The sequence below is a fragment of the Dysosmobacter sp. Marseille-Q4140 genome, assembly GCA_018228705.1.
Lineage (GTDB): Bacteria > Bacillota > Clostridia > Oscillospirales > Oscillospiraceae > Oscillibacter.
In genome coordinates this window covers 566,439-623,488 of record CP073694.1, presented here as the reverse complement: position 1 = coordinate 623,488, position 57,050 = coordinate 566,439, and the positions used below count along the sequence as shown (strand labels likewise).

At 57.5% G+C, this 57,050-nt stretch carries 54 protein-coding genes, 1 tRNA gene, 1 pseudogene and 1 riboswitch (2 of these 57 cut by a window edge); of the genes and pseudogenes, 25 read left to right on the top strand and 31 right to left on the bottom strand.

Translation table 11 applies throughout. The features are described 5' to 3' along the window. The 3 genes in view from KFE19_03035 to KFE19_03025 are tightly spaced (at most 12 nt apart) and all read left to right on the top strand, a layout consistent with a single transcriptional unit that may run on beyond the window. On the top strand, window positions 1–885 hold the 3' portion of the coding sequence (locus KFE19_03035; protein QUO38505.1) for a response regulator. The gene continues 180 nt to the left of window position 1, outside the view; only the last 885 of its 1,065 coding nucleotides appear in the window; its start codon lies off the left edge, out of view; its stop codon occupies window positions 883–885. A 12-nt stretch (window positions 886–897) separates the two neighbouring features. Further along, a complete protein-coding gene (locus tag KFE19_03030) occupies window positions 898–1,254 on the top strand; it encodes an Hpt domain-containing protein (protein QUO38504.1) in 357 nt (118 codons plus the stop codon). Next, on the top strand, window positions 1,254–3,794 hold the full coding sequence (locus KFE19_03025; protein QUO38503.1) for a response regulator: 2,541 nt from the start codon (window positions 1,254–1,256) through the stop codon (window positions 3,792–3,794). Before KFE19_03030 ends, KFE19_03025 begins: the two co-directional genes overlap by 1 nt. 60 nt (window positions 3,795–3,854) lie before the next feature. Here KFE19_03025 and KFE19_03020 read toward each other — a convergent pair whose 3' ends face one another. From KFE19_03020 to rplU, 5 genes are all read right to left on the bottom strand, one after another. After that, entirely contained in the window at window positions 3,855–5,237 is a 1,383-nt protein-coding gene (locus KFE19_03020; protein ID QUO38502.1) for a TrpB-like pyridoxal phosphate-dependent enzyme, read from the bottom strand. A 488-nt stretch (window positions 5,238–5,725) separates the two neighbouring features. Continuing rightward, window positions 5,726–7,012 (bottom strand): GTPase ObgE, encoded by a 1,287-nt coding sequence (gene obgE, locus KFE19_03015; protein QUO38501.1) that lies wholly within the window; start codon window positions 7,010–7,012, stop codon window positions 5,726–5,728. A 159-nt stretch (window positions 7,013–7,171) separates the two neighbouring features. Further along, the gene (rpmA, locus tag KFE19_03010; protein ID QUO38500.1) at window positions 7,172–7,453 is read right to left on the bottom strand and encodes a 50S ribosomal protein L27; all 282 of its coding nucleotides are present in this window, start codon (window positions 7,451–7,453) and stop codon (window positions 7,172–7,174) included. 43 nt (window positions 7,454–7,496) lie between these two features. Beyond that, window positions 7,497–7,829, bottom strand: a complete 333-nt coding sequence (locus tag KFE19_03005; protein QUO38499.1) for a ribosomal-processing cysteine protease Prp — start codon at window positions 7,827–7,829, stop codon at window positions 7,497–7,499. Window positions 7,830–7,837: 8 nt separating this feature from the next. Further along, the gene (gene rplU, locus KFE19_03000; GenBank protein QUO38498.1) at window positions 7,838–8,149 is read right to left on the bottom strand and encodes a 50S ribosomal protein L21; all 312 of its coding nucleotides are present in this window, start codon (window positions 8,147–8,149) and stop codon (window positions 7,838–7,840) included. A gap of 1,014 nt (window positions 8,150–9,163) precedes the next feature. Here rplU and KFE19_02995 point away from each other — a divergent pair. Together KFE19_02995 and KFE19_02990 are read left to right on the top strand one after the other, a co-directional pair. Then, entirely contained in the window at window positions 9,164–9,526 is a 363-nt protein-coding gene (locus tag KFE19_02995) for a DUF3796 domain-containing protein (protein QUO38497.1), read from the top strand. Further along, a complete protein-coding gene (locus KFE19_02990; GenBank protein QUO38496.1) occupies window positions 9,516–9,716 on the top strand; it encodes a helix-turn-helix transcriptional regulator in 201 nt (66 codons plus the stop codon). Before KFE19_02995 ends, KFE19_02990 begins: the two co-directional genes overlap by 11 nt. Window positions 9,717–9,761: 45 nt before the next feature. Here KFE19_02990 and KFE19_02985 read toward each other — a convergent pair whose 3' ends face one another. The 5 genes from KFE19_02985 to KFE19_02965 all read right to left on the bottom strand — a co-directional run bounded on the left by KFE19_02985 (window position 9,762) and on the right by KFE19_02965 (window position 13,249). Next, complete coding sequence (locus KFE19_02985) at window positions 9,762–10,220, bottom strand: S-ribosylhomocysteine lyase (GenBank protein ID QUO38495.1); 459 nt, start codon at window positions 10,218–10,220, stop codon at window positions 9,762–9,764. Window position 10,221: 1 nt separating this feature from the next. Beyond that, window positions 10,222–10,908, bottom strand: a complete 687-nt coding sequence (locus KFE19_02980) for a 5'-methylthioadenosine/S-adenosylhomocysteine nucleosidase (GenBank protein ID QUO38494.1) — start codon at window positions 10,906–10,908, stop codon at window positions 10,222–10,224. Window positions 10,909–10,920: 12 nt separating this feature from the next. Further along, window positions 10,921–11,328: a zinc ribbon domain-containing protein gene (locus KFE19_02975; protein ID QUO38493.1), complete on the bottom strand. Its 408-nt coding sequence runs from the start codon at window positions 11,326–11,328 to the stop codon at window positions 10,921–10,923. Window positions 11,329–11,408: 80 nt separating this feature from the next. Continuing rightward, entirely contained in the window at window positions 11,409–11,966 is a 558-nt protein-coding gene (locus KFE19_02970; protein ID QUO38492.1) for a class I SAM-dependent methyltransferase, read from the bottom strand. A gap of 77 nt (window positions 11,967–12,043) precedes the next feature. After that, a complete protein-coding gene (locus tag KFE19_02965; protein ID QUO38491.1) occupies window positions 12,044–13,249 on the bottom strand; it encodes an acetate kinase in 1,206 nt (401 codons plus the stop codon). 197 nt (window positions 13,250–13,446) lie between these two features. Here KFE19_02965 and KFE19_02960 point away from each other — a divergent pair, with 197 nt between their 5' ends. The 7 genes from KFE19_02960 (at window position 13,447) to KFE19_02930 (ending at window position 18,958) form a co-directional block, all read left to right on the top strand. Beyond that, on the top strand, window positions 13,447–14,673 hold the full coding sequence (locus KFE19_02960) for a nucleotidyltransferase family protein (GenBank protein ID QUO39505.1): 1,227 nt from the start codon (window positions 13,447–13,449) through the stop codon (window positions 14,671–14,673). A gap of 18 nt (window positions 14,674–14,691) precedes the next feature. After that, window positions 14,692–15,606, top strand: a complete 915-nt coding sequence (locus KFE19_02955; protein ID QUO38490.1) for a DUF3298 and DUF4163 domain-containing protein — start codon at window positions 14,692–14,694, stop codon at window positions 15,604–15,606. A gap of 134 nt (window positions 15,607–15,740) precedes the next feature. After that, on the top strand, window positions 15,741–16,082 hold the full coding sequence (locus KFE19_02950; protein QUO38489.1) for a helix-turn-helix transcriptional regulator: 342 nt from the start codon (window positions 15,741–15,743) through the stop codon (window positions 16,080–16,082). Between the two features lie 4 nt (window positions 16,083–16,086). Continuing rightward, window positions 16,087–16,827, top strand: a complete 741-nt coding sequence (locus KFE19_02945; GenBank protein ID QUO38488.1) for a hypothetical protein — start codon at window positions 16,087–16,089, stop codon at window positions 16,825–16,827. Beyond that, window positions 16,824–17,510, top strand: a complete 687-nt coding sequence (locus KFE19_02940) for a hypothetical protein (GenBank protein QUO38487.1) — start codon at window positions 16,824–16,826, stop codon at window positions 17,508–17,510. The genes KFE19_02945 and KFE19_02940 overlap by 4 nt, the downstream gene beginning before the upstream one ends. Window positions 17,511–17,549: 39 nt before the next feature. After that, entirely contained in the window at window positions 17,550–18,275 is a 726-nt protein-coding gene (locus KFE19_02935; GenBank protein ID QUO38486.1) for a hypothetical protein, read from the top strand. Next, the gene (locus KFE19_02930; GenBank protein QUO38485.1) at window positions 18,272–18,958 is read left to right on the top strand and encodes a hypothetical protein; all 687 of its coding nucleotides are present in this window, start codon (window positions 18,272–18,274) and stop codon (window positions 18,956–18,958) included. Before KFE19_02935 ends, KFE19_02930 begins: the two co-directional genes overlap by 4 nt. Before the next feature lie 475 nt (window positions 18,959–19,433). Here the strand turns inward: KFE19_02930 and KFE19_02925 are convergent, their stop codons facing one another. After that, on the bottom strand, window positions 19,434–20,759 hold the full coding sequence (locus tag KFE19_02925) for a protein phosphatase 2C domain-containing protein (GenBank protein QUO38484.1): 1,326 nt from the start codon (window positions 20,757–20,759) through the stop codon (window positions 19,434–19,436). A 442-nt stretch (window positions 20,760–21,201) separates the two neighbouring features. On the opposite strand from KFE19_02925, the gene KFE19_02920 reads away from it, so the two are divergent. Both KFE19_02920 and KFE19_02915 read left to right on the top strand, forming a co-directional pair. Continuing rightward, a complete protein-coding gene (locus KFE19_02920) occupies window positions 21,202–21,354 on the top strand; it encodes a hypothetical protein (GenBank protein QUO38483.1) in 153 nt (50 codons plus the stop codon). Between the two features lie 7 nt (window positions 21,355–21,361). Then, window positions 21,362–21,991 carry a hypothetical protein gene (locus KFE19_02915; GenBank protein ID QUO38482.1) on the top strand — a complete coding sequence of 210 codons (630 nt, stop codon included), beginning with the start codon at window positions 21,362–21,364 and terminating at the stop codon, window positions 21,989–21,991. On the opposite strand, the gene KFE19_02910 is transcribed toward KFE19_02915, so the two are convergent. The 5 genes from KFE19_02910 to KFE19_02890 all read right to left on the bottom strand — a co-directional run bounded on the left by KFE19_02910 (window position 21,980) and on the right by KFE19_02890 (window position 30,389). Further along, a complete protein-coding gene (locus KFE19_02910) occupies window positions 21,980–22,921 on the bottom strand; it encodes an NAD(P)H-dependent oxidoreductase (protein ID QUO39504.1) in 942 nt (313 codons plus the stop codon). The genes KFE19_02915 and KFE19_02910 overlap by 12 nt on opposite strands. 125 nt (window positions 22,922–23,046) lie before the next feature. Then, window positions 23,047–24,276 carry a lactate dehydrogenase gene (locus KFE19_02905; protein ID QUO38481.1) on the bottom strand — a complete coding sequence of 410 codons (1,230 nt, stop codon included), beginning with the start codon at window positions 24,274–24,276 and terminating at the stop codon, window positions 23,047–23,049. Window positions 24,277–24,280: 4 nt separating this feature from the next. After that, window positions 24,281–24,568, bottom strand: a complete 288-nt coding sequence (locus KFE19_02900; protein QUO38480.1) for a hypothetical protein — start codon at window positions 24,566–24,568, stop codon at window positions 24,281–24,283. Then, a complete protein-coding gene (locus KFE19_02895; GenBank protein QUO38479.1) occupies window positions 24,561–29,396 on the bottom strand; it encodes a cytidyltransferase-related domain protein in 4,836 nt (1,611 codons plus the stop codon). The genes KFE19_02900 and KFE19_02895 overlap by 8 nt, the downstream gene beginning before the upstream one ends. A 126-nt stretch (window positions 29,397–29,522) precedes the next feature. Continuing rightward, window positions 29,523–30,389, bottom strand: coding sequence for a hypothetical protein (locus tag KFE19_02890; GenBank protein ID QUO38478.1), 867 nt, complete (start codon window positions 30,387–30,389; stop codon window positions 29,523–29,525). A 176-nt stretch (window positions 30,390–30,565) separates the two neighbouring features. Beyond that, window positions 30,566–30,662: riboswitch (SAM riboswitch) on the top strand. 88 nt (window positions 30,663–30,750) lie between these two features. On the opposite strand from KFE19_02890, the gene metK reads away from it, so the two are divergent. The 6 genes from metK (at window position 30,751) to KFE19_02860 (ending at window position 37,718) form a co-directional block, all read left to right on the top strand. Then, entirely contained in the window at window positions 30,751–31,938 is a 1,188-nt protein-coding gene (metK, locus tag KFE19_02885; protein ID QUO38477.1) for a methionine adenosyltransferase, read from the top strand. Window positions 31,939–32,091: 153 nt separating this feature from the next. Beyond that, window positions 32,092–33,108 (top strand): glycosyltransferase, encoded by a 1,017-nt coding sequence (locus KFE19_02880; protein QUO38476.1) that lies wholly within the window; start codon window positions 32,092–32,094, stop codon window positions 33,106–33,108. Between the two features lie 22 nt (window positions 33,109–33,130). Further along, window positions 33,131–34,651, top strand: a complete 1,521-nt coding sequence (locus KFE19_02875; GenBank protein QUO38475.1) for an O-antigen ligase family protein — start codon at window positions 33,131–33,133, stop codon at window positions 34,649–34,651. A 777-nt stretch (window positions 34,652–35,428) separates the two neighbouring features. Further along, window positions 35,429–35,504 (top strand) — tRNA-Pro (locus KFE19_02870). Window positions 35,505–35,835: 331 nt separating this feature from the next. Then, window positions 35,836–36,579, top strand: a complete 744-nt coding sequence (locus tag KFE19_02865; protein QUO38474.1) for a hypothetical protein — start codon at window positions 35,836–35,838, stop codon at window positions 36,577–36,579. After that, window positions 36,576–37,718, top strand: a complete 1,143-nt coding sequence (locus tag KFE19_02860) for an ATP-dependent Clp protease ATP-binding subunit (protein ID QUO38473.1) — start codon at window positions 36,576–36,578, stop codon at window positions 37,716–37,718. Before KFE19_02865 ends, KFE19_02860 begins: the two co-directional genes overlap by 4 nt. Window positions 37,719–37,757: 39 nt before the next feature. Here KFE19_02860 and KFE19_02855 read toward each other — a convergent pair whose 3' ends face one another. The 10 genes and pseudogenes from KFE19_02855 to KFE19_02810 form a co-directional block, all read right to left on the bottom strand. Then, window positions 37,758–38,987: a site-specific integrase gene (locus tag KFE19_02855; GenBank protein ID QUO38472.1), complete on the bottom strand. Its 1,230-nt coding sequence runs from the start codon at window positions 38,985–38,987 to the stop codon at window positions 37,758–37,760. Between the two features lie 56 nt (window positions 38,988–39,043). Beyond that, window positions 39,044–39,262 (bottom strand): helix-turn-helix domain-containing protein, encoded by a 219-nt coding sequence (locus KFE19_02850; protein ID QUO38471.1) that lies wholly within the window; start codon window positions 39,260–39,262, stop codon window positions 39,044–39,046. A gap of 69 nt (window positions 39,263–39,331) precedes the next feature. Continuing rightward, window positions 39,332–41,272, bottom strand: coding sequence for an SEL1-like repeat protein (locus tag KFE19_02845; GenBank protein ID QUO38470.1), 1,941 nt, complete (start codon window positions 41,270–41,272; stop codon window positions 39,332–39,334). After that, window positions 41,260–41,694: a hypothetical protein gene (locus KFE19_02840; protein QUO38469.1), complete on the bottom strand. Its 435-nt coding sequence runs from the start codon at window positions 41,692–41,694 to the stop codon at window positions 41,260–41,262. The genes KFE19_02845 and KFE19_02840 overlap by 13 nt, the downstream gene beginning before the upstream one ends. Window positions 41,695–42,020: 326 nt before the next feature. After that, window positions 42,021–42,461, bottom strand: a pseudogene (locus KFE19_02835) (helix-turn-helix domain-containing protein). Between the two features lie 245 nt (window positions 42,462–42,706). Next, window positions 42,707–43,408 (bottom strand): hypothetical protein, encoded by a 702-nt coding sequence (locus tag KFE19_02830; GenBank protein QUO38468.1) that lies wholly within the window; start codon window positions 43,406–43,408, stop codon window positions 42,707–42,709. 266 nt (window positions 43,409–43,674) lie between these two features. Beyond that, a complete protein-coding gene (locus KFE19_02825) occupies window positions 43,675–43,995 on the bottom strand; it encodes a hypothetical protein (protein ID QUO38467.1) in 321 nt (106 codons plus the stop codon). A 156-nt stretch (window positions 43,996–44,151) separates the two neighbouring features. Continuing rightward, a complete protein-coding gene (locus KFE19_02820; GenBank protein QUO38466.1) occupies window positions 44,152–44,532 on the bottom strand; it encodes a lipoprotein in 381 nt (126 codons plus the stop codon). Then, a complete protein-coding gene (locus tag KFE19_02815; GenBank protein ID QUO38465.1) occupies window positions 44,529–45,062 on the bottom strand; it encodes a lipase in 534 nt (177 codons plus the stop codon). Before KFE19_02815 ends, KFE19_02820 begins: the two co-directional genes overlap by 4 nt. A 60-nt stretch (window positions 45,063–45,122) precedes the next feature. After that, window positions 45,123–45,518 (bottom strand): (deoxy)nucleoside triphosphate pyrophosphohydrolase, encoded by a 396-nt coding sequence (locus tag KFE19_02810; protein ID QUO38464.1) that lies wholly within the window; start codon window positions 45,516–45,518, stop codon window positions 45,123–45,125. A gap of 274 nt (window positions 45,519–45,792) precedes the next feature. Here KFE19_02810 and dndB point away from each other — a divergent pair, with 274 nt between their 5' ends. Genes dndB through KFE19_02785 form a run of 5 tightly spaced genes read left to right on the top strand, consistent with a single transcriptional unit; the run spans window position 45,793 to window position 51,823 of the window. After that, on the top strand, window positions 45,793–46,827 hold the full coding sequence (dndB, locus tag KFE19_02805) for a DNA sulfur modification protein DndB (GenBank protein QUO39503.1): 1,035 nt from the start codon (window positions 45,793–45,795) through the stop codon (window positions 46,825–46,827). Between the two features lies 1 nt (window position 46,828). Further along, a complete protein-coding gene (gene dndC / locus KFE19_02800; protein QUO38463.1) occupies window positions 46,829–48,301 on the top strand; it encodes a DNA phosphorothioation system sulfurtransferase DndC in 1,473 nt (490 codons plus the stop codon). A gap of 12 nt (window positions 48,302–48,313) precedes the next feature. Beyond that, entirely contained in the window at window positions 48,314–50,296 is a 1,983-nt protein-coding gene (gene dndD, locus KFE19_02795) for a DNA sulfur modification protein DndD (protein ID QUO38462.1), read from the top strand. 4 nt (window positions 50,297–50,300) lie between these two features. Next, a complete protein-coding gene (gene dndE / locus KFE19_02790; protein ID QUO38461.1) occupies window positions 50,301–50,690 on the top strand; it encodes a DNA sulfur modification protein DndE in 390 nt (129 codons plus the stop codon). After that, window positions 50,690–51,823 (top strand): cysteine desulfurase, encoded by a 1,134-nt coding sequence (locus tag KFE19_02785; GenBank protein ID QUO38460.1) that lies wholly within the window; start codon window positions 50,690–50,692, stop codon window positions 51,821–51,823. The genes dndE and KFE19_02785 overlap by 1 nt, the downstream gene beginning before the upstream one ends. A 47-nt stretch (window positions 51,824–51,870) precedes the next feature. Here the strand turns inward: KFE19_02785 and KFE19_02780 are convergent, their stop codons facing one another. The 5 genes in view from KFE19_02780 to KFE19_02760 are tightly spaced (at most 13 nt apart) and all read right to left on the bottom strand, a layout consistent with a single transcriptional unit that may run on beyond the window. Beyond that, on the bottom strand, window positions 51,871–52,215 hold the full coding sequence (locus tag KFE19_02780) for a hypothetical protein (protein ID QUO38459.1): 345 nt from the start codon (window positions 52,213–52,215) through the stop codon (window positions 51,871–51,873). A gap of 12 nt (window positions 52,216–52,227) precedes the next feature. Then, on the bottom strand, window positions 52,228–52,893 hold the full coding sequence (locus KFE19_02775; GenBank protein QUO38458.1) for a hypothetical protein: 666 nt from the start codon (window positions 52,891–52,893) through the stop codon (window positions 52,228–52,230). After that, the gene (locus KFE19_02770; GenBank protein QUO38457.1) at window positions 52,880–56,047 is read right to left on the bottom strand and encodes a hypothetical protein; all 3,168 of its coding nucleotides are present in this window, start codon (window positions 56,045–56,047) and stop codon (window positions 52,880–52,882) included. Before KFE19_02770 ends, KFE19_02775 begins: the two co-directional genes overlap by 14 nt. Then, window positions 56,044–56,844, bottom strand: coding sequence for a hypothetical protein (locus KFE19_02765; protein ID QUO38456.1), 801 nt, complete (start codon window positions 56,842–56,844; stop codon window positions 56,044–56,046). The genes KFE19_02770 and KFE19_02765 overlap by 4 nt, the downstream gene beginning before the upstream one ends. 13 nt (window positions 56,845–56,857) lie before the next feature. Beyond that, on the bottom strand, window positions 56,858–57,050 hold the end of the coding sequence (locus tag KFE19_02760) for an ATP-dependent DNA helicase RecQ (protein QUO38455.1). Its footprint extends 2,324 nt past the window's final position; the window shows 193 of its 2,517 coding nt (coding positions 2,325–2,517); the start codon falls outside the window, past its right edge — the gene reads right to left on this strand; the stop codon is at window positions 56,858–56,860.

The following is a 57,050-nucleotide window of genomic DNA, read 5'->3' as shown; positions in this document are numbered from 1 at the left end:
ATGGACGGGCTGGAGGTGCTGCGCGCTCTGCAGGCGGCGGAGCTGCTGGAAAAAATTCCGGTGTTTCTCATCACCGCCGAGGCCAGCGATGCCACCATGAAGGAGGCCTACCGCCTGGGCGTCATGGATGTGATCAGCAAACCGGTGGTGCCCTATGTGGTGCTGCGGCGGGTCAACTCCGTGGTGGAGCTGTTCCGGGCCCGGAAACGCCTGGGCAACGTGGTGGAGCGGCAGCAGTCGGAGCTGCTGGTCCAGGCGCAGAAGATCATCGATCTGAACCAGGGTATGATCGAGTCCCTGGCCGCCGCCATCGAGTTCCGCAACGGCGAGTCCGGCCAGCACGTCCGCCGTATCCACGACATCACCAAGAGCCTGCTGTCGGACACGGACCTGGGAGCGGGCCTGAGCAAGGAGCAGATTCAGCAGATTGCCCAGGCATCCATCATGCACGATGTGGGGAAGATTGCAATTCCCGATGCGATCTTGAACAAGCCCGGCCGCCTGACGCCGGAGGAGTTCGAGATTATGAAGACCCACACCACCCAGGGCGGATTCCTGCTGGAGAAGATTCCCCAGCTGCGGGAAAACGGTGTCTACCACTACGCCTACGACATCGCCCGCCACCACCACGAGCGATGGGATGGCCGGGGCTATCCCGACGGACTCAAGGGTGACGAGATCTCCCTCGGGGCCCAGATCGTCTCCCTGGCGGACGTGTACGACGCCCTGAGCTGTAAGCGGGTGTACAAGGACGCCTTTCCCCGGGAAAGGGTGCTGCAGATGATCCGGGACGGGGAGTGCGGCGTGTTCAATCCTGAGCTGCTGGATCGCTTCTTCTCTGTGGAAGAGGAACTGCAGCGGATGTACCAAAGAGATAAGTTGTAAAGGAGGAGACCGATGGACGCTTTGAAGAAGGAGCGGCTGGCGGCTGCCGGTATCGATGTGGACGGCGCACTGGAGCGGTTTATGGGTAACGATGCGCTGCTGGAGCGATTTTTGAAGAAATTCCTGGCGGACGGCAACTATGCGGCTCTTTCCGCCGCCGTGGCGGCCGGGGATCCGGCCGCGGCCCTGACCGCCTCCCACACGCTTAAGGGCGTGAGCGGCAACCTCTCCATGCCGGAGCTGTTCGGGCTGCTGACGAGCCAGGTGGAGGCCCTGAGGGCCGGTGACTGGGACAAGGCGGCGGGGCTGATGCCGGAGATTGACCGGGCCTATGAGTCGGTGGTCCGCGCCATTGGAGAAAACAGCTGATGAGGCGGAAAAAGGCCCGCTGGAAGCGGGTCCTGCACGATATGCGGCTGAATCTGGCGGGGCTGCTGATTCTGGTGGTGATGGCTTCCGCTGGAGGACTGCTGCTGCGGACAGCGCTGCTGCGCAATTCCCAGAGCATGGGGATTGCGCTGGCCAGCAATTACGCCGCGGAGGCGAGCAACAATCTCTCGATTTTTGAGACGCTGCTGTCCTTCGGCACCGCCTCTCTGGATAAGCAGGTACGGGACGGCAGCAGTCCCGAGGAGCTGCTGGAGTGGATGGACCTTTACTTTCAGCAGCTGGGTGCCGTTCTGGGACAAGGCGTCGTGGACCCCTATCTGGTGCTGAACGGCGAGATCCTGGCGGCCAATCCCTGGGAGGGGAACGATACCTACGATGTTTACAGTACGGAGTGGTATCAAAAGGCCGTAGCGGCGGACGGCGAGGCCATTTTCACCAATGTCTATACGGATGCGATTTTCCAAAAGCCTGTCATCACGGCCGCGCAGAAGAGCAGCGCGGCTGAAGCGGTGTTGGCCTTCGATGTGTTTCCGGAGAATTTTGCCTTCCGTTTCACCGACCAGGAGATTTCCGCCGGAGACTCCTTTTTCCTGTGCGACGGAGAGGGTACCGTCATCTTTTGCCACGCGGATCTGGATGTGGATGACGATGGGATGCACCGGTATTTGGGAGAACTGATTCAGCAGATCGAAAACGGTGATCTGGCGGCATATGACGATTTCATCACCGATTCCAACGGCGAGCACCGGGCGGTCTACTATACTGTGATGGACAACGGCTGGTACTCCATCGTCACCAGTCCCTATTCCAATATCCTCAGCAGCATGAATTGGTTCTATCTGGCCTTTGCCGCCATCATTGCACTGTTTTTGCTGATGGTGGCTGCCATGACCTGGCGGGATGTCCGCATCAATGCCCGGATGGAACGTACCAACGAGACGGTGCGGGTGCTCGGCAACTTTTACTATGCCCTCTATCGGGTGGACTACGGCCAGGGTACCTACGAGACCATTAAGGGCTCCGACTATGTCCGCGCCCGTCTGCCGGAAACCGGCAGCTACGAGGATCTGCAGCGTGTCATCGGAGAGGTCATCCAGCCGGAGGCCTATGACGAGTATATGCGCAGCTTTTCCCGGGAGAGTATCCAGTCTCTGGTGTCCCGCCGTGTACGGGACTTCGGCGGAGAGTTTCTCCGCCGCTTTGGAGAGGAGTATCGATGGGTCAGCGTGCGGGTGCTGTTTGACGAGTCCCTGGCACCGGAGGAGGTGGTCCTCAGCTTCCGTGAGGTGGAGGAGGAGAAGCAGGGCCAGCTGCGGGAGCGAAAACTCCTGCAGGACGCGCTGGAGCTGGCTCGCCAGAACGAGGCGGCCAAGCAGAGCTTTTTCAGCAGTATGTCCCATGACATGCGCACGCCGCTTAACGCCATCATCGGCCTTTCCCAGCTGGCTGCCCAGCACGCGGGTGACCCGGCCCAGACAGCGGAGTATCTGGAGAAGATCCATTACTCCAGCAAACAGCTGCTGGAGCTGATCAACGATATTCTGGATATGTCCCGGATGGAACAGGGAAAGGTGATCCTGAACAACCAGTGGATCGACCTGAAAGCCTGCGTGGAAAACTGTATGGACGCCTTCCATTTCCAGGCGGAGCGGGAGGATAAGACCCTCTCTGTTTCCGTACAGGTGCGGGACTCCTGGGTCCTGGCGGATCCTTTCCGCATCGGCCAGGTAATCAACAATCTGGTGTCCAACGCCATGAAATTCACCTCTTCCGGAGACACGGTCTCCGTTTCCCTGACCCAGCTGGAAAGCCCCGGCGCGCCCCAGTACAAGCTGGTGGTGTCGGACTCTGGTATGGGAATGGAGGCCGATTTCCTGCCCCACATTTTTGAGCCCTACTCCCGGGAGATGCGCTTCGGCGCCCGGAAGGTGACGGGAACGGGCCTGGGGATGCCCATTACCAAAAACCTCATTACCCAGATGAACGGTGAGATCCGGGTGGAGAGCGAGCCGGGCAAGGGAACCACCTTCACCATCATTCTGCCCTTTACCGCCGCCCGGGAGGAAGCCCCCGGCTACGATGCGCCGGAGGAGGCCCCCGCGCCTGCTGAGCAGCCGGAGCCGGTATCTCTGGAGGGGCTGCGGGTGCTGCTGGCGGAGGACAACGAGGTGAATATGGAGATCACCACAGAGCTGCTGGACATGAACGGCGTCCAGGTCACCCAGGCCTGGAACGGCCGGGAGGCCATGGAGCTCTTCCGGGATTCTGAACCCTTTTTCTTCGACGCGATTTTGATGGATATGCAGATGCCGGAGATGGACGGCTGCGAATCCGCCCGCCGGATCCGGGCCATGCACCGGCCGGATGCGGACATCCCCATCATCGCGGTGACGGCCAACGCCTTTGCCGAGGATGTGGCGGCCACCACTGCCGCCGGCATCAACGCCCATGTCTCCAAGCCCATTGACTTTTCCCTGCTGTGCCAGACCCTGGGCAAATGGATCCGGAAGGACCGCTGAACATCACGAAAACGCCCCCGCGCTATCGGCACGGGGGCGTTTTTCTTTATCGGGTTCCGCTCAATCCTGACCAGGGACCTTGGGCAGCTGGGCGAAGCTGGCAGCCAGCTCCTCGTCGGAGGGGATGTAGTCCTGCATCTGGCCGTTATGGAATTTCTCGTAGGCCACCATGTCGAAGTAGCCGGTGCCGGTGAGGCCGAAGAGAATGGTTTTTTCCTCGCCGGTCTCCTTGCACTTCATGGCCTCGTCGATGGCCACCCGGATAGCGTGGCTGGACTCGGGGGCAGGCAGGATGCCCTCCACCCGGGCGAACTGCTCGGCGGCCTCAAAGACCTTGGTCTGTTCCACGGCCACGGCCTCCATGTACCCGTCGTGGTATAACTGGGACAGCACCGGGCTCATACCGTGATACCGCAGGCCGCCGGCATGGTTGGCGGAGGGAATGAAGTTGCTGCCCAGGGTGTACATCTTGGCCAGGGGGCAGACCATGCCGGTGTCGCAGAAGTCGTAGGCAAACTTGCCCCGGGTGAAGCTGGGGCAGGAGGCGGGCTCCACGGCGATGAAGCGGTAGTCCTTCTCGCCCCGGAGCTTCTCTCCCATGAAGGGGGAGATCAGGCCGCCCAGGTTGCTGCCGCCGCCGGCGCAGCCGATGATGATGTCGGGGGTCACGTTGTACTTGTCCAGGGCCGCCTTGGCCTCCAGGCCGATGATGGACTGGTGCAGCAGCACCTGATTGAGGACGCTGCCCAGCACATAGCGGTAACCCTCCTGGCTGGCGGCGGCCTCCACGGCCTCGGAAATGGCGCAGCCCAGAGAGCCGGTGGTGCCGGGATGGGCCTTCAGGATGGCCCGGCCCACGTTGGTGGTCTCGGAGGGGGAGGGGGTGACGGCGGCGCCGTAGGTCCGCATGACCTCCCGGCGGAAGGGCTTTTGCTCGTAGCTGACCTTCACCATGTACACCTGGCAGTCCAGGCCCAGATAGGAACAGGCCATGGAGAGGGCCGTGCCCCACTGGCCGGCGCCGGTCTCAGTGGTGACGCCCTTGAGGCCCTGGTTCTTGGCGTAGTAGGCCTGGGCAATGGCGGAGTTGAGCTTGTGGGAGCCGGAGGTGTTGTTGCCCTCGAACTTGTAGTAGATCTTGGCGGGAGTCTGGAGCTTTTCCTCCAGGCAGTAGGCGCGGATCAGGGGCGCGGGCCGGTACATCTTGTAGAAGTCCCGGATCTCCTGGGGAATGGGGATCTCCCGGTCATCGTTGTTGAGCTCCTGGCGGATCAGCTCGTCGCAGAACACGGGGCGCAGGTCCTCGTAGCCCATGGGGGCGCCGGTGGCGGGATTCAGCAGGGGAGCGGGCTTATTCTTCATATCGGCCCGCACATTGTACCAATTCCGGGGCAGCTCGTCTTCAGACAGGTAGATCTTGTAGGGGATTTTTTCGAATGTCATGGGGATTCTCCTTTCGATTCCGGGGCCCCTGGGGGAAAGAAAAAAGACCTTCGTCCCGCAAGGACCCATCCAATGGTTCCTTGGGACAAAAGTCTGAAAACTTCTGCGGTGCCACCCAATTTGGCGAAGATCTCGCCCGCTCGGCGACGTGCCGTCACACGTCTTTCCCTGGTAACGGGGGAAAAGCCCGTCGTCCTTACTGGCCTTCCGGCGTTCAGTCCGCCCTCGGCGGTCCATTCGGCGGGGCCTCCTCTGCTGCCATCCCACCGCCGGCAGCTCTCTTGGAAAGGCGGTATCCCGTGTACTCGTCCGCGTCATCGGTTTGTTGCTGTGAACTTGGGGTGAGTGTAACGCGGAACAGACCGATTTGTCAAGGACCAAAATTTTTTTCGTGGCGCTTTCACAAAAATACAAAGAAAAATTTATCACATTTTGCCAGGAAAATGGTGAAAAACCGGTCCGGCGCCATCGGCGCCGGACCGGTTGCGTTACCGCTGATATTCGAATTCGAAGTCGTACATGGACACGGTGTCCCCGTCCTGGATGCCCATGTCCTCCAGCTGCTGGAACAGGCCCGACTGGCGCAGGGTCTTGTCGAACCACATGCGGCTTTCGTAGTCGGCGAAGTTGACGTTGGCCATGAGCCGCTGGAGCCAGGGACCCTCCACCAGCCAGGTGCCGTCGTCCGCCCGCTGGATGTCCAGCGGGGCGGAGGCGTCGATGACCGGGGGCTTGGGCACGTACTCCGGCTCGTATACCGTGACGGGCGGCAGGACGGAGAGCATCTCCGCTACCTTCTTCACCAGCTCCGCCGTGCCCTGATGGGCCGCCGCGGAGATCTCCAGCAGGGTGTAGCCCTGGGCCTCCACATGGGAGCGCAGGCGGGTCAGGTTGTCGCTGTCGGGATCCAGGATGTCGGACTTGTTGGCGCAGACGATCTGGGGCCGCTTTGCAAGGTCCGGACTGTACTGGGCCAGCTCTGCGTTGATGGCGTCGAAGTCCGCCACCGGGTCCCGGCCTTCGCTGCCGGACACGTCCACCAGATGGACCAGCAGGCGGCAGCGGTCGATGTGCCGCAGGAAGTCGTGGCCCAGGCCCGCGCCCTCGCTGGCGCCCTCGATGATGCCGGGGATGTCGGCCATGACGAAGGAGACGCCCTCCTCCACCCACACCACGCCCAGGTTGGGGTACAGGGTGGTGAAGTGGTAGTTGGCGATCTTGGGCTGCGCCTTGGACACCACGGACAGCAGGGTGGATTTACCCACGTTGGGGAAACCGATCAGGCCCACGTCCGCCAGGAGTTTCAGCTCCAGCAGCACGTCGTGGCTCTCGCCGGGCAGTCCCGCCTTGGCGAAGCGGGGCACCTGCCGGGTGGGGGTGGCGAAGTGCATATTGCCCCAGCCGCCCCGGCCGCCCCTGCACAGGACGTAGGGCTCGCTGTCGGACATATCCTTGATGATCTCGCCGGACTCGGCGTCCCGGACCAGGGTGCCCCGGGGAACCCTGATGGTAAGGCTGGCGCCGTCCTTGCCGGACTTGCGGCCGCCCATGCCGTCGGCGCCGTTCTCGGCCACGTACTTGCGCTTGTAGCGGAAGTCCATCAGGGTGGACATGTTGTCGTCCACCTGCAAAATGATGGAGCCGCCCTTGCCGCCGTCGCCGCCGTCGGGGCCGCCGGCGGCCACGTATTTCTCCCGGTGGAAGGCCACCGCGCCGTTGCCGCCGTTGCCTGCCCGGACGGTGATCCGGGCCTTGTCGATGAAGGAAGTCGCCATATCGCTACCTCAAATCTCTGTAAATTCTGAGAACAGTATTCCAAATCTCACCTATTTTACCCGAAAACCCATACTCCGTCAAGGGCGGGACCTCTTCCGGGCCGGAAAGGAGAGAAAAAACGAGGGTCCGGACCATTCGTCCGGACCCTCACTCACAGCTTATTCAGCCTCGTAGACGCAAGCCTGCTTGCGGTCCTTGCCCAGCCGCTCAAAGCGGAGGACGCCACTGGCAGTGGCGAACAGCGTGTCGTCGCTGCCGATGCCCACGTTCACACCGGGGTGAATGTGGGTGCCGCGCTGGCGGACCAGAATGTTGCCGGCCTTGACGAACTGACCGTCAGCCCGCTTGGGGCCCAGGCGCTTGGCCTGAGAATCACGGCCGTTCTTGGTGGAGCCGCCGCCCTTCTTGTGGGCGAAGAACTGAAGACCAATACGAATCATGATACGAACCATCCTTTCTTTCAGAGTTTAGATGGAGAGGACATCAGTCGTCCTCCAGAGCTTCGATGTTGTCGGGGTATTCGTCATGGAGCTGGGCGAAGTAGACCATCAGGCCCGCCAGAAGGGTCTGGCAGGTGCTCTCGGCGGTGGGGGAGAGGCCTCCCGGCAGCCGCAGGGAGATGGATGCGTCCTGTTCCCGGATCTTCACGGAGGCCGCCAGACCCATCACGTCGTTGACGGTGGTCTCCACCAGGCGCACGGCGCTGGTGACGGCGGCGCAGACGATGTCGCTCCCGGCCTCAGCGTAGCCGCTGTGGCCCTGGACATCGAACCCGGTGATCCGGTCGCCCTCCATGCGGAATGTGACAGTGGTCATGTTCCCGATCAGACGGAGATCTTGGCGATCTCGACCTTGGTGTAGGGCTGACGATGGCCCTGACGCTTGCGGTAGCCCTTCTTGGCGTTGTACTTGAAGATGCGGATCTTCTTGCCCTTGCCGTTCTTGACGATCTTGGCCTCCACGCTGGCGCCCTCCACAACGGGAGTGCCGAAGGTGGCCTTCTCGCCGTCGATGACGGCCAGGACCTGGTCGAACTTCACGGTGTCGCCGGCTTCCTGGTCCAGCTTCTCGATGTAGACCACGTCGCCCTCGGCCACCTTGTACTGCTTGCCGCCGGTCACGATGATAGCGTTCATTCTCTGATTTCAACTCCTTCATTACGGGCTCGCTGTCGGGGGCGGTCCGGGTGGGACACTTCAAGCCCATTCAAAGCGGCTTATCAAGTATATCAGCGAGGGGACGATCTGTCAATATTTTTCCGGCGGAAAATTTCAAAAAAACGCGAAAAAGTTGGGGTGGGACGCCCGGCCGAAGGGACGGCGGAGCCGCAGACACCCCTTTCCGGGGGTCGGGAGGTTCCCGGAGGACTCCGCCCCCATTTTCTTTTCGAGGCATCGAAAAGAAAACGGCCGCGGCCGGTCAAAGGAAAAGATGCTGAGACAAAAGGGCGGCCCATGCGGGCCGCCCTTTCGTAAGTACGGGGGTCGGGCGAATCGGTCCGGTGGGTGTCGATGGCCCCGTCGACCTTGCGTTTTATCCCGGCGGTTGCAGGACTGCGTCCCCGCATTCGATGACGCGGCGGTGGGACGTGGGTAGAAACCTGAATCGGCGTATTTCTGCTCCCGCGCGTTCCGCTTCGCTACGCGCTGCCCTGGCGGTTGCAGTTGGCTGCCCCGTTGGGGCCGTAGGGGCGGATTCCATATCCGCCCGCTGTGCAGGTTTTCGGCAAACACCCAGGCAGCACGTAACGCGCGGAAAGAGAAGTAAGTCAGATTTGATAACCACCCCAGTTACCCACCGCACCGTCTATGCGGCTCCAGGGTCTTTCGTCTGCCGGGGTCCGGCGCAAGGTCGACGGGGCCGCAGATTCCTGCCGTTCCGATTCGCCCGACCCCCGCACTCGCGAACAGGAGGACCCGGAAACGGGTCCTCCTGTTCGTCTAAAAGCGGTTTTCTCTTCCACCGGCCGCGGCGCATTCTCTTTTGTCAAGACAAAAGAGAATGGGGGGCGGAGTCCCCCGGGGAAACCCGGCCCCCGGCGGGACGGCCCGCTTTCCCCATCGGGAAAGACCCTCTTGACAGCACTCAATAATATGGTATAATTTTCACATAAAGATAGAAATACACCTCAAACCAAAAAGGAGGCATCTATGAAAAAGCAGTACCTGTATGGCTCCCTGGGCCTACTGTCCCTGCTGGGGTTCATCGGCGTGTTTACGGAGGAGCGGAGCTTTCTGGCCTTCTTCGCCTTCGCTGTGGATTTCCAATACTTCTTTCTGCCCTCCGACGAGATGGCGGAGGCACAGCTGACCCGCGCCGCTGCTCTGGGCTTCGTGGCCGGCATGCTGGCCATGGCGGCGGTCACTCTGGGGACCTTGTCTGTGGGCGGCGTGCCCGGACGGGCTATGGCCGCTGGCTGCGCCGCCGGTTGGGCGGTGTCCGTGGTGGTGTTCGCCGGGATGGCGGCCCTGTACGGGTTCCGGGAAAGCTGGGGGCTGGACCGTGATCCGTAACCGCATGAAGGAGCACCGGGCCCGGCTGGGCTTGAAGCAGGAGGATCTGGCGAAGCTGGTGGGCGTCCGGCGGGAGACCATCGGCAACCTGGAAAAGGGCCGCTACAATCCCTCTTTGGTGCTGGCCTGGAACATTGCAAGGGTGTTTGGTGTGCCTATTGAAGAAGTATTCACCGTGGATTCGGATTGAACGCGCAGCGGCGGGAGGCTAATGCCTCCCGCCGTTCCTGCCTGTTCAATAGGCCAGTCTGTCCACGGTCCAGTCCCGAATCCGATCCGCGTAAAACCGGCACACGGTCCTTCCGGTATCCACATCCAGGTTGACATAATTTCCACACTCCATGGCGCTCTTGCCGGGCATTTCGCCCTGGTACGCAGCGGCCTGGTCAAAGACGGCCTTCACCAGCTCCACGGCCCCCGCCAGATCCAGCAGACGGCTGTCGAAGAGGAAGTAGAAGCCCGTCTGGCAGCCCATGGGGCCGAAGTAGATGACGGCCTCCTTCTGGGGAGAGTTGCGCAGGAGCGTGGCGATCAGATGCTCCGCGGAGTGCATCTCGCTGTTGCTCAGCAGGTCCCCGGTGTTGGGGCGTTTGAACCGCAGGTCCAGGGTGACGATGTCCCCGTCCCGGCGGGAGAGGTAGAGGCCGGGGAGCAGTTTGTTGTGATCCACGGTGAAGCTGGCGATCCGTTCCATCTCAAAGTTCCTCCTTCTGCAGGGCCTGGGCCAGGGGCAGGACCACCCGCCCCAGGTTTTCCAACGCCTGACCGAAATCAAAGTATTCCTCCGACTGGGTGTCGCTGAAGAGGTGATCCGAGACGGACTTCACCGACACGCAGCCTATGCCGTTGCGCAGGCACACCTGGGCAATGGCGCCGCCCTCCATCTCCGCCAGCAGGGGGGAGAAGGTGTCCCGGATCCAGGCGGCCCGGTCCCCCTTCACGGCGAACCAGTCGCCGGTGGCGGCCCGGCCGGTGACGGCGTCAAATCCGGCGTCCTTCAGCAGCGCCGCGCACCGCTCCGGCCTCCAGGTGGGGAAGGACACCTGGTTGACCGTGGAGACCAGCCCGATGGGGTCGCCCACGGCGGTGGTGTCCACATCGTGCTGGACGAAGTCCGACACCACCACCAGCGAGCCGGTGGGCAGGTCCGTGAAGCACCCGGCCACGCCGGCGTTGACGATCAGGTCCACGCCATAGCGCAGGCACAGCAGCTCTGCCGCCATGGCGGCGTTGACCTTGCTGACGCCCCCGGCGCAGGCCACGATCCCGGGCGCGGGCCGAAAGATGGGGATGCCGGAGCCGGTCTCCGCCGGCGCCCAGTCCCGGGCACCGGGCAGAGCGTGGAGCTCCGCGGGCATGGCGAATTGCAGTCCGATTTTCATGAGTGGTCCTCCTCAGGGTTCCTCCGGCAGGCGCTTGCCGCACTTGCCGCAGAAGGTGAAACCGCTGCCTAAGCGGGCGCCGCAGTAGGGGCAGAAGCGGAAGTCGCCGTCCTCGCCGCCGTCCTCCGGAAGGTCCTCCGGTCCGCGGTCCGGGCGGAAGTGCCGGTCCAGGGGATCCGGCTCCTCGGCGCTGTCCACGATGTCGAAGGCGGAGTAGCGGTTTTCACCAGTGGCGTTTTTGAAGTTGTAGATGGCCTGAACGATGCCCAGGATCACGAACACCACGCCAAAGAGGCAGAAGAATACCGGTGCTCCCATGGAGGCGGCTGCGATGGTCCAGATGACGCCGAATACGGCGGCGAACAGGGAGCCAACGGCTCCCATGGCCGAGGGGCCCCGGCCGGGCTTGACACTTTTCATAAGGCAGTGCTCCTGTCGTTTCAGTTTCGCTCAGTATACCACAGCTGTCCGGAGAGGACAACGGCGATTTGCGGGGGAGGTCACGCATCTTTCCAGAGGAAGATGGGCATAGGCGGATCGCCCCGCCGGTTGGCCCAGTCGCAGCAGAGGACGGAGAAGGCCCGGTCGTCCAGGGTTTTGAGGTGGGCCAGGACCGCGTCCCGCTCACCGTAGCCGTTGGCGCCGCCGTAGTAGAGGGCGATGGCCATGGCACCGCCGGGACGCAGCAGCCGCAGCCCCGCGTCGATGGCCGCCAGGGTGGTGTCCGCCTGGGTAAAGACGGCGGGATCGCCGCCGGGGAGACGGCCCAGGTTGAACACCACGCAGTCCACGGTGCCGGGGGCGGCGTAGCGCTCCATATGGGCGTGGCTATCCAGGATCACCCGGGCAGAAAGACCCTCCTGTTCCAGCAGGGCGCGGCTCTGTTCCACCGCGGCGGGCTGGATGTCGAAGGCCAGTACGGTGCCTTCCGGCCCCGCCAGACGGCACAGCAGGGCGGTGTCCCGGCCTTTGCCGGCGGTGGCGTCGATGCACAGGGCGCCGGGGCGGACCGTATGGCGGAGAAAGTCATGGACCATGGAGAGGGTGTTGCGCTGCATGGCGGCGCCTCCTTACGCGTTGAGATGAAAACAGGTCCTCCCTGAATGCTCAGGGAGGACCTGCCGTGTTTGAAGGATCAGCCCTTGACGATGGCGGCGGTGTCCATGGCGATCATGAGCTCCTCGTTGGTGGGGATCAGCAGGACCTTCACCTTGGAGTCGGCGGCAGAGATCACGACCTCCTTGCCCCGGACGTTGTTGGCCTCGGCGTCCATCTTCACGCCCATGAACTCCAGATCAGAGGCGATGGCCAGGCGCTGGGAGGCGGAGTTCTCGCCCACACCGGCGGTGAAGATGATGGCGTCCACACCGCCCATGGCGGCGGCATACGCGCCGATCAGCTTCTTGACGCCGTAGTTGAACATATCCACGGCCAGGCCAGCGCGCTCGTTGCCCTCCTTGTGGGCGTTCTCCAGATCGCGGAAGTCGGAGGAGACGCCGGAGACGCCCTGCACGCCGGACTTCTTGTTGAGGATGTTCAGCATGTCATCGATGTTCAGCTGATACTTGTTCATCAGGTACTGGAGAATGCCGGCGTCCAGATCACCGGAGCGGGTGCCCATGGGCAGACCTGCCAGGGGAGTGAAGCCCATGGAGGTGTCCACGCTCTTGCCGCCGTCGATGGCGGTGACGGAGGAGCCGTTGCCCAGGTGGCAGGAGATCAGCTTGAGCTCCTCGGGCTTCTTGCCCAGCATGGCGGCGGCGCGGCCGGCCACGTACTTGTGGGAGGTGCCGTGGAAGCCGTAGCGGCGGACCTTGTCGTTCTCGTAGTACTCATAGGGCAGAGCGTACATGTAGGCCTTGGCGGGCATGGTCTGGTGGAAGGCGGTGTCGAACACGGCCACCTGGGGCACGTCCTTGCCCATGACGGCGGTGCAGGCGTTGATGCCGGTGATGTTGGCGGGGTTGTGGAGAGGAGCCAGGGGGATGCAGTCCTCCAGGGCCTTCATGACCTCGTCGGTGATGAGCACGGACTTGTTGAAGGCCTCGCCGCCGTGCACCACACGGTGGCCCACCGCGTCGATCTCCGCCATGGAGCCGATGACGCCGTTGTCCTTGTCCACCAGCGCGTCCAGCACGGCCTGGATGGCCTCGGAGTGAGTGGGCATGGCCACATCGATGGCGTCCAGGACCTTCTTGCCCTCTACCTGGGGCTTGTAGGTGAACTTGCCGTCGATGCCGATGCGCTCGCACAGGCCCTTGGCCAGCAGGGTGCCGGTCTCGGGATTCAGCAGCTGATACTTCAGGGAGGAACTGCCTGCGTTGATGACCAGAATGTTCATAATTTCACGACTCCTCTGCACCTTTTGGGGAAATCCTTGCGGTTTTTCCCGTTCTGATATAGAATAATGACGGAAAGGATTCTCCGCCTCGGCGGACGGAATCCCTCACAATACCTATTATAACAAAGTTTTCCCCGGAGGCAACCTGCATTTTTACCGAAATGTCACTTTTTTGTCATTGGATTGGGGTGAAATTTGTGCGCACTGCGGGTATGATCGTAGAATACAATCCCCTGCACAGCGGACATCTGTATCTGCTGGCCCAGACCCGGCGGCGGCTTGGGCCGGATACCGCCATCGTCTGCGCCATGAGCGGGAACTTCGTCCAGCGGGGAGACTTTGCTCTGCTGCGCAAGCACCAGCGGGCCCGGGCCGCCGTGGAGAGCGGCGCGGATCTGGTGCTGGAACTGCCCCTGCCCTGGGCCGTTTCCTCGGCGGAGACCTTTGCCGACGGCGGCGTCCAGGTGCTCTCCGCCTCCGGCGTGGTGACGGATCTGGCCTTCGGCAGTGAGTGCGGCGCGGCGGGGCCGCTGATGGAGCTGGCCGCCTGCCTGCTGTCTCCGGAGTACCCCGACGCGCTGCGGTGCCGCCTGGACTCTGGGCGGCCCTACGCCGCCTGCCGCCAGGAGGCCGCGGCGGCCCTGCTGGGGCCGGAGAAAGCGGTGTTGCTGGAGACCGCCAATAATATCCTGGGCGTGGAGTATTGCAAGGCGCTGCTGCGCCGCCGCAGTTCCATCCGTCCCCTGACGGTCAGGCGGACCGGCAGTGTTCACGACGGGGCGCTGGAGCCCGGCGCTCACCCCTCCGCCTCCGCCATCCGGGCGCTGCTGCGGGACGGAGAGACGGAGCGGGCCCTGTCCCTGCTGCCTCCCGCCATGGCGAAGGTTTATCGGGAGGAGGCCGCTGCCGGCCGCGCGCCGGTGTTCGCCGAGACCTGCCAGCGGGCCCTGCTGGCCCGGCTGCGGACCATGACCGAATCTGACTTCGCTGCCCTGGACCAGGGGCGGGAGGGACTGTGCCGCCGCCTCTGGGAGGCGTCCCGCTCCGCGGTCTCGGTGGCGGAGATCCTGTCTGCCGCCAAGACCAAGCGCTACGCCTATGCCCGGCTGCGCCGGATGGTGCTGTGGGCTTACCTGGGCCTGACCCCTGCCGACGTGCCTGCGGCGGTGCCCTATCTGCGGCCCCTGGCCGCCAACGATACCGGCCGCCGTCTGCTCTCCGCCATGCGCAGACAGGCCTCTGTTCCCATTTTGACCAAGCCCGCCGATGTGCGGGCCCTGGGACCGGAGGCCCGGCGCCTGCTGGCGCTGGAAGCCCGGGCCACGGACCTGTATACCCTGGCCTATCCCGCTCTGTCTGCCGCTCAAGGCGGCGGGGAGTGGAGAGAAGGACCTGTGATCTTGGGAGGGCCCCCACCCTGCTGAGGAAAGGAGACCCCATTTATGGAAGCGATCATCGCACTGTTTTTGGTGCTCACTACCCTGACGGCCTGCGCCGGAAGGGCGCCTTCTGATGGCCAGTCCGCGGTGGACCTGGAGCACTCTCTGGAGGAGCATGTTGTGCTGTCGGAAGCGGCGCCGGAGAGCCTCACCTATCAGATCGAAATTGATACCTATGAGAATGCGGTTCAGGCTGATGACGGGACAGAGCTGGTGACCTGCCGCTTCCAGTACCCGGTGATGACTGTTTTCCGGCGGGACGGTACTGCTTTGGAACAGGGCCGGACCGAGGAGGAAAGGCAGGCTGTGACCGCGGCGGAGGTGTTCAACGCCAAGTTTGGCCCGGCTACCGTGGAGACGGAGTTTCAGGACATGACGGATCTTGCCCGGGAGGATTATGCATTCCGCCAGGAGACCGGCCTGGAGTGGCCGTCGGCGTATAATATGGAACTGGACTGCACGGTATATCAGACGGACTGTATGGTCAGCGTGTCTGCGGCATATTACAGCTATACCGGAGGCGCCCATCCCAATACCGTGCTGCTGTCCTGGAATTTCGACCTGACCACCGGTCAGTTTTTCACGGCGGAAGCGCTGGCAACGGACGGGCAGGCATTTTCCGCCGCCGTTCATGAGGAGATCCTCCGCCAGAGCCGCCTGGTGGCGGCGGAAAATGACCTGACGGCAGAGTCGTTTTTCTGGCCCAATTATGAGGAGATCACTGCCGGCTGGAGCAGCTACGCCGTCTCTTTTGACGAGGATGGTATGACGGTTGGGTTTTCTCCCTATGAGTTGGCCGCCTATGTGATGGGGTCCCAGGTGTATCACCTGACCTACGAGCAGCTGATCCCCTATCTCAGCGCTCACGGACTGGATCTGCTGGGCCTGGAGGGAAGTGCGGGCGCAGCCGTCCCCTGAGAAAAATACATATGTACATATGAATAAAAAGCGCGGGCCGGCAGGCCCGCGTTTTTGCCGCTTGACATACCTAGTATCACTATGTATAATTTTACATAGAGACACTAGGTATCAGCTTTGGAAGGAGGCAGCCTATGGAACGGAAAAAGCCCATTGAGCACACACAGCTGCTGGTGCTGTCCCTGCTGGCGGGAGAGGATATGTACGGCTACCAGATGATCCTGGAGCTGGCCCGCCGGTCGGACCACACCTTTGAGATGAAGGAGGGGACCCTCTATCCGGTGCTCCACGGTCTGGAGCGGCAGGGGTATGTGGAGGCGTACCAGCAGGAGGCCCCCACCGGCCGGGTGCGGAAATATTACCATCTGACCCGCCGGGGGGAGGCAGCCCTGAAGGAGGAGGCGGCGGCCTGGAAGGCGTATTCCGGCGCGGTCAACGCGGTGCTGCGGTCCAGCGCCGGGCTGAGCCTGGCATGACGCCATGGACAGGCAGGACTATACGGCCGCGGTGCTCTCCGCTCTGCGCCGTGTGACGAGCCGTGAGCGCGCCGCCATCCGCGCGGAGCTGGACGGTCACATCGAGGACCACATGGAGGGCCTTCTGGAGTTGGGCTATGACGAGGCCCTGGCGGAGGAGCGGACCCTGGCCGCCATGGGGGACCCGAAGGAGGTGGGCCGGGAGCTGAACAAACAGTATCCCTTCCGGTGGCTGGTGGTCCTCTGGGGTGCGCGGCTGCTGTCGGCCTGGGCGGTGCTGCTGATGCTGCTTCTGGTTCCCGGGGTGATAATAGATGTGCAGGAAACGCCCCTGCTCGCGCTTCAGGAACGGCTCCACCCGGATCTGAGCCACCATTTCGCTCCCTCCGGCAGGATCGCCGCGGAAGAACAACTGGATATCGAGATCCCTCTGGGCAACGACATTGTGCGGGTGGTGCGGATCTGCGTATACGATGAGATCCCTTGGGGGGAGCGAAGGGCTTACATCAACGTGGACTCCTATGACCAGCGCCCTCTGGGGCTGGTGAGCGGCAAAGATCTGCTGCTGGAAAGCCAGGGCGGCGGAGAGGCAGTCGTCCGGGTCTCCGGTTCCAACCGGTGGTGGTACACGGGCGACGGAGCAGTGGACATAGCGCCGGGAGATACTTATGTGACACTGCGCTGCGAAGCCTATGGAGAATCCCATGTCATTCGGATCCCTCTGCCGGAAGGAGGTGCGCCATGACCAGACTGCCCACTCGCAGACGTCTGGCGCTGCGTAGTTTGGCGTTGGCGGCTGTATGGCTGCTGGCTGCAAACCAAGTGTTCGGTATCGGGCTGCTCCTGCCTGTTCAGGCGGTCCGGCAGGCGGAGGAGACGACAGGAGCCGGCCGCACCGATGTTATGACCTGGACCCGGGAGCCGGATGTTGGAAAGACGATGCGGGTATATCTGAGTGCCAATGACAGCGCCGTTTTGCTGACGCCTGTTTATCTCAGCGTCTGCGGCTGGATGGACGGCGGCGGATTGGCTCTGGATTGTTCCGAACAGGCGGCCTTTTACGCGGGCTGGCGGAAGCTGACCTGGCAGGACACGGACAGCGTCTACTACGCCTTTGGCCGGGTGGACCGGCCGGATATCACAAGATTGCGGGTGAGCCTGATGGATGCGTCCCAAAACGGTGAGGCGGGCGCGGCGCCTGGGGAGCGGTTCGGCCGGGAGACGGAAAAGACCGCGTGGCTGGAGCAAGACGGCGCGTGGTACTTTCTGCTCCGTATTCCGGACAGCGTTTTGCCGCCGGCCATTCCGGGGCGGGACTCTTCTTTCTTTGTGACCATTACTGCCTATGACTGTGGGGGTACGCCCGTCGCCGCAGTGGAGCGCGTGGAGGATACGGCGTCCAGCGTATATGGCATTCGGTTTCCCTGACGGACGGGACTGGCAGAATTGCCTGCGGAAGGAGGCACCATGGACCGGAAAACTTACATAGATACCGTGCTCTCCACCCTGCGCCGTGTGACCGGGGATGAGAAACTGGCCATCCGTGCGGAGCTGGACGGCCATATCGAGGACCACATGGAAGGCCTGCTGGAGCTGGGCTACGACCCGGCCCTGGCGGAGGAGCGGACCCTGGCCGCCATGGGGGACCCCAAGGAGGTAGGCCGGGAACTGAACAAACAGTACACCGGATGGCCCTTTGTACTGCTGAGCCGGGCGGCGGTGGTGCTGACTGCGGTACTGTGCATCCAGGCCCTGCTGGGCCTGGGTATCCTGGGGAATCTTTGGGACAGTGTATGGGCCAGAACAGCGCCTCTGGAGCCGGGGGAGGTCTCCTCGGCTGTCAAGGAACAGCTGGATATCCGGGTGCCCGTTGGCAGCGATGTGGTGCGGGTCTATGGGGTGTCCCGGCTGACCCGGGAGGGCGCACCGGCGGCGGGGCTCTTCCTGTGTGCCTACGACCGCCTGCCCGGCGGCGTGGTATCTGACCAATTGCTGCCCAGCGTGTGGATCGAGGACCAGCGGGGTGAGATGCTGGAGTGGCTGCCGGGCGGCAGCGGCCATGGCAGCAACGGCGCCGACTATCAGCTGCGTTATGTGCCGGTGGAGCCGTCCGATACGTTCATCACCCTGTGCTATGACCGCTTCGGGGAGGCCGTTGCCGTAGAGATTCCCCTGCCGGAGGTGACGCCATGAAGAAACAGGAAATCCCCAAGCGGGAGAAGGTGTATTTCCGGAAACGGTGGGTTGCCCGGCGGTTTGCCGTTTTTCTGCTCGCCTTGTTGGCGGTAAATCACTTCATGCAGATGGGCTTTCTCCTGCCCATCCAGGGCATCCGGCAGGTGGAGGAGCGCCAGGGCGCGCCCCACGGCGCCGTGCTGGACCGGCTGTGGACACCAGAAATCCACCGGACCCACCTGGTGTACCTGACCACAAGTGAAAAGGCCGTCACCATCGCCGATACGTACCTGACCATATACGGCTGGACGGGCGGCTTTGGCTGGTCCCTGGACTGCACCACGGGAGCGCCCCTCTACGCCGGGGAGATGACCATGTGCCGGGATGAACAGGCAGGAACGGTGTGCTGCTATTACGGCCGGGTGGAGGACCCCGCCATCGAGACGGTGACGGTCAGCGTCCGGGGAGAGATTTACGATGAGACCACACAGACCGCCTGCTGGGAAGAGGCGGCCCGTCTGACGGCAGAGCCGGAGAACTTTCTGGAGTGGAAGGGCCATCGCCACTTCCTGCTCTCCCATATCATAACAGATTGGCCATACGACTCCGGCCGCCATGCCTGGGCCATCGGCTATGACGCCGCCGGGAACGTGGTGACGGAGTTTGAGATCCTGGAGGGCACGCACTCCTATTTCGGCTGAAACGGATATAACAAAGAGACAAAAACATCTTTTTTGTATCATTTCTAATGTTTTACAGCCGTTTTTGCCCCAATCTACTTGTTCTTTGGCACTCTTTGAGTACGGTGCTTCCGTATTCTCCGAGCGGAACCGTGGCTGAAAACGTCGACAAAGGGGTGGGGAACAGAGTAGAGGAGGGGCCTCTATGGTGCCCCTCCTCCATTTTTTAGGGTGATCTCAATCCACGGTTAACAAAGGCATAAGGATCCGCTGTTTTTAGAAGCACAGTGCATAGAAAAAGCGGGAGTCGGAAATGTCTTCCGACTCCCGCCTTTTCAGCAAGAGATCATTATAAGTATTGTGCGCAGTTGGTACCTGCGTGGCACTGCCATCTTAATATCGATGACAGTGCCACTCTGTGCTGCCTATTGATACAATGTTTTGATCGTTGTTCGAACATTGCATGAGCCGTCTCTGCAATCTGAACGAGATCCACTCATACTTTTTTCAAAATCACTGCGGTAAAATTATCCTGTTGAGGCAAATCCTTTTTTGTCACCGTCGCCTGCAGGGCGCGGGCCGCTCTGGATGCATCACCTTGCAGACACTTGGCCATTTCCTCCTGTGACAGCGCCCGATAGACACCGTCACTCACAAGCACCACCTTATCCCCGGTACAGAGGGATACTGGCTCCGGGTTCCACTCCACCTTTCGCGGAAAGCCTCTCCCGATAAAACTGGTCAGATTTTCCCGGCGGGGATCCTGGTCCGCCTCCTGCAGGGTCATGTCTCCCTGCAAGGCAAGCAGGGTCAAATCGTGGGAAAAGTCATGGTCCCGGTTGAGCTGGATCAGCCCGCCGCTGCGCCACAGATAGATCCGGCTGTCTCCCACACTGAGCCAGGAGAGTCCGTTTCCCTGGATCAGCCCCATTACCAGGGTAGAGCCGCTCTGAGCCGTCTGTCCCTTCTGCAGATTCTCCACCTGCTCCAGCGCTTGCCGGAATAGAAGCTGGAGCCGCCTGGCGGGAGTCGCCTCATCACTCGGAGTGAAACCTTTTTCAAGCGCATCGACAAGGCTCCGGCTCACCTGACCGCTGTCCACCAGACCGCCCATACCATCCGCTACCGCTGCCAGCACGCCGCCCTCCGGCGCCTCCAGGCCGGCAATACAGAACGCATCCTGCTGTTCGTCCCGGGCTCCCAACTCGTGGACGCTGGCAGTGCGGAGTCCACCGCCGACGGACGTCCGCCGGGCGCTCCCACCAGGATGTCTGTGCCGCATCCACAGCAAAAGCACCGTTATTCCCAAGGTCACAAGCACGCCGAAGGAAACGGGCAGCAGAGCACCGGCACCGGGTGATGCAGCGGGAGGCGCAACCACCTGGGTTTCTGAAAATAGAATCTGACCTTCCTGACCCGCCGCAGTTTCTTTCTCGGCGAATCCAACCTTCTCAGGCAAAGGCTCCTCTCCGGGCAGAGGCTCCCGATCCTCCTGATGGCCTCCGTTCTGAGGAGAGGAGATGTCGGTTTCGGCAGGCTTCTGAGGGGCGGCCGGGGGCTGCTCCTGCACCGCATCTCCATCCTCGGTCTCGCCGCTCTCCGCCTGGCTTGCCTCCTCCTGGGAGGATGCCGGGCCGACTTCCGGCTGTGCTGTTTCAGCCTCTCCGGATTCCATCCCTCCGGCACCGGCGGAGACGGCTTCTTCCCCGTCAGGTGTTGTTAAAGATACGTCAGCGCCGGGATCTTGCGTATCTTCTGCCGCTTCATACTGGGCGAGTACAGCAGCCTTCTTCGCACTGCTGTACAGGATCTGATCTGTCATAATCTGGACCTCCTTTGCCTTGTGCCGCGGGAATACATCTGTGGCCCTGCTCGCAAACGGCAACAACCTGTCCATCATCCTGCCAATCCAGGCGGCAATGGATTATTGTTGCCAGCAGCAGATGCTTTGCTTGGAGGAACGGAAGAATTGGAAGCAGGCGCAAAAGTTCCTATAACGGAACACAGAGAACATCCCATGTGCCCCGCTGTGAGAGGTTGTGTGACTTCTTTCGGGGTGGGGCAGAGTCCCTGCTACACCAAAGACTTTTGCGGCGAATTGGGGCTGCTGTTAAGGACTCTGCGGAGGAGGAAAGAAAAAGCAGGATAAAGGCAAGGCGTCGCCATCGACGCCTTTTGCCGGTCACATCTGCCCGCAGAGCGGGCAGTTTCAGGACTTTCCGTGGGCGTTGAAAATGGGGTCAAAATTGGAGAGAAAATAATCTGTGCGCATCAATCAGATCTTCAAACAGGAGATGCTGCACACCTACGAACAGAAGTCCTGGTCGCGGGATGAGCTGGTACGGGAGGCCCACCGCGCAATCCGGCGGCTCACCCAGGAGATGGCACGAAGCATCCTGTACAGCTCCCGAGATTGAGCAGAAGATGGAGCAGCTGGCCGGACAGATGGGAATGGCCAAGGGTAAAAAGCCCTACGGCTACCTTCCCAACTCCGGGAAGAAAACGGTGGATGAGGTAGTGGACAAGCTGGAGGAGCTGCCGGTGGTCCGCGCATGCTGCCACCAGTGGTGCAGGCTCCAGGGTGAGGTGGAAAATTATTCCCATGACAAGCCCAGAGAACGGAAAAAGCTGTCCCAGGAGAAAAAGTTCCGGCAAATCAAAAACACTGTCATTCAGGAGGCGGAGCGCGTCCGGATGGGTGAGATCTCCTTTGAGGATAATGCTTCGACTGGGCACAATGAGCCGGAACAGGCGCGCGGCGACCTTCGCCTGCCCCCTGTCATGCTGACGGTTACCCAGTTACTCTATTACATGAGCCGGATCTTTGAGGATCACGCCCTCCCACGGTCCGGAACCGGACTGCACATCGACCGGAAGAGCCGACAGAAGTTCATGGAGAAGCGCGTCGCCCTGGGGCACAAATCGGATGACTATGAGGAGAAGCAAAACGCGGACGGCATGACCAAGGGCGAAATGAGATGGCCCCTTCCAAACTTGCGCCGCATGAAACAAAGAGAGCGGGCCCCGCGGGGCCCGCTCCTCTTACACGGTTAGTTGACGTAATATATTTATGGCAAACTGCTCCGCCCGCGCTCCGATCCCCGGCAGGGCCATGGCCTCGCCCTTGTCGTTGGCGGTCTCCAGCATACAGAAATCAGCGGGCAGCCAGAAGCCCTTGTTCATGTTCAGGGCGGAGACCACCTGCCGGGCCACGATGTCCCCGCCGGAGTAGCCGGAGACCACGATGGCGAACACCGCCTTGTCAGCGAAGGAGGTAGTGCGGTACAACGCCGTCAGCCGGTTGATGCAGGCGGAGAGGTTGGCGGAGAGGGCGTCGTTGTAGTTGGGGCACAGCAGCACCACCGCGTCCGCCTCCCGGACGGCAGGGTATACCTCCTGGACCATAACGCCGCCATAGAAGCAGTCCCCCTGCTCGCCGAAGTGGAGGCAGGTGGTGTAGGGGCACCCGGCGCAGTCCTCCATGGTGCCGTTGCGGAGCCCTACCTCCGTGATGTCACAGCGGTCCTCCAGGTGGGCTCGGACGGCGCCCCACAGGGCCAGGGTGTTGGAGGTGGCACGGCTGGAGGCGTGGAGGACCAGCAGCTGCGGCCGCCGCCGCAGGGGCGGGGCGAAGGTGCTCACCCGGTCCATCAGGTCGGCCACCGCCAGCTGATACGCCTCCTCCAGACCGCACCCGGCGTTTCGGGCCTGGACGGTGAAGTTGCGCAGACTCCCGGTGGCCTCCACCAGCGGCCGCCCGGGAAAGACGCATCCGGCCCGGGAGGCGGAGAGCACCAGATCCCGGCCCGCCGCCTTGGTGTACAGGTCCCCGGTGCCGTCAATCACCACGCCCGCCGTGCTGCCCGCCAGGCACCCCGGATGGGTCCGCAGAAAGGCCAGCAGCTGATACAGCTCCAGGTTGACACCGCTGGGGGGAATGGCCGCCGCGATCAGCAGGCGGCGGTCCCGCAGGTCGTCTGTCATCCAGGAGACCTGCTGGAAGGGATGCGCCTTCCGCACTGCCGCCAGCAGGGCGGAGAGCCGCGGGCTCTCCGGCCCGGGGCAGATCAGCGTCAGTTCCCGCGCCAAGGGCGGCGCCTCCTTTCTCGTCAGATGATGGTTTTGAGCAGCGCCTCCGTCTCCTCCAGCCGCGCCCGCAGGGCCGGGGGCAGGGGGAGGCACTCCGTCTCGGTGCCCTGGGCCGTCAGGCGGCTGCGGGCGCCGAACCACACGTCTCCCAGACACAGGGAGGCACAGCGCCACTGCCCCCGCAGGGTCAGCAGCAGCTGCATGGCACCGGAGGACACCGCCGGGGCAACATACGGCTTGAAGCCCAGGTCCCGGATGCGGAGGTTGGCGGTCTCCACCTGCTCTGTCAGGGCCCGGGACACTTCGTCGTCATAGTGTTCCACGGAATTGGCGATCACCAGCCCGTGGCCGTGGGGGCCAAAGCTGCGGCCCTCCGTGAGAAAATCCGCGAAGCGGGGATTCTGCCTGGCAAAGTACGCCGCCCGGGCGTTCATGACCCCCAGACCAAAGCCCTGGACCTGCTCGGCAAAGAGGCCGCCGCCGTCCCACCGGCCGTCGGGACCGGTGTTGGAGGCCAGATACGCCACCTTGCACAGGGGGTCCACCGGGTCGGACAACACGATGAAGAGGCCCCGGAACCGTGCCGCCCGGGCCTGCCGGGCGAAGGACTCCACCAGGGGCCGGTTGGCGGCGAACTGGGCCATGCGCACGTCGGCGACGGCGCTGCCCACGGGAGGGATGGCCTTGGTGGCGGCGAAGAGGAACACGTCGCAGTCAAAAAGGCGGTCCGCCGTCACCGGCTCCACCTCCGGTAGGGCCTCGTAGTTCCAGGGCCAGGCGATCTGGCCCATCTCGGCGGTCCACCGCTCCACGGCCTTTTCGTTCAGGTCGCAGATGCCCACGGCGGAGATGCAGTCGCCGCCCAGCAGCTTCAGCGCCGTCAGCAGCGTGCCGCCCACGTCGCCCACAGCCAGCAGGTGGACCCGCTTTTTCCCGGGCTTCGGTGCCAGCCGGTCCAGGGCCGCCTCCCACCGGGGGTGGCGGACGTTGACGGCGGTGAGAGTACCCGCATCCAGGGCGGCGCGGACGGGCCCCGGCAGCGCAATACCCGCCCCGGCGGTCCGGTCCAACCAGGCGGCGGAGGCCGGGGCGGTCAGGTGGTGGGGGGCCGTAGGGCGCCAGACGGTGCGGCCCCGGGCGGGGCCCTCCGCCGTGAGAAACAGCGCCGGGACGCCTGCCTCCGCTCTGGGCAGGGGCAGGTCCGGCAGGGGAGAGGCGGCCAGCCGCCCCTGATGGTTGTAATAGTGCATGGAGTCACATTCTCCTTTTTCGGATCAGTTTGCCCAGGAGGGTGCCCAGGCCAAAGCCTGCCAGGGCCAGACCCGCCAAAATGACCAGCCATCCGGCCACAAAGACGTTCCAGCCGATGAAGAGGCCGGGATCCGTCCTCACAGCCAGAGCTGCCAGTACCAGCAGAGCGGCGGGCCAGAGCAGAATCAGCCAGTGCAGCCAGCCAAGTCTGCCCGGCAGCCATTCCGACGCCAGAGCCAACAGGAAAGACGGCAGGATGGCAATGAGGGTATAAACCAATATCTCATCCACGGGGCACCTCCCCTTCCAGCAGGTCCCGCATCCGCAGCAGCATCCCCAGGTCGTTTTCCAGGCAGGCCGAGGCGGGGAGATTGGGGTCGTAGCGCAGGCAGGCCCCCTTGTCCGGGGCCAGCGGCAGGATCACCGCCTCGCTGAGCCGGGAAAGCGTCAGATTCCGGGCGTAGCGCTCCCGGTACGCCGTTTCCAGGGTCAGCAGGATGTCCCGGCTGTTTTCCACGCAGGTCCGGGAGAATTGGAACACCGCCTCCCGGCCGCACTCCTTGTAGAACCGGGGAAAGGCGTAGGGCAGGATCAGATTCACCGACGGGGTCAGCCCCGGTACGGAGGCCGTGGCGCCGCCCACGGTGTCGCCGCCGATGAAGGGATACATGGTGGACTCCACGAACCAGGCCCGCATATTGGGCACGAAGTAGACGCTGTCCACCTCCCGGCCCTTGGCGGCCATCAGGTCCTTGCCCCGGCTGGAGAGCAATCCCACCAGCACCCGGTCGATCTCCAGCCCCTCCTGCCGGAACAGGGGGTCCAGGGCGTTGATGCGGTTGCCGGAGTGAAGCAGGTCGTCCACCAGGATCACCGGCCGCCGGAAGGAGCGGATGGTACGGATCTGGCTGGGCAGGGGAGCGTAGCCCGGGAAGGCCTCGATGTTGAACGACCGCAGATCCGGGGCAAAGACCTTGTCTGTGTGGATGGTCTTGGTGACGGTGTTGGGGATGGCGTTGCCCCGGAGGATCTTGCCGAAGGGTACGCACATCTTGGGGCCCAGCACCCGGGGCACCGTGGGCTCCGCGGGGACGCCGTTGAGCTCCACGATCTTCCGCACCAGCCGGTGGTAGATGACCTCCGCGTTGAGGGACAGCACCAGGATCCCCGGGTACAGGTCGGTGATGGCCCGCTGGAACCGGGCGTGAGCAGAGTGCACTGCCTCCAGCACCTTCCGGTCCGAGGAGAAGGGCTCTTTCAGCGTGGTGGGGATGTTCTGCACCAATACCGCCGGGGAGCGCATATCCACCAGCAGCAGCGGAAGGCGGCCGCGGACCTCCGCCTGGCGGAAGCCCTGCCGCTCCAGCAGATCCAGCACGGCGGCAGAGGCCGGGGCGTGCCAGACGGCGTAGCCGCAGTCCCGGCTCATGGCCCGGGAGAGCACCTCCGTCAGCAGCAGCTGGCCCACGTCGTAGTTGCCGCCGGCGGACCGGACGGTGTACAGCCCTGTCAGCAGGCCCACCAGTCCCGCCGTGTGGCGGCGGACGTAGTCGGCCAGCTGAGTGTCGCCCAGGGCTTCATACAGACCGGCAGAGTTGACGGTTCGGACGGTGAGAAAGCCCAGCACCCGGGGCCGGGGGCCGGTGTCCCGCAGGACGCAGACGCTGTCCCGGGGGTCCGGCGGGACCATCTGGCCCCGGTCGGCGGCCACTGCCTCCGATAGCTCCTGCCATAGCGCCGCCTCCGGCTCCTGGTAGAACCGGAAGTCCAGGTAGCCCGCCCGCAGCAGCTGCTTGTACTGGGGCTCCCGCAGGTACAGGCCGTTGCGGTAGATGAAGTCCTGAACCGCCGGGTCGATGAGATTGGAGATATCCCGGCCCAGGTCGATGTTCTCCCGGATGCGGGTGGAGCTGATGTCCTCCAGGTGGGTGGGCAGCTGCAGCTCGATGACCTCGCCGGTGATCCGGCTCAGGTCCGCGTCGATCTCGTGGCCCTCGGCGTCGCTGGAGCGGCGGAACACAATGTGATTCAGGGAGTGGACGGAGCCCGGGGTAGGCGCCGCCTTGTAGGACGAGGCGTTGGCGATCACGTCGGACCCCACCGCAAGGTACGGCTTCCGGCCGCCGCCGATCCGGTGCAGACGGTCCAGGTCGGCGGGAGTGGCCAGGTTCACGGGGATATCGTGGGGGAAAAGGTACACGTCGAACTCGTCCGCCACGGACATGCTGACGATCTGCCTCCGGATCAGAGAGGGCTGGGCCTTTTTTGACCAGGAGAACTCGTCAATGGCCAGATATACCTCGAATCCCAGGTTCCGGATCTCCTGGACGATGCCCTTGTGGCTCAGGGAGAAGGGGTCGAAGGTGCCGGGGAAGAAGGCGGCCTTTTCCGGAACATGGAATTGGAAGGGGCCGGACTCGATGCGGTGGGTGACGATGAAGCGGTAGATGTGGCTCAGGGCCGCGGCGGTGTAGAAGAAGGTCAGTTCCTGCTCCGGCTGCTCGTTGATAAGAAAGAGGATCTTCTTGGCCATCAGGATGAAAAGGGTGGTCTTGTCCTCATAGGAGAGCACCTGGGAGGCGAACAGCCCCTCGCCCAGGATCCGCAGGGCCTCCTGGCGGACGGACTGGCGGTAAGAGGCCAGGCCTTTGAGCAGCATGCCCGCCATGCGCTTGCGCCGGGCTTCCAGCACCGTCTCCGATTCGCCGAAGCGGCTGGCGTAGACGGCGTAATGCTCCAGCATGGCGCCCACGGTGGACAGCGACGCCGCCACCACGCCGCCGCTGGCGGAGGAGAGCAGCTGCTGCATCTGGTCCAGCACCTCGTCCAGCTCCCGGGGAGTCAGCCACAGGGCGAACTGCCCCAGGTACACGGGAATGTACTGAGAGATCTCGGCCTGGCCCGTCTCCAGGGCCTTGCTGAGCTCCACTGCGATCTCGTTGCGCCGGTCCGGCGTCAGCGCCGGGGCGATGGCCAGCAGGGCCGCGCCGGCCATGCGGCGGACCACCACGTTCTCACTGACCTTCATGAGATTGGAGTAATGGGTGGCGATGTGCAGCACGTTGGCCCGGTTCCCCTGCTCCACCTGGTCCAGCAGGTACTCCACGCCCACGGCTTTGAGCACCCAGGGCGTGGCGGTCTTGAGATTGTCCAGAAAGACGTTGCTGATGGTGTCCCCGTGGTTGAGCTGGCGCCGCTGCTCGGACAACTCCAGGCCCATCAGCTCCCCCAGCCGCACCTGCAAAAACAGCAGCGGCGTGCTGCCCTGGCAGTCAGCCTTGGCCACGGCGGACGCGGCAGCAGCCCGGATCCGGGACCCGGGGGTCAGGGCCATCAGCAGGTGCTGGAACAGCCGCAGCGCCGCCGCCTTCTGGGACAGGCCCCCGTGGGACAGCCACCATGCGGCAAAGTCCACCAGCAGCTTCCGGTCCGCCTCCTCCGTCCGCTCCAGGGGCAGGTTCAGCACCGTGTCCAGCAGGGCGAAGGCGGCGTCGGGATCCGTGGCCGACGGATGGCGGTAGTGCCGGAACAGCTCCGCGGCGAAGCGGGGGGCGTCAGCGTCGGAGCAGCTGACCAGCAGGGCGTCCACCACGGTCTTGGCCTGGTAGCGGATCATGCTGATCTGCCGGGGGGTCAGCCGGTGGTCCGGCTGGATGAGTTTGTCCAGATACTCCTGCCACAGCAGGAAGGGGCGGTCCTCCTCCGGATCCGGGGCGGCGTCGGCGGGGGGCTCCTTCTTATAGCCGGAGCGGAAAGTGGCCAGGATCCGGCCGATCAGGGCGGCGGCCTGGCGGCGAATATCGCCGTCGGGCACCATCAGCAGCTCGTAGAGAAAGTCCAGGGTCTGCTCTTTCTGCCCGGCGCTCCAGTAGGTGAAATACTCCTCGAAAATAGACACGTAGGCCCGCAGCCGGGCGGGCTCCTTCTCGCCCCGGGCAGCCTCCAGGATGTTGCCGAAGAGCTGTTCCCGGCCCAGCCGGTGCATCAGGCGGATGTTGTGATCCACGGCGGTGCGCCGCAGGGCCACCACCACCTGGTCCGGCGTCATCAGGGCCGGGTCCTGCCGTTCCGGCGGTTTCCGACCGGTAGTGGCCAGGGTAGTGTCCACGCCGAAGGAGACCATGTACTCCTCAAAGTCCCGCAGCTTGGAGTAGACGTACTGGTAGCGGCGGCGCTTGGCGGCGTCCACGTTGTCCAGCTTGCTGAGGATCACGTCAAAGGCCTCCTGGAGGGAGTAGAGGCAGGCGGTCTCCCGGTGTTCGCCATCGTAGGTCTGCTTGACCCGGAAGTCGGCATACACCAGGGCCAGGGACTCTGAGGACAGGTTCTCGATCTCCAGGTCCCACACCGAGTGGTTGGCGGCGATGTGGCCCAGGGCCGTCAGCCCACGCTGGGTGAACCACTGATCCGTGTAGTAGTAGTGGAGGTAGGGCACCCGCTCGCCGGGCTTGCAGCCGAACTTGCCGATGTCGTGGCCCAGGGCGGCGCCGGAGATGAGCCCCAGGTCGATCAACCCGCCGCCGGCCTTGAAGGCCCGGGACACGGTCATGGCCACGTGGTGGACCCCGGCGATGTGGTTGAGGGTCTTGAAGGGGGTCACCTCCGTGCTCATCCGCAGCAGCTCGTAGATGTACTCTCCCTGGAACCGGGCCAGAAAGCGGCGGTACTCCTCCGCCACGCCGCTGTCGCTGAGCTCCTCCTCAGAGCAGAAGGCGAAGTCCAGCCAGGGGTCGAAGGGCAGGGCCCGGCCCTCGGCGCGCAGCAGCACCTGCAAAAACTGCAGAAAGCACAGCGCCCCGTCCCACTGGGCGGAGGTGTGGCTGTGGTCCGCGGCCGGATACAGCAGGGACAGGGCCACCTGATAGGCGTAGCGAAGCCAGCCCTCCGGTGGCTCAGGCGCCAGGGACATCAGCAGAGGGCGGAAGGCGTCCACCGCTCCGGCGCAGGAGATTCGGCTGCGGATGGGGGTGAAGGGCGCGGCGATCCCGCGCCAGTCCGCGGAGGCAAAGACCCGTTCCGCATCGGCGCGGTTCATACCAAGCTTGCGTAAAAACTCTTTCTCTTCAAAGGCCTCGGCCAGCTCTGTCCACAGCGCGGGGCCGCTCTGACGCAGTTCCATGGGCTCCCCTCCATTCCGCCCTGAAGGGCGATCTTTTCCACTTCAGTATACCGCACCCGACAGCGGGAGGGAAGGGAAAAGGGCGAAAAAAAGCCCCCGCCGGAAATTTTTCCGGCGGGGAAGGACTCATTGGGTGAAGTGGGTGTGGCTGAAAATGTGGTCCTCACAGAAGCAGTGGTATCCGGCGCACTTGGAGCAATACCGGAACTGGAGGTCCGGGAAGTCCGCATCGGTGCGGCCGCAGACCTCGCACTTGTGGCGGTAGCCCTGGGCGGCCTCCTTTTTCTTCTGCTGGCGGACGGCGGATTTGAAGTGGATGGTCTGGGAGGAGTTCTGATGCCGGACGGCCACGCCGAACTCCGCCAGCAGGTCCGCGATCCGGTCCCAGAAGAACAGGGCGTAGGCAATCCACACGCCCAGAAGGGGCAGCAGGAAGTACACCAGCATCGTGAGGCCCCCGCGGACCAGATCATAGACAGTCAGCACCACATACAAAAGCGCCAGCCACTTGGCCTGGATGGGCAGGATCAGATATACCCGCACCAGGGCGGTGGGGTACAGCGTGGCGAAAGCCAGGAACAGCACCCGGTTGAGGTAGCCGCTGGAGACGATGGGGAAGGGGGACCACAGTAGGGACAAAAATGCCAGGGCCACCATCAGCAGCGCGCCGGTGAAGTAGAAGAGGGTGAACTTGGCGGGGCCCCAGTAGCTCTCGATGGCCTCGCCGATGAAGTAGTAGAAGGAGAAGCTGATGAGCACCCACAGCACGGAGGTGCCGTCGGGGATGAACAACCACGTCACCAGCCGCCACAGCTCCCCCTGGAGGATTAGGTTCGCGTTGAAATACAGCATATAGCTGGCGTAGCTCTGGGAGAACATGTCCAGAAAATAGACGGCGGCGGTGATGAACACCACGTAGCGCATCAGGTGCGGAATCCCGAACCGGGGATGATACAGGCAGAACCGGTCGATGGCGTTGCAGATCTTCCTCAACGAAAAAACCCCCATTTTGCGGAAATGAAACGTATGTGGAACATTATACCCGGAACGGCGGAAAAAGTCATGTATAAATTTTGAACAGCGGAATTTCCGCGGATTTTCCGGGAAATCCGCCCGCAGCATCTTGACAATCCGCCAAAACCTGATAAGATAGTAGCACAATTTCATATCCCTTATCAAGAGTGGCGGAGGGAACGGCCCGATGAAGCCACGGCAACCTGACTGCGGGTCAAGGTGCCAAATCCGGCGGATACCGACAGATGAGGAGCGAAAAAGTGACCTTTTGCGCGTTTCGTCGTCGAAACGCGCTTTTTTCGTGCTCTTGAGAGGGACCACTACGAAAGGAGCAAACAACATGGCAAGACACTATCTCTTTACTTCCGAATCCGTGACCGAGGGCCATCCCGACAAGGTCTGCGACCAGGTCTCCGACGCGGTGCTGGACGCCATTCTGGAGCAGGATCCCATGGGCCGCGTGGCCTGCGAGACCACCGCCTGCACGGGCCTTCTCCACGTCATGGGCGAGATCACCACCAGCTGCTATGTGGACATCCCCAAGATCGCCCGGGAGGTGGTCCGGGAGATCGGCTATGACCGGGGCAAATACGGCTTCGACTGCGACACCTGCGCCGTCATCACCTCCATCGACGAGCAGTCCCCGGACATTGCCATGGGCGTGGACGAGTCCCTGGAGAACAAGACCGGGGAGGACGCCGAGATGAGCCACGGCGCCGGCGACCAGGGCATGATGTTCGGCTACGCCTGCGATGAGACGCCGGAGCTGATGCCCCTGCCCCTGTCCCTGGCCCAGAAGATCTGCCTGAAGATGGCCCAGGTCCGCAAGAGCGGGGAGATCCCCTACATGCGGCCCGACGGCAAGAGCCAGGTCACCGTGGAGTACGACGAGAACGACCGCCCCATCCGGGTGGACACCGTGGTCATCTCCACCCAGCACGACCCCGACACCACCCTGGAGCAGATCCGCGCCGACATGATCGAGAAGGTGGCCAAGGCCGTGATTCCCGCCTCCATGCTGGATGAGAACACTAAGTATTATGTAAACCCGACCGGCCGTTTCGTCAAAGGCGGCCCCGCGGCGGACTCCGGCCTCACCGGCCGCAAGATCATCGTGGACACCTACGGCGGCAGCGCCCCCCACGGCGGCGGCTGCTTCTCCGGCAAGGACCCCACCAAGGTGGACCGCTCCGCGGCCTACGCCGCCCGGTATGTGGCCAAGAACATCGTGGCGGCGGGCCTGGCCCGGCGCTGCCAGGTGCAGCTGGCCTATGCCATCGGCGTGGCCCAGCCGGTCAGCGTCCTGGTGGATACCTTCGGCACCGGCACCGTGGGCGACGACAAGCTGGAGGCCGCTGTGCGCAAGGTGTTCGACCTGCGGCCCACGGCCATCATCCGGGATCTGGACCTGCGCAAGCCCATCTACCGCAAGCTGGCCGCTTACGGCCACATGGGCCGGGAGGACCTGGGCGTGACCTGGGAGCGCACCGACCGGACCGAGGCCCTGAAGGCCGCCGTGGCGGAGTAAAGCCCCGCTGCTTCACTGCGAAAAGGCCCGCCGTCCTCACGGGACGGCGGGCTTTTTTCGCCGGAGGTCCCCCCGGCGGCGGAAAGCCGTTGACCTTCCGGGGGGAATAGGGTACAATACACCTGTTACGAAACAGATGGAAGGAGCGGTGCTATGCCCAGCATTTCCGTCATCATGCCCGTCTATCAGGCGGAAAAATTCCTGAAAGCCTCTGTGGAGAGCGTCCTGTCCCAGACCTTTTCCGACTGGGAACTGCTGCTGGTGGACGACGGCTGCCGGGACAATTCCCCGGCCCTGTGCGACGGCTTCGCGGCTCGGGACGACCGGGTCCGGGTGATCCACAAGCGGAAAAACGCCGGCGTCAGCGCCGCCCGGAACTCCGGGCTGGAGGCGGCGAAGGGGGAGTACATCGCCTTCCTGGACTCCGACGACGGCTTCGAGCCCCGGACGCTGGAGACCCTCTGGTGCCTGCGGGAGCAGGCTGGGACCGATACGGCGGCCTGTGCCCATCTGAACCTGCGGCCCGACGGGACCAGCTGGCCGGAGCAGGTGCTGCCGGCCGGCGTCTACGACAAGGCGCAGATCCGGGAGAAGATCGTGGCGCCGCTGCTGGGCGAACGGCTGGCGGCGCCGGTGTTCAACGGCTTCATCTGGCGCTATCTCTTCTCCGCCAAGGTGATCCGGTCCGCCCATATCCGCTTTGAGGGGGCCTACCTGGAGGACGAGCTGTTTTTGATGGAGTATTTCTGCTGCGCCCGCTCCCTGGCGGTGACGGACCAGCCCCTGTACCGGTATCTCCTCAACCCCGCCTCCGCTACCCACAAGTATATGAAGGACTTCCAGCAGGTCTTTGACCGCTTCATGGAGCGGAAGGAGGGTCTGGTGGAGAAGTACCGCCTGGAGGATCTCCGCCCCCAGTGGAGGGAGAATTCCAACTGGGCAGGGCTGCTGATCGCCATTGGCAACGAGTACGCCAAGGGCAGCCGAAAATCCATCCGGCAGCGGCAGCGGGCGGTCCGGGAGCTGTGTGAGCGGCCGGACATGGCGAAGGCCATCGGGACGCTGGAGCCCGTGGGGCTGACGCCCAACAAGCAGATGGTGGTCCGGATGGTCCGGGGACGGCACTTCTTCCTGCTGACCCAGCTGTACCGGCTGAAAAACCGCATCTGAGCACATCACGAAGGAGTTTTTCATGGAGTATCTGCGCGAAAGTCAACTGTATGCCCTGTCCATGACCCTGTACGCTGTGTACATGGACAGCGCCGTCCACCGCTGTCTGGCGGCCCTGGGCGCCTGGTGCAACCGTCAGATCGACGGCAGCCGGGTGCTGGCGGTGCTGTGCCGGGAGGGAGCGGTGGCCCGCTCCTGGCCGGACAGCCTCCTGTGCCGGCTGCTGCGGGCCCTGGTCAATTTCCCGGCCTGGCTGCTGCACCGGCTGTACCTGGCCCTGCACCGCACCTTCCGGGACAGCGTATTTGCCCGGCTGGCCTTTGAGATGGGTCACGAGACCGCTATCGCCCAGTCCTGGCTCATCATGCTGCTGTGGGTGATCCCCTTCTCCCATTGGAACAATGCGTACAGCCTCATGGGCTTTGCCCTGCTGCTGGTTCTTTTCTATGCTGGCGCTATGCCCCGGCAGCGGTTCCGGTTGGATGTGGGCCTGGTGGGCTTTTACCCGGTGCTCCTGTTCGGTGCGGTGTTCCTGGCGGTGGCCTTCTCCTATACGCCGGGGCAGTCCCTGCGGTTTTTGTTTTACCACTTCTCCGCCGCCCTGTGCGTGCTGGTAACGGTCAGCGCCGTCCGCAGCAGCGAGGACCTGAAGCGCTTGGCTGCCGGCGGCGGGGTCTGCGTGCTGGTGTCGTCCCTGTACGCAGTCTATCAGCGGATCCAGGGAGTGGAGGTCAACGAGTCCTATGTGGACCTGGCTCTCAACGAGGGGATGCCCGGCCGGGTGGAGTCCTATTTCGACAATCCCAACACTTTCGCCGAGGTTCTGATCCTGCTGCTGCCCCTGGTGCTGGCCCTGATCCTCTGCTCCCGGCATGTCTATTCCAAACTGCTGGCTGGCGGCGTATTTCTGGTAGGCGTTGTGGCTTTGGGCATGACTTATTCCCGGGCCAGCTGGGTGGGCGGCGCCTGTGCCATGGTGGTGATGGTGTTCCTGTGGAAACCCCGCCTGATCCCGGCCTTTGCCATTGCCTGCGTTCTGGCGGTACCCCTGCTGCCGGACACCATCTGGAACCGGATCCTGACCATTGCCAACCCGGCGGACAGCTCTACCGCCAGCCGCATCCCCCTGTATGCGGCGGCGCTGGAGGTCATCAAGAAGTCTCCCATCTCCGGCGCGGGACTTGGCACCGCGGCGGTCCAGTCCTATATCGGGGACTTCAATCTCTACCACGCAGAGGCACCGTTTGTCCACGCCCATAACTTCTACCTTCAGGTGTGGATCGAGGCGGGCATCCTGGGTGTGATCGGCTTTGTGGGCGGTATGCTTTGGAACATCAAGCGGGCGGCCCATACAGTCCGCCACTGCCCCTCCTCCGCCGCCCGGACTATCACCTGCGCCGCCTGCGCGGCGCTGTGCGGCGCTATGGTCTGCGGCCTGGCGGACTATCTGTGGAATTATCCCCGGGTCATGTGCATCTTCTGGTTCGTGTTTGCCATGGCCGCCGCCGGTGTAAAGGTCTGCCGGAAGAATGCGGTGGGATAAACGGCGTCTCATTCCGCCGGGGCCCGTCCAGGGCTCCGGCGAAGTCTGAGACGGGGAAGAAGCTGTTGAAAGGGTTCTCCTTGACTTTGGAGGATATTTCGGTAAAATAAAGAGGGACACAGCCGCCCATCTGGAACTCTGTGCAGAGAGCGGAAGGCCGGCAGGATCTTCCGGAACAAGACTGCGCGCAGTTTGGGAGCATATCCCGCCCATCCATGAGGGAAAAGGCCCAACCCCACAACCCGCTGGGACACTATCAGAAGCGGGAACCATTTCCGCAAAGCCGCTGGTCAAAAAACGACCAAGACCACATGAAAGACCACAGATAAAACAAATCCATAACCGGGTGTAGCGCAGTTGGTAGCGCGCCTGCTTTGGGAGCATACCGGGCCCATCCATGAGGAAAAAAGCCCAACCCCACAACCCGCTGGGACACTACCAGAAGCGGGAACCATTTCCGCAAAGTCGCTGGTCAAAAAACGGCCAAGACCACATGAAAGACCACAGATAAAACAATTCCATAACCGGGTGTAGCGCAGTTGGTAGCGCGCTTGCTTTGGGAGCGTGAGGCCGGAGTTCGAACTGCATTTCCCCAACCCCCCGGAAAGCTCTGGGACGCTAAGACTGACGGAGTTTTGCCCCTCGCCGGGAACTGGTCAAAAACCGGCGCTGACCCCATATTTGACCACAGTTGGAAAACTTCATAACCGGGTGTAGCGCAGTTGGTAGCGCGCTTGCTTTGGGAGAATACGCCCGGGCCACCCCACAACTTCATATCCGGGTGTAGCGCAGCTGGTAGCGCGCCTGCTTTGGGAGCAGGATGCCGCAGGTTCGAATCCTGTCACTCGGACCACCTTTCTTAGAAAAACCGCCTTTTCAGGCGGTTTTTCTGCGTTTTTTGTTCTGCTTTTGCAGTTTTGATGACTGCTGTTCAGCGGTGATTTAAGGCGCAGAGAGACGGTAGGTACATGAGTGAGAGTAGCGGCTGAAACTGCCAAATCCCTAACCAATCCCTAATTGGTATGACCGCCGTATTCTTTTATTGTAGATACGACAAATTCTTGAGTTTTCCAGACTTATCCACTATAATAGTTCTACGGTGAGTCTTTTGCCACCAAGGTAGCCGTGTGGGTGTATTCCCATGCGGCTTTTTTAGTAAAGCGCTAATATACGGGGGTATATATATGGCGAAAAAAACACCCAAAATGATAAAAACAGTATATTTTGATGAGCAGTCCGCTCGTGATTACATTGATGTGATTAATGGTGGCCGTTTTGATTGGAGCACAGCAGAGGATAAGGAGCGGATTGCTAAAATCATAGCTGAAATTGATGCCGAAATAGGCCATGGATTTAATCTTTTTTCGTGGATCAAAGCATCTGCCGCAGGCAAAATCTCAGGTGAGTATGACCGCGAAGCTAAACGAGCCATTGAGACAAAACTCACAAACACTCTGCTGACGGATTATATTACGATCGCCTGCAAGGATAAAAACATTTCTCGTTTTACAGATGTTGTTTATGCACCTCAAAACTCCATTTCACTATATCGAATGTATAGTCCGTATACGGTTATCGTCCCAAAGGAAAACATGCCTATTGATTTGGAGAGATTAAATGATGCTTTGGAGAATGCTCGTGGTTATTACGAAATGCTCCTATGTAGCGAGAGGCCTCCTAAAACAATTCTGCGTTTGAACGCAAAAGCATTTCGGAATAATTACAATCTCTCGGATTTGACCAAAATGAATCTGTCATATTATGCGGTGAAAGTTGGTGCTTGCGATATATCAAAGCTTGATATGTCGATGGAGTTTGATTTTGCCAAAAAGGCCCCTTCTGCTGAGCAGGTACTCGGTACAGAAACTGAATCCAGTTCAACCGTTTTGGCCGTTTATGATGTTGTTTTGGCTGGAGTGGAAGTATGAAAAATGTAACTATTTTTTACGGCTCACGGTCTGAATTCGAAAAAATCAGACCATCTTCTGATTTCCGCAGCTTAACAGACATGGTTATGGAGATTGATACAGACAGCAGAAGTTTCATTATTGAGCTTCCTGATAAACCAATACCTGAAAAAAAGAAACCACGAGTAGAGAATTTCGTGGTAGGGTCTGATGAATATGCCGGCGTTCGAGAGCATGTGATTCTCAACTTTGCAAATTTTCTCGCCAAGATGGAAGTTGTAAATTTATACCTACAGAATCCGCCGCTCTCAATCAGCACTCAGATTACAAACCTCTACCCCCAAACCAAAATAATATCTCAACAGTACAAAACATTCTCCAAGGCTGATCTATTGGAACTCCACAAAAGCTACAGTAGCCACATCAAAGGACAGGATGCCGTCTGTGAGAAGTTGCTCCAAGCCCTCTTTCCTTTAGCGTCTGGAAGCCAGACAAAGCCTACAGTTATCCTTTTCTATGGAGATACTGGATTAGGAAAAACAGAAACAGCTCAATGTATTGCAAATATTCTCAACGAGCGTTTATTCAGAAAGCAGTTTTCAATGTTCCAGAACAATCAGTTTGCCACATACCTTTTTGGCGGTGCTCATTATGAGAGAAGTTTTGCTAAAGATCTATTAGACCGTGAATCGAATGTGATTCTCTTAGATGAGTTTGATAAGGCCAACCCAGTTTTTCATAGTGCATTCTATCAGCTTTTTGATGGAGGTATCTATGAGGATCAGAACTACAGCTTGGAACTGAATAAGTCTATTATAATCTGCACCTCAAACTACAAATCTGAAGATGACATCAAATCTCATTTAGGTAATGCAATATTTTCACGATTTGATGCTATTATTCACTTTTCAAGTTTAGCTCCTGAAGCCAAAAGGGAAATCGCAAACATGAAATACGACGAGAAAATTCAGCACTATTCTGAAAATGATCAAGAAATATTGAGGCGTGCGGATCTTCGCGAACGACTCGTTTGTTATTCTGAGCAGTGCAGTAATGCCCGTGAAATTTCTCGCTTAATTGACCAGACATTTTCGTTGCTCTTAATAAACGAATTACTTGGCAAAACCATCATTGGCTCTGACGGAGATAAAGCAATATAGTGAGCGAGGAGGGCGGCAATCCCTCCTCGCTCACTATTGTTACCCCACTCTCTCAAACGGTATCACCTTGCACCGGCTCTCCTCCGGAGGATCAGGCGGCTCCGGTTCCGGTTTGGCTGTGGCTGTTTCCATGAAACCGCCGATCTTCTCCGCTGCACCTCTCTGCATATCGTTGGTGATATGCGTATAGGTGTCGAGGGTAAATCCGGCGCTGTAGTGGCCCAGCATGCTGGACAGCGTCTTCACATCCACGCCGCTGGATAGGGCCATTGTAGCGAAGGTGTGGCGCAGATCATGGAAGCGCACATGTTCCTCGATGCCGGCCTTCGCCAGCAGCTTGCGGTTGATTCTGGACACTGCATCCGGACTCCAGTAGCCACCGGTGCGGGGCGACGGGAACAGGATGGGATTGTCGGGGTGCTGTTCATGTTCCCGCACCAGCATCTCCACCGCCTGCTGAGACAGCGCCACCTTGCGGACTGAGTTCTTCGTTTTCGGCTCTGTCACCACCAGCTCCCCGTCAATGCGGGTGACCTGCTTGCTCACCGAGAGGATACGGTCCTTCACATTCAGGTCATCCCACCGGAGGGCCAGCAGCTCCCCACGCCGCAGGCCGCTGGATAATTCCAGGAAGAACATGGGCAGAACACCGTACTTCTCCGCCTCGCTGAGATATACCCCCAGTTTCTCCGGCGGGATGATGGTCATCTCCTTTTTCTCCTTGGGCGGGATGCGGCAGTTGTCGCAGGGATTGTATGGAATGATCCGCTCCTTGACCGCCTGTTTCAGCGCTGAGGACAGCACCATATGGATACGACGAACCGTGCTTCCGGACAATTTCGTGTTGGTCTGCTTCTCGAAGCGCTGCACCCGGCCATGGGTCTTGGAATCATTGTACATCTTCTGGATCTGGATGGCGGTAAGCCGTTTGAGTTTCACTCCTCCGATAGCCGGTACGATGTGGTTTTCGATCATGTTCTCATAGGTCTTTGCGGTGTTGGGGCGGATCACAGGCTTGCTGTAGGTTTCAAACCACAGCCGGCACCACTCCGCCACGGTGTAGTCCTCGTTGTGGTTCACCGGGATACCCCGGTTGTCCCGGATGGCCCGGTCCAACTTCTCCTTGCACTCAGCCCGTGTTTTGGCGGATACGCTTTTTTGAATGGCGCGGCCGGTGCTGGGGTCGATGCCCTGGGTGTATCGGCCCTCCCAGCGGCCGTTGGGCTTTCTGCGGATGCTGCCCTCGCCATTTGCTCGTTTCTTTGCCATTGCTCATCCCTCCTTTTGCAACACAAACAAATACCACAGAATCTTTGAAATAGCCACTAAAATATTTCCGTCTTTTGGGCCGCCTGCTCGTCGATCCATGCCATGAATTTATCACGGGGGACGATGATCCGGCTGCCCAGGGTGATGGTGGGGAAATCCTGCCGGTGGGCAACCTCGTAGGCGTGGGCCAGTCCGATGCCCAGCACATCGGCCACATCCTGCACGGTCAGCATTAGAGGAAGTTCATTGAAAGAGTTGTACTTGGATCGTTTCATTGGATTCCTTTCTACCCTTCTTGTGGAAGGGATTTTATTCTTTGTTTTGCGGCGCATTTTCTGCGCCGCTTACATGGTCATTTCAGGCCACTGCTCCTCATGGTCATCCGGCTTGTGGCCCTGGGCGATTTTCTTCTCCCGCAGCTTTCTGAGCCGCTTGCGGTCGATCTGGATGCCGCCAGGGCGGGACTTGGGGATGGAGTTATCCTGGAACACCCGGCTCATGTGGTAGAGCAGCCGCGTCACCGCCAGCATCACATCGGGCGGGCGCTGTTCCTCCCTGTGATCCAGAAGGTACCGGGCGTATTCGTTTCCCTGCTCCGCCGACCGGGTCAGCCAGAGGATTGCCTGCTCCTCATCCTGGGGCACTTCCTTTCCCATGAGGTACAGCTTGCCCAGCAGATACTGGGCATAGGGGTTCCCGCCCTCGGCGGAACGGGTGAACCACTCCACCGCGCCCGCCATATCCTGTTCCATGATTTCGCCACGGAGCAGCTCCTTGCCCAGGCGGTACATGGCCCAGCTGTTTCCGCCTGCCGCGGCGGTGCGCAGCCAGTCCATGCCCCGCGCGGTGTCCCGCACCTCCAGATCGGCGGAGAGGTACAGCTTGGCGAGGGCATACTGCGCCGCCGGATGACCCTGCCGGGCGGCCTGTTCGAACCAATACCGGGCTTCCTCTCCGTCGGGGATCAGCAGAGGGCCGTCCCGCCAGAGCTTACCCAGCAGGTATTGAGAGTATCGGTCGCCGCCCTTGGCCAGCTTTTCCAGCTCCGATACCGCGCCGCTCCGCTCCTCCAGTGTCAGCTCTTCATTTCGAATGACCTCCCGCAGCGTCCAGTAGGCATAGGGCGCATTTTGAAACTGATCCGGCTCGTCCCGCTGGCCCATGTCCTGGTCCTCGAAGGTGATTTGGCCCAGCCGCAGCCGCTCCGCTTCCCGAATGACGGCATTTTTGATCTGCCGAAACTCTTTCTCCTTGGACAGCGGGCGCCGCTCCCGGGGCTTATCATGGTAGTAGCTGTCCACCTTTCCCTGGAGCAAAAGCCACTGGTCATAGCACTGGCGCACCATAGAAAGCCGCTCCATCTGGTCCACGATCTCGTCCACCAGCTGCTTGAGCCGCTTGGGAAGGTAGCTGTAGGACTTCTTTCCCTTGACTGTCCCAAGCCCCGCCGCCAGCTCCTGCATGAGCTGCTCAGCCTCCGGGTGGTCGCACAGGCCATCCCGCATCGCCTGCACCAGCTCCAGCATGGCCCGCCGCGCCTGCCGCACCAGCTCGTCCCGGGACTCCGACTTCTGCTCGTAGAGGTGGAGCATCTCGTTCCGAAAGATGTCGTTGGTCAGCCTGGATTTAATCTGACGGATGCCCTCTTTGGATAGGTAGGCCTGTCCGGGTTTGACCGACCAGGCCATCATGTGGACGTGCGGATGCTCCCCCTCATCGTGGAAGGCCGCGTACCAACGGAAGTCTGCGGGCGGTATTTTCATCGCCGCCGCGATCTCGTTGCGGTGGGCGCGGATGAGATTTCTCCACGCCGCGGCGTTGTCGAAGCCCAGACGCGCCGCGTCCTCCCGCTTGAGAGAGATGATGTGCGCCCACACATTGCCGGTGTACTGCTCCAGTTCCTCCATCGCCTTTTCCAGCGATACGCCGTCGCTGTCGCCGAACAGCCCGTGGGAACCGAGGCGCTCCGCCCGGGGCCGGGTGGCAATGTACTTCATATACTGCTCCGACTGATGGAGCGCACCCCAGTTGGATTCCAGCGCCAGGCTGATGAAGGCAGAGGCTGTAGCCTTGGTGGGCTTGGTCTGGTAGTCCCCATACTCGTAGAGGGTTTTGGTGTCCGGGAAGTCTTTCACCAGCTTTGCGATGAGCTGCTCCTGCTTGCGTGTGGGCGGACGGTCATCCGGAAGAATTTCTACCCGCTCCCGGGTTGCGATGTAGCGGAGGTACCCGGCAGCGCCGCCTGTGCTTTTGATGTAGGGACTTTTCAGAATCAGTCTTGCCATTCGTCATCATCCCAGTCCGGCTCCCCGGCGGAGCGTGCACGCTTCTCAAGAGAGATGAGTCCGTTGGTGGCTCTCACATTCCGAACGCTCACCGCTCGTCTGCGCTTCAGATCATCCCGGTCTACCTCCACCGCATCCGCGATGATCCCGATGAGAAGATCCAGCTCCACCTCTCTGGTGAACTCCCGCCTGGCGATGTGATCCTCCAGCCGACCCAGTCTGCCGTCCAGCGTAGCCTGGAGCACCGTGGGCAGCAGGGATTGGTTGTCCTGAGTTTCCAGATAGTCCACATAGAAGTTGATGGCCTTTTCCACAAACTCGTTTTTGCTTCGGCAGTTGTCGGCAGCGTACCACTGCTCCAGTCTCCGGCTGGTTTCCGGCTTCATCCGCAGCGGGAAACGCTCTTTGGTTTCATTGCTCATTCAATTCCTCCTTTTTTCTATCAGACATCTGTGAAAAGCCTGCAATATGGGGCTTTGGGAGAAAGCTGACGCCAACGGCATCTTTTCTGCCTGTCAAAGACGCCATCTTTCGTCCCCCCGAAACTGCCCGCACTGCGGGCAGAAGTGGCCGACCGGGCGGCGCTTGCGACGCCAGGTCTTTATCCTGCTTTTTCCTTCGTCCCCGCTTTTTCCTCCATCCCCGGAAGCGATTCGGGAGGCATCTCTGGAAACGCCCCCGAAGTCGGTCCAAATTCGTTCTCCACGCCCGAGGGGGTATCCACCCCCGCACGCTCGCCCAAAGGTGCACACAGGGCGTTCTGTGGGCTTCTGCGGGCGGATTCCGCCAGACGCTCCGCCGCCCTCTGACGGGCGGTATCCTCCTCCAGCTGCCGGAACTGCCGCTCATAGAACGATTCCACCGCCGCCTGGATGGGGCAGATGGTGTAGAGCAGGTTTCCGTTGAGCGGCCTGCCGTCCTTGCTCCGTATCATGGTCGGCTCGGTGCGGATGAGACCTTTCTCCTCCAGGCTGCGCACATACTTGCTGACCGTGTTTTCGCACATTCCCAGCGCCTTGCCGATGGTCTTGTAGCTGGGATAGCACTGATAGGTTTCTCTGTCCTCGATGCTCAGCAGATAGCAGTAGATCGAGATCTCCGGATGACTGAGGCCGATGTGAAACACTTCGTTGGGAACCAGAAAATAGTTTTTGCAGGGATCGCGTTTGGGCCACTGCCGGAACTTCATACAGCACCTCCTGTCCTTTCTTCGTTTGCAGCACGAACATCATTAGCCACACATACACTTCCTCATTCAGACACGGGCATCACCTCACCGAAGAGCAACTGTGTATTCTCGATTGACCGTTCTTCAAAATTCATTTTGAAAATACCCCCTCACTACTTAGCCGAACCATATAGCGGGCTGACATAAAATTGACAGAAAAAGAGCGCCTGCCATTCAGCAGACGCTCTCGTCCTGATGTAAGTGTATCAAGTTGTTTTGGACCGCAGGCGACAGATCCCGTCTGCTTCATCCCGCTCTTTCAGAAGCTGCGCCAGAGCAGTCAGAAGTTTCTTTTGCAGATAGTCGACGCTGCCGCGGTTCAGCTGATGGGCTTCCGCGTACTTGCGGATAGACAGGCCGTTCACGAACCGCTCCTGGAAGTACGCTTGGTGATCCTGCAGCACCGTCTTCAGCGCGTTGTCCAGAAACTGTATGTCCTCTTTCAGTTTGGCAAAGTCACTTCGGGTGATGGCGGCATACCGCTTCTCGTTCATGCAGAGACGATACTTGGCCGAATCGAAACGATAGTTCTCGCAGAGGTCTTTGGCGTATGTGAGGTAGGTAGGCGCAGATTGATAGACGCGGGAGTCGTATTCAGCATCCCGCTCCGCTCTCTTTTTGCGAATCGGCCCGCGCATACCGTCCTCGGCAAGATTGGAGATGACTGCCTCGGTGATCTTCATATTGGTGACCCGCTTGTACCTGGCCTTCTGCTCGCCGTTCACCTCCACGAACGCGCAGAAGGATTTCTTGCTCATTGTGAAGTACTGCGGAACCTCAGAAAAAGAATAGGAGCGCAGGATGACCGTCTCCTCACCGGTTTCCGCATCCTTGGCCGCCGTGACCAGATAGATCAACTTGCCGTCGTACCGCCGGTAGTAGCCTGCGCGGATTTTTCTGTCTGCCATCTGGTCACCTCACCTTTCTGAATATGCTTTTGGTTGCGGTGTGCAGAGTGGTAATTGCGATTTTCGCAATTACCACCCGCTCCTGGTTAGCGAATTCTTCGTTTCAAAAATTTCCCCGACCATTCCATTCTATAATTTTGGTGTTGTCCCGCAAGCAAAATAACAAATACTTCAATCCAGAAGTTACACCGCACGGTTACCTTATGCTTTCAGCTTATATATGCGGTTCCGATTGCCGCCCTCGGTAACAATCGTTTCTTCAACGATCATCTCACCGAGCATCCGTCTTGCGCGTGCGTCTTTAACACCAAGCATATTGGAAATGTCCGAGCACTTTGCAGAAGCATGATCGGTAAGATATTCAAGGATGCAATTTTCTGAGCGGCTGTTTTTGCTCCTTTATCGCCGCTTTTTATCGCTACTTGTTTATCGCTACTTTCTTTTTTGAGTAGCGATAATGACAGAACCGTTCTATCCGGCTCAAAGGACTCTTCTATGACAGGCTCTCTCCAGCCCTGCTCGCGCCAGACGCGGAAGATGGCGGGGATACCACCACTTTTTGATGATGACCAAGCCCTGTCTTCCATAACAGTCTGCATTGACCAGGCAGTTTGCCAAGGGCTTCACGGAGCGCCTGATGCAAGGGTGTATCGCCCGCTCTTGTGCCGCTGTCCATATGCTCCTGCGGCTATTTCTTTGTTTAGGCGGCACATATTTTGTGCCACTTGAGACCTCTGCCCGCCCTACTGCTCTGTTTCATAAGGCCAGGTATTAATGCCGCCAAATTCGTAGATGTTGGTATAACCCAACTCGGCCAGTGTGGAGGAGGCTGTCTTGCTGCGGTTTCCACTGCGGCAGTAGACCAGCACCGTGGAATCCTTCTCAGGGATCACCTCAGCAGCAGTCGTTTCGTCAATGGTACCCACTGGCAGCAGCACAGCGCCGGAGATGTGGCCGCTATCGTACTCGTCCTGCTCCCGCACATCCAGTATGATGACCTCCTGGGTGTCCATCATCTCTTTGGCTTCTTCCTGGGTGATCTGCTGGTAGGAGCTGTCGGCAGAAGTCCCGCCACATCCGGTCAGCAGGAAAAGGGCAAGCAGGAAAGGGATAATTCGTTTCATTTCAGTTCCTCCAAAAGTCCAGCGGCAAAGGCTTTGTGCCCCTGCTCTGTGAAGTGTACGCCGTCATAGGCCAGAGGGATGTCCCATTTCCCAGCGTCAGCAAAGCGGACACCCAGCCGCTCCGCCAGGGCTTTGCAGCATCGGGCGAAGGTATGGGAGCCATCAATGAGCTGTGGGCTGGGTACCCACGCGCCCAAGGCCACCGGTGGCGGTGCGATCAGCAAAATCTTGCTTCGGTCTAACGGAACAGCCGCAAGAAATCGCTCCAACTTTTCAGCCGCCTGCTCCGGGCTTCTGCCCTGGAGCAGATCGTTGGTTCCGAGCATGACGATCAGCAACTCCGTGTCAGCAGAGAAGTCTGGAGCGGCGGATGAAATCTCGCGACCGTTTTGTCCCATGTTAGAGATCGTCCATCCGCTCTCCGCAGCCAGGATGTCCACCCACCGGTTGTCTGCGTCATAGCGCCCGCCGAAATAGCCACGGGGATCGTAGCCGTAGGTGTTAGAGTCGCCGAAGCAGATGATATTCATCCTGCGCTTTTCCTTTCTCCGTATGTTCGCATTCCCTAATGTGGTTAATGAGACTTTCGCCTAATCTTTCCGCCCCTTGGATTGCTTTAGTCTTATTAAAATTTCTTCATCTGCTTGGCAGAACTCAAATTGATCAATCTCATCCACCGTGATCCAACGGATGTCATTATGCTCCAGTTTCTGGGGGACGCCCTCCCGGATAGTGGCATGGAACAGTGTCAGATGGACCGTCAGATCGGGGTATTCATGAATCACATCCATGAATACCTCGCCCACATCCAATGTGACCGCCAGTTCCTCCTGACATTCCCGGATGAGAGCCTGCTCCTTGATTTCTCCTGGCTCTACCTTACCGCCCACAAACTCCCACAGCAGCCCTCTGGCCTTGTGGGCCGGGCGCTGGCAAATCATAAACTTGTCCTGATTCCAGATCAGGGCCGCAACTACTTCGGTCATTTACTCACCCATTTTACAGATTGATAGATATTTGCACATGGATAATCGTTGGTATAAGTAATCCATATACCAAGTATAGCGACCTTCACTATTCTCTACAAGTATAACTTTTTTCGTTGTTGTTTGTATCTTGCAATAAACAAACAAACAAGAGACTTCCGCTCTCTTTACATGACTTCCGCGATGCTTTATAATGTGATATGTTATGACCGCTCCTCAGCAGGGCTTGCTGTGTACTATAGTTAACTATTACGTTATAGAGAGGGTGCCATTCTTGAGTTCCGCTTCTTTTGTGTTTCCTGCCGTCAAGGGTATCCAAGCCAAGAGGGAATACTTTACCTCGATGGTTCCATTAGAGGTGATCCCGAAAATCTTTCAGTTTGTTGACGAACAACTACCACCAGAAATTCGGGCACAGCGTATTCTCAACCGTGCCAGGATTCCAGAAATTCGAGATTACATTTTAGAGAACCCCGATGACTATGTGTTTTCTTCGATAACAGTTTCCGTTGATGGTGGCATGGAGTTTATTCCATTAAATGAAGACGAGCCCCTTCTCGGTCACATTACAATTTCTATGAGTGCCAAGTTTCTCATAAATGACGGGCAGCATCGGCAAGCCGCTATTGCGGAAGCAATAAAAAAGAACCCCGAGCTAAAGAATGAGCATATCTCCGTTGTTTTCTATCGCGATGAAGGTCTCGCTCATTCCCAGCAAATGTTTTCGGATCTTAACCGCTATGCAATTCGTCCTACAAAATCAATCAACATTCTTTTTAACTCGCGGGAAGAGTCTTCCATTGTTGCAAAGCGGGTTATTAATACGGTTAATGTCTTTCAGGATGTGACCGAAAAAGAACATACCTCCATATCCAACCGATCTAAAGCACTGTTTACATTAAGTGCAATCTGTAGCGGCACGGAAGCCTTATTAAAAGATCTGGACTTAGGTTTGGAGGAGAAATGCAACTTAGCAATTCATTTTTGGGAACAAGTATCTCAGTATATTCCTTTTTGGAAAGCAGTAAAGAACGGTCAGGCCAAGTCCTCTGATGTGCGAAAAAATACAATTTGTACCTTAAGTATCACCCTTAATGCCATCGGGGCTGGAGGTAATCAAATTATTCAAAGATATCCAGATACATGGGAAAGGCATCTTTGCCATTTGGCGCATATTGATTGGAGCAAAACCAACCCAGTGTGGGAAAATCTCGTCTTTATTCACGGAAAAGTTGCTACAAATCGTGCTTCGCAAAGAGCCATGGCTACATATATAGAGAATATTATGACAGAAGAAATTGGTGGATAAAATGGCTAATTTAACAAAAGAAGATATTCGTATTGTACTTAACACGATACAGGAAGTGTATTTAGCAGATAAGATACCCTGGATTTGTGGATACAGTGGCGGCAAAGATTCCACTGCCGTCGTACAACTTGTTTGGATCGCACTTTCCCAGCTTCCAAAGGATAAATTACACAAACCCGTTCATGTTATTAGCACAGACACTCTGGTTGAATCCCCAATTGTTGCACTATGGGCCACTCGCTCTATTGCGCGCATGAAAGAGGCTGCAAATAACCCTGAACACAAATTACCTATTATTCCACATAGGCTTGTTCCAGAGGTCACCAACACCTTCTGGGTAAATCTCATAGGGCGGGGCTATCCATATCCTCGGCGTGATTTTCGCTGGTGTACTGACCGTATGAAAATCGACCCCTCAAATCGCTTTGTTAAAAAAATCCTGGATGCAGAGAGCGAAGCAATCCTGGTCCTTGGAACGCGCAAAGCCGAAAGTGCCACCCGCAAAGCCGTCATGGAGGGTTATGAGAAAAAGCGATACCGAGATCATCTTAGCCCCAATGGATCGTTTCCGAACTCCTATGTTTTTACTCCTATTGAAAACTGGAGCAACGACAACGTCTGGCAATATCTTGTACAATACCCCAACCCCTGGGGACATTCAAATAAGGACTTGTTGGCAATGTATAGTGGTGCCTCTGCGGATGGCGAGTGTCCGTTGGTGCTTGATACATCTACGCCCAGTTGCGGCAACAGTCGTTTCGGTTGTTGGGTATGTACTATGGTTTCCGAGGATAAATCCATGGCGGCCATGATCCAGAATGACGAAGAGAAAGCGTGGATGCTTCCCATGCTTGAATTCAGAAATGAAATTGCCGGTAATTGGGATATCGATAGAAAGCGTAGAGACTTTCGCCGTATGGATGGGCGTCTAACGTGGCATAACGAGCGACTGGTACACGGCCCATATACACAGGAAACCCGCAAGTACTTTTTAACTCGTCTATTAGAGGTTGAGAAACTTGTTCATGAGATTGGACCAGAGGAAATTAAGGATGCTCCCTTGATTACCATGGACGAACTTCGGTTTATTCGTCAAATTTGGTTAGATGAAAAACACGAGTTTGAAGATTTGTTGCCCGAAATCTACGAATCTGTTACCGGAAAACGCTATGAAGATGGATCTATTAGCAAAAACAAGTATTTTGGTCCAGCTGAAGCCAGAATTCTTCGCGAGGCTTGCCAAGCGGTATGTCCAGACGAGACTTTGATGTACGAAATGCAACGCTCCCTATTAGATGTCGAAGCTAAAGCAGCCGCCATCTCTAATAAGAGAAATGTAATTCAAAATTTTGAGCATGAGATAAAAAAAGCATTTTATCGTGATGAGCATGAGGCCGCCCTTATCGCAGAAGAACGTGCAAAAAAAATCACGGGAATGCAGGAATCTTTTGACGATGGAAATTGGACTGAGTGAGGTGCTGAGAATATGTATTTTACAAAAATCGAATTGCATAATTTTGGCATCTACAAAGGCCATCACGAAATGTGTCTTTCGGACCAAATCGGTAATCGCAATGTTACTCTCATCGGTGGATTGAATGGTCGAGGAAAAACGACCTTTCTTGATGCTATTTTGCTTGCATTGTATGGAAAGCAGGCATTAAAGTATGTTCAGGAAAACGCGCGTTCCTATGAACGGCTACTCATAGAGCATATTAATAAGCACGCGACAGATGATCTTACTTATGTCGCTGTATCACTTGGTTTGGATGACGGAACCGCTTTGCGCGTCTGCCGGAAGTGGAAGTTAAAGGGCAAGAAGGTCGATGAAACTATTGTCGTTGAGAAAAACGGAACAATAGATAAGTACCTTGGGGAAAGTTGGAGTTACTATATTGAAGAGATTCTGCCTTTTGGAATAGCAAGATTTTTCTTCTTTGATAACGAAAAGATCGCTCAACTGGCTGACGACGCTTCATTTGAGCAAATTAAAACTTCTATTAAATCCGCAATTGGTGTTTCTACGATTGAAAAAGCAATTACTCATATTGATGAAGTAATTCGCCGAAAAAAAGATGCTCTGCAAGCTTTTGAAAAAAGCGAAGTCAACCAAGGTTACCAAGAGGTAGAAGCGCAACTCAAGGAACTCAACTCCAAAATCGAAACAGCTCGTCGAGAGGCTGACATCTTAAAAGCAAATTGCGAGAGTATTGCAATTGCTATAGAAACTAAAGAAAAAAAGTTTTGGGCTTCTGGTGGTGACTTAACACTCAGCCGAGAGGCCATAAAACAAGAAAAAGAGAAAATCAAGGCATATGTGCAAGAAGTTCGTGACGAAATTATGCTGCGCGTATCTGATCCTGCAACTCCGCTCTTTATGTGCCGCAAATTAGTTACACAAGCTTATGATGCAGAGATTGATGAGCAGAAAAAAGCAGCTCTGAAGCTTTCTGACCCAATTGTCGAAAGTATTCAGAAAAATATTTTGGATCGATTTAATCAGGGTAATTTCGATGACAGAACGCTCAGAATCATTACTGATATTGTCAAGCAAGAGATCGGGAAATTCACTTCAACAGGCGAGGGTGCGGAACACATTAATATGTCCCACACGACCATGCTCCTCTTTGACAAATTAATTGTCACAATATTCCATTCCCTTGATCAAAAAATCGAAACCTTAATCAGTCATGTCGATGCGCAAGAAAATGAGCTCATGAGCTTGGACGCACACCTTGGTGAGTCAGACGAAAAGACGATGGCCATGAAACTCTATGAGACGCTCAAAGAATATGAGCGCAAAAAAGCTTTGGCTGACGACCAATACCAGAAGCAGCAGAGCTTAATCGAGAGTTTGGAGCGCCAGAAAGAAGCTCTTCATTCTAAGCGCTTGCAGTTAATCAAGACTATCGCAGAAAAAGAGAATACGAATGATGATAACTCCCGTATTATCAAATATTGTGTGATGTCTATCGAAGTTCTTAATGAATTTAAAGTTCGTTTACAGCGTGAAAAGATAGACAAGCTTTCTGCAACTGCCACAGAATGCTTCCAGACTCTGGTTGAAAAAGACTCCCTTGTGAGTAAAATCCATATTGATACGGACAGTTTAGATGTAACCATACTTGATCCAGATGGGCATGAGTTGTTAAAGAACCAGCTCTCCGCAGGAGAGCAGCAGATGTTTGCTATTTCCATTGTGTGGGCACTGGCCAGAACCTCTGGCTATAAGGCCCCTGTGGTCATTGATACACCCATGGCTCGCTTAGATTCTTCCCACCGGGCAAATTTCGTTACCAGCTATCTACCGTCTGCAAGCTCCCAGGTTATGGTTCTTTCCACAGATGAAGAAATTTATGGTAGATATCTTGATATGATTCGAGAAAATGTTATAAATTACTTTACTCTACATTATCGGGAAGGTGAGCAATGCACCTCTATCATCAACGGCTATTTTGAGGGGGTGTGATAGTATGATTATTAAGCATTTTAAACTGTCACAGCCAGAGAAGGAGCGACTCATTCGAATCAAAGCAAAGACCGGTGTTCAAAACTGGAATATTCTTTGCCGGTGGGCATTATGTTGGTCGCTTTCAGAACCTACCATTCCTGGTAGTATTGATCCACAGTCTGACAGCAATGTTGAAATGGATTGGACCACTTTTGCCGGTGAATATGCAGAAATCTATGAAGCAATTATTCGCCAGCGATGTTTGAATGATGGCTTAGGAGATGACCCTAACACTTTAATCCGGTACTTCCGACTTCATCTTTATCGTGGCATTAACCATTACAGCACCAGAGATGTTTTGAAAAGCTGCTCAGATTTACTCGAATCTGCTCTTCCGAAGGAGGAAGCATAATGGCTGTTTATCTTGACTACAACGCTTCTGCTCCGATAGATGAAAGAGTTCTGGAGAGAATGATTGAAGTGTATCGCTCTCATTATGGCAACGCAGATAGTAGAACTCACATCTTTGGTACAGATGCCAAAGAAATTGTTTCCTCCGCAAGAAAATCCATTGCTGAGATCTTGGCTGTGGACAGTACGGATGTTTTCTTTACCAGCGGTTCCACCGAGAGTAATAACATGGCGATTCTCGGGTTGCTTGACTACGCGCTTGAGAGTGGCCGTAATCACTTCATTACTACGTCTATCGAGCATAAGTCCGTTTTGGAAGCCATGAAACACCTGCAAGAGAAAGGCTGTGTTGTGGATTTTGTTTCACCCGATGCGTCTGGCCGAGTCAAACCGGAGCAAATTCTCAGCCTCGTCACGGACAAAACTCTGCTTGTTTCTATGATGCAGGTCAACAGCGAAACTGGCGTGATACAGCCTATTGAAGAGGTCGGTGCAGCATTAGCAGGGACTAAGACATATTTTCACGTTGATGCCACACAAGGTTTTGGTAAGCTGAATGATAGCTTACGAAATACCAAATACAATATGCTTAGTATCACCGCCCATAAGATCAGCGGTCCCCAGGGGATTGGCGCATTTATTATGCGGCGCGACCGTACATATAGACGGCCTCCCGTCAAACCGCTCATGTATGGCGGTCAGCAGGAACGCGGATACCGTCCGGGAACTACACCGGTGGCTTTGGTTGCAGGCTTCGCTCTCGCAGCTCAGCTAAGCGACAAGGAATCCGCTGTCCACATGGAAAGCTGTAGAGCGATTAAGCGAAGATTCCTGGAGGCTGTGGAAGGTCTGAACTATACTTTGAATGGAGACCAAGAACACTGCCTGCCGTCCACTGTAAACATTAGTTTCCACGGTGTTGATGCAGAGGGTATCTTCCTTGCTGTAAAGGAGGATTATGCGTTCTCCAATGGTTCGGCCTGTAACTCTGGCAGCCATGCCCCAAGTTATGTATTAACAGCTATGGGACTGGGTGAAACACGAGTGAATGAGGCTATCCGTCTTTCTTGGAACCATGATACAAAAGTTGACTTTTCGGTTCTTGTAAACTACATTAAATCAATGACCGATTAAACAACAAGGTCCCAGCGCCAAGTATGGCATTGGGACCTTGTTGTTTATTACTTTAAGTGATAGCGCCTGATGAACTCTTCCAAAATCAACTCAAAGACATCAGGGTTTGTGTGTAGCATCTTGTATACCTTTTGCAATGACGAGCTTGCGGAAGACAATCCTTGTTGTCCATTTGTTGCTGTGTAGACCACATTTTGAAACATCATCTTCATACCATTTAAATTACGAAATTTTTCGTCATGCTTAATTCCAAGCTTTTGAGCGCGAAGTGTAAGACTTTTTGATAAGTCCATTAGCTCTTTTTCAATTTGATCGGTAGTTTTACCATCACTTTTACGGTATACATCAATTAAAGCCACTAATTCCTCGACATCCCAAGCTACTTTAATCATTATCTATCCCCCTTAGAATCTAATTTTTAACTTTTGGTTAAGGTTCTTTTCCTTGAGCCATGTCATGACATTGGGGGTCAAATCCAAAACCGTAGCCCGCTGAGAAGAGACTTTCTTTAAGAAGTCTTCGATTTCGGGGTTCAAAGAGAATTGATCGGTAATTTGCTTTGCTTCCGCCACATAGGAAACCAGGCTGTTTACTGCTTTGATGGATGGATTTCCAGCAACCGTTTGAGTGATGCTGTCTGTCAAGTCCTTTGCCCGTTTGGGGTCATTTGATAAACCACCAATCATAGACAAATAGCCTTTTGGACCATCAGAATATTTCTGAGCAGCATCACGCCATACGATTTTAATTTGTGCTGCAACAGCATCTCCCTTGGATTTCAGAAGCCTAACAGTTTCCAAGGTCAACCGCATTTCAGAAACTCCGTTGCCGCAATCGTCGATGCAAGCCAGCAATTCGTTGCGAGTAGGTTCATCCACAAGTGAAGTGCTGACAATTCCTTTTTCTTTCATGGCAGCAGCACAATCAATGGTATCTTTAATACTCTCGGTGGCCTGGGCAAGCTGTGCCAACGCCTTTGCGTAAGTTTCGGCATGCTGCTTGCTTTCGATTGTTACTCGGCGTTTTTTGATAGCAGAGGTGCAATTTTTGATTGTCTCAGTTAACAGCATTTTCGTACACCTCCATATTCTCAAGCTGAGCGTAAAGTGCCTCCATAGAGGACAAGGCAGCTTCAGACAATGCTTCTGCACCAGCAAAACCGCCAGTAGCAGCTATGTCTTTTTGGGCCTTCGCCCCTTCCTGGTCAGCCTTTTGAGCAATCGCCTGAATATCTCTAAGGAAATCATACAGCACATGTAGCGAGTTGCCGGAGTATACCGTCAGCTGCTTTACTGCTTGTACAGAGGCCGCATCGTTAATTAGCTTGACATGTCCCATTACCGTTTTGGCTGTCTCAATGGGAGGTTTTTCATACTTGACCCGCAACTCTGTACTTCCGATGATTCCATTCGCAGAAAACACAGAAAACAGCTCTTGAATAGCAGACAGCGTATCAATGAGATTCTTCTGGTTGAGTTCACCAATATACTCTTCGAGTTTGCCTACCACCTTTGCAGCTTCCTGAGTATCCGCAGTCATGGCTTTTTTAACGCTGGGATAGAGCGATTTCAACAGCGTGGCAGGATTATAGAGAAGATGCTTCTGTGGGATGCTACCAGGTAATGTTGCTTCAATATCCCAGTCGGCAGCCATAAGTTTTTCAACAGCGAGCACCAGCTCGTCTGTTCTGTAACAGGATTTCGTGTTGGGATCAACTGCAAAATGGACCGCCCCCATTGTGGTTGCAGAAGCTTGCTTTAAGAAGGTCAATGCACTATCAAAGTCAGCTTTGCGATTAAGAATGAACTGAATCATGTCATTCCACTCACGGGTATCTCTCCTGATGCTATCGTCTTTTTTGAAATCCTTAAACAGAGATTTGATTACTGAATAGGGCGAACTCGTATCAACCTTCTGGCCCAAGATACACGCTTTGAGATACTGAATCGCAAGACACCACTCCAATACCGGGAGAGAATCTTCTCCCTGCTTAGTAGCGGCAACTTTTTCGATGATTTCAGCTTTTCTGCGTTCCAACCAAGTAATCAATCTCTGCTGGTAATAAGCTGCGCCCTCGAAATCCCAACCTTTTGCGTAGTTCAGTTCATTTAAGGCCATCAGAACATCGCGGCTTTCAGAACTTCTGTCCATGTAAACAATGGCTCTATCCGTATTTGTGGGAGAACTCTGATCGTCAATGTAGTAGCAGCTCAGGTCGGAAAGACGCTCTGCTGCAATATAGGCTGGGATACCAATATCCTGCCAGTTGATTGCACCACATTGCCTGGAGTCTCCTCGAATAAGAGTACGAAGCCAGCCACGATAGTCGGGATCGTATTTCAATGTTTCACCCTTGGTAAACCATGCCGTGATATCATCCTTAAACTTACGATAATTCTTTGTGGCACCATCGACAGGGGGCTTGGCCTTGAGAGGCTCTGGAGTAGTAGGATGATGAACAGAATTGCTTCCACTGGTTGTCACTGGTTTGGATGTGACAGTTGGGGATACAGCTTTGCCAGTGGATTTATCCACGATTTCACCGATGCCAGTAAAGGTATTCAGCCCCACATCTGCAAGGAAAGCTTGATTAAGGCCACCAAAACGCAGCGTTCCGTCGATGTCTTTCACGCCGGATGCAGAACCATCACCCCAAATGGCAAACACCGCTTTCAGTCGATTCTTATCATCTGAACTCATGCTTTCCAAACGGTCAATGGAAGAACTATGGGGATCATTGGACATCTGAGCATTGCTGGGGTTAAGCGGGAAATACCAACCATCCCCATACTGCTTGCCATCAAAGTATTCTTTTAACTGGGCGCGAATAACATTCTTTAAGAACATTCTCGGGCTTTTTGTCGCAAGAGATTCATACAGAGTCAACAGTGCATGGCGGTTAAAGGGATATAGCGTTACTTTCTTTTCTCCGATGGTTGTGGTATCCCATTCACAAGGAGGCGTGAAATCACTGATTGGCAGTTCACTCAAATCTGCACCGGAGTCAGTCCAATGATGGAGTTGTGTGGGGTCACAGTAAATTGCGTTCAAATACCGGCCAGCCATCTGAATGATAAACTCGTCAGTTCCATAGGAACGTTCTGTGACCTCAATTTGGTGTGTTACACGGTCTTTGAAATTGCCTCGAAACGCATAATAATAGTCGTTGGTGATGCCGATTACCGAAGTAACACGACACAGATCTGCGTAATCGCCGCCATGCTCATAAGAAAGCGCCGTAATGAGTTCCTGGTCAATTCCAGTGAAGCCGGTGAAGTCTTCGATAAAGATCGTTAGGTTTTTGCCTTGCTTTTTCAAATCTCGTCTCAGCTGAGCAAAAATCGTTTCCGCATTTTCACTGGAAATGTCTGCACAACGCTGAATGACCTCTCTCGTAAACCTGTTAAGATAGTTGATGAGTTTGGTAATCTCAAAGTCATCGCCTTTCAAAGAGGCCGCAAAAAGGGACGCTTGGGGATCGCCCTGTTTCATTACAGCTCGGATGATTTTAGATACATTAAAATCTTCTTCTGTAAAAATTGTGGTGTCTTGAAGAATCTGATTGCTCGGAGCCGTGATGACATTATAGCATCTGGATATTGCGCCACCTTCACGCAATAGATGTTCGCTTACACGGCTGTCGGCAAGGTAGCTGGCAATGTCACGGCACTTGACCGCTTTGTAGGTTTCTCCGGACATATCGTTTCGCACAGCTGCAATATAGGCATACAGAATCTCTGTCTTGAAAGAATCTTCATCTTTGGAATCGGAAGAGGCCACAAACTTACGGAGCTTCTCCGCAACATCAGGGTCTTTAATGGCTCCCTGTTCCAACAACTGAGAAAAAGCGCCACGGACAGAGTTATTCAAACGACGCAGGAAAACCAACTGCTCCGTTGCAGGATTGTATATAGTAGAGGGGCTTCTTTCAAACTTGCCTTTTAGATAGCGGATAAGATGAGATTTACCAGTGCCGTGATTGCCTCGGACAATGACCATACGATGCTCATTGTCAGGGTTGTAGATCAGCTGCTCGAAAACCTCATCTTCGCTCATCAACTTTGTAGGGGCAGGCATTTTCCCCTCTTCATAATAGCCACCACGGAAAAGCTCAAGAGACGAGAACGGCATGTGAGTAGACATGAAATAGGCATCTTCGGTGGCCATATCATCTGTTTTAATCGCATACTTTTCCATTACAGAACGATACTGTTCCCATTTCATGAATCCATCGCCTCCTTCACCGAAATGTGTGTGAAACCATTGATAGGATCACCGTCTACATAGTAAAGCATGATCGGAGTGGAGTCAGACCATGTTTCAAGTTTAATGAGACCAATTTCATGCAGTGTGCGAAGGCCGGCAGAAAGCGCCAAGGGAAGATTACTGCCAATCTCAACTTCGGGTATTTTTGTGCTCAGCCAAAGTATGAAGTCCTGGGCAAGAACAGTCTCATTATATTTGAATTTTTCTGTATATGTAGTTGCCAATATATCTTCTAACCGCAGCTTCATATTGGGGATTATCATTGTTCCGCTCAAATAGCCCAGCCCTAAAAAAGCAGCCCAAAAGCGCCATCCCAGGACAGCGTTTTCATTCAGTGCAGCCAGCTCTTTCACTTCGGAAGCACAGGTCTTAGCCATACCTTCCCAAGATTTCAGCGCAAAGATTCGCTCATTTTGAGCAATCAGCCATTTGGTGAACATGTGAAATGTGGTGTCTTTTGCAGAGAAGACCCGAGCACTCACATACCGCCGAAAAGCCTTGGATGAAGCGATTATACTGGGATCAACAGCTAAGACCAGATTGTCAGCATCAGCTTTGATGAGGGCAAGTTCTTCGAGGGCCACATTGATTGACTTGTTGATTTGATCGAGTTCTTTTTCATCATTGATACCCAATGTCATGCACTGACGCACTTCATCACGGCTCATGCTTTTATGGGAAACCAAGCGGCAAACAGAGAGAACTCGCTCCGGTGTCGGCTCCATTCGCATGCCGTCTGGATTGACTTTGAACATACGAATACCTCCTTTAGAATTTTTGAATCGGAATAGGATAACCGTCGCTATACTCTCTTATCGTTTTACCACCATTGGCAACGATGGTGTTCTCGTTACAGTAGAGTATCTTACGATAGCCAAAGGCATCCAGTTTTCCAAGGTTCTTGTACAGAGTAAAGTTTGTGGCGGTGTCGCCGTCAAAAATACAGACAACACCTTTAGCG

Excerpts from the sequence above, each read along its gene's own strand:
- KFE19_03030 (QUO38504.1), top strand. The coding sequence starts at position 898 with ATGGACGCTTTGAAGAAGGAGCGGCTGGCGGCTGCCGGTATCGATGTG.
- KFE19_03025 (QUO38503.1), top strand. The coding sequence starts at position 1,254 with ATGAGGCGGAAAAAGGCCCGCTGGAAGCGGGTCCTGCACGATATGCGG.
- KFE19_03020 (QUO38502.1), bottom strand. The coding sequence starts at position 5,237 with ATGACATTCGAAAAAATCCCCTACAAGATCTACCTGTCTGAAGACGAG.
- obgE (QUO38501.1), bottom strand. The coding sequence starts at position 7,012 with ATGGCGACTTCCTTCATCGACAAGGCCCGGATCACCGTCCGGGCAGGC.
- rpmA (QUO38500.1), bottom strand. The coding sequence starts at position 7,453 with ATGATTCGTATTGGTCTTCAGTTCTTCGCCCACAAGAAGGGCGGCGGC.
- KFE19_03005 (QUO38499.1), bottom strand. The coding sequence starts at position 7,829 with ATGACCACTGTCACATTCCGCATGGAGGGCGACCGGATCACCGGGTTC.
- rplU (QUO38498.1), bottom strand. The coding sequence starts at position 8,149 with ATGAACGCTATCATCGTGACCGGCGGCAAGCAGTACAAGGTGGCCGAG.
- KFE19_02995 (QUO38497.1), top strand. The coding sequence starts at position 9,164 with ATGAAAAAGCAGTACCTGTATGGCTCCCTGGGCCTACTGTCCCTGCTG.
- KFE19_02985 (QUO38495.1), bottom strand. The coding sequence starts at position 10,220 with ATGGAACGGATCGCCAGCTTCACCGTGGATCACAACAAACTGCTCCCC.
- KFE19_02980 (QUO38494.1), bottom strand. The coding sequence starts at position 10,908 with ATGAAAATCGGACTGCAATTCGCCATGCCCGCGGAGCTCCACGCTCTG.
- KFE19_02975 (QUO38493.1), bottom strand. The coding sequence starts at position 11,328 with ATGAAAAGTGTCAAGCCCGGCCGGGGCCCCTCGGCCATGGGAGCCGTT.
- KFE19_02970 (QUO38492.1), bottom strand. The coding sequence starts at position 11,966 with ATGCAGCGCAACACCCTCTCCATGGTCCATGACTTTCTCCGCCATACG.
- KFE19_02965 (QUO38491.1), bottom strand. The coding sequence starts at position 13,249 with ATGAACATTCTGGTCATCAACGCAGGCAGTTCCTCCCTGAAGTATCAG.
- KFE19_02955 (QUO38490.1), top strand. The coding sequence starts at position 14,692 with ATGGAAGCGATCATCGCACTGTTTTTGGTGCTCACTACCCTGACGGCC.
- KFE19_02950 (QUO38489.1), top strand. The coding sequence starts at position 15,741 with ATGGAACGGAAAAAGCCCATTGAGCACACACAGCTGCTGGTGCTGTCC.
- KFE19_02945 (QUO38488.1), top strand. The coding sequence starts at position 16,087 with ATGGACAGGCAGGACTATACGGCCGCGGTGCTCTCCGCTCTGCGCCGT.
- KFE19_02940 (QUO38487.1), top strand. The coding sequence starts at position 16,824 with ATGACCAGACTGCCCACTCGCAGACGTCTGGCGCTGCGTAGTTTGGCG.
- KFE19_02935 (QUO38486.1), top strand. The coding sequence starts at position 17,550 with ATGGACCGGAAAACTTACATAGATACCGTGCTCTCCACCCTGCGCCGT.
- KFE19_02930 (QUO38485.1), top strand. The coding sequence starts at position 18,272 with ATGAAGAAACAGGAAATCCCCAAGCGGGAGAAGGTGTATTTCCGGAAA.
- KFE19_02925 (QUO38484.1), bottom strand. The coding sequence starts at position 20,759 with ATGACAGATCAGATCCTGTACAGCAGTGCGAAGAAGGCTGCTGTACTC.
- KFE19_02915 (QUO38482.1), top strand. The coding sequence starts at position 21,362 with ATGGAGCAGCTGGCCGGACAGATGGGAATGGCCAAGGGTAAAAAGCCC.
- KFE19_02910 (QUO39504.1), bottom strand. The coding sequence starts at position 22,921 with ATGACAGACGACCTGCGGGACCGCCGCCTGCTGATCGCGGCGGCCATT.
- KFE19_02905 (QUO38481.1), bottom strand. The coding sequence starts at position 24,276 with ATGCACTATTACAACCATCAGGGGCGGCTGGCCGCCTCTCCCCTGCCG.
- KFE19_02895 (QUO38479.1), bottom strand. The coding sequence starts at position 29,396 with ATGGAACTGCGTCAGAGCGGCCCCGCGCTGTGGACAGAGCTGGCCGAG.
- metK (QUO38477.1), top strand. The coding sequence starts at position 30,751 with ATGGCAAGACACTATCTCTTTACTTCCGAATCCGTGACCGAGGGCCAT.
- KFE19_02880 (QUO38476.1), top strand. The coding sequence starts at position 32,092 with ATGCCCAGCATTTCCGTCATCATGCCCGTCTATCAGGCGGAAAAATTC.
- KFE19_02875 (QUO38475.1), top strand. The coding sequence starts at position 33,131 with ATGGAGTATCTGCGCGAAAGTCAACTGTATGCCCTGTCCATGACCCTG.
- KFE19_02865 (QUO38474.1), top strand. The coding sequence starts at position 35,836 with ATGGCGAAAAAAACACCCAAAATGATAAAAACAGTATATTTTGATGAG.
- KFE19_02860 (QUO38473.1), top strand. The coding sequence starts at position 36,576 with ATGAAAAATGTAACTATTTTTTACGGCTCACGGTCTGAATTCGAAAAA.
- KFE19_02855 (QUO38472.1), bottom strand. The coding sequence starts at position 38,987 with ATGGCAAAGAAACGAGCAAATGGCGAGGGCAGCATCCGCAGAAAGCCC.
- KFE19_02850 (QUO38471.1), bottom strand. The coding sequence starts at position 39,262 with ATGAAACGATCCAAGTACAACTCTTTCAATGAACTTCCTCTAATGCTG.
- KFE19_02845 (QUO38470.1), bottom strand. The coding sequence starts at position 41,272 with ATGGCAAGACTGATTCTGAAAAGTCCCTACATCAAAAGCACAGGCGGC.
- KFE19_02840 (QUO38469.1), bottom strand. The coding sequence starts at position 41,694 with ATGAGCAATGAAACCAAAGAGCGTTTCCCGCTGCGGATGAAGCCGGAA.
- KFE19_02830 (QUO38468.1), bottom strand. The coding sequence starts at position 43,408 with ATGGCAGACAGAAAAATCCGCGCAGGCTACTACCGGCGGTACGACGGC.
- KFE19_02825 (QUO38467.1), bottom strand. The coding sequence starts at position 43,995 with ATGGAAGACAGGGCTTGGTCATCATCAAAAAGTGGTGGTATCCCCGCC.
- KFE19_02820 (QUO38466.1), bottom strand. The coding sequence starts at position 44,532 with ATGAAACGAATTATCCCTTTCCTGCTTGCCCTTTTCCTGCTGACCGGA.
- KFE19_02815 (QUO38465.1), bottom strand. The coding sequence starts at position 45,062 with ATGAATATCATCTGCTTCGGCGACTCTAACACCTACGGCTACGATCCC.
- KFE19_02810 (QUO38464.1), bottom strand. The coding sequence starts at position 45,518 with ATGACCGAAGTAGTTGCGGCCCTGATCTGGAATCAGGACAAGTTTATG.
- dndC (QUO38463.1), top strand. The coding sequence starts at position 46,829 with ATGGCTAATTTAACAAAAGAAGATATTCGTATTGTACTTAACACGATA.
- dndD (QUO38462.1), top strand. The coding sequence starts at position 48,314 with ATGTATTTTACAAAAATCGAATTGCATAATTTTGGCATCTACAAAGGC.
- dndE (QUO38461.1), top strand. The coding sequence starts at position 50,301 with ATGATTATTAAGCATTTTAAACTGTCACAGCCAGAGAAGGAGCGACTC.
- KFE19_02785 (QUO38460.1), top strand. The coding sequence starts at position 50,690 with ATGGCTGTTTATCTTGACTACAACGCTTCTGCTCCGATAGATGAAAGA.
- KFE19_02780 (QUO38459.1), bottom strand. The coding sequence starts at position 52,215 with ATGATTAAAGTAGCTTGGGATGTCGAGGAATTAGTGGCTTTAATTGAT.
- KFE19_02775 (QUO38458.1), bottom strand. The coding sequence starts at position 52,893 with ATGCTGTTAACTGAGACAATCAAAAATTGCACCTCTGCTATCAAAAAA.
- KFE19_02770 (QUO38457.1), bottom strand. The coding sequence starts at position 56,047 with ATGAAATGGGAACAGTATCGTTCTGTAATGGAAAAGTATGCGATTAAA.
- KFE19_02765 (QUO38456.1), bottom strand. The coding sequence starts at position 56,844 with ATGTTCAAAGTCAATCCAGACGGCATGCGAATGGAGCCGACACCGGAG.